The organism is Fusibacter fontis (genome assembly GCF_055378735.1).
The window spans coordinates 865,073-922,743 of record NZ_AP042445.1 but is presented as its reverse complement, the minus strand read 5'-3'; the positions used below and the strand labels follow the sequence as shown (position 1 = coordinate 922,743).

The 57,671-nt window shown below is 35.7% G+C and carries 47 protein-coding genes (2 of these 47 running past the window's edge); 39 read left to right on the top strand and 8 right to left on the bottom strand.

All coding sequences use genetic code 11. The features are described 5' to 3' along the window. On the top strand, nucleotides 1-1,261 hold the end of the coding sequence (clpB, locus tag ACZ41W_RS04135) for an ATP-dependent chaperone ClpB (RefSeq protein WP_464313621.1). The gene continues 1,394 nt to the left of window position 1, outside the view; only the last 1,261 of its 2,655 coding nucleotides appear in the window; its start codon lies beyond the left edge, outside the window; it ends in the stop codon at nucleotides 1,259-1,261. A 70-nt stretch (nucleotides 1,262-1,331) separates the two neighbouring features. On the opposite strand, the gene ACZ41W_RS04130 is transcribed toward clpB, so the two are convergent. Continuing rightward, nucleotides 1,332-2,105: a TPM domain-containing protein gene (locus ACZ41W_RS04130; protein WP_464313620.1), complete on the bottom strand. Its 774-nt coding sequence runs from the start codon at nucleotides 2,103-2,105 to the stop codon at nucleotides 1,332-1,334. A 28-nt stretch (nucleotides 2,106-2,133) separates the two neighbouring features. After that, nucleotides 2,134-2,703: a LemA family protein gene (locus ACZ41W_RS04125; RefSeq protein WP_464313619.1), complete on the bottom strand. Its 570-nt coding sequence runs from the start codon at nucleotides 2,701-2,703 to the stop codon at nucleotides 2,134-2,136. Between the two features lie 172 nt (nucleotides 2,704-2,875). Between ACZ41W_RS04125 and ACZ41W_RS04120 the strand changes: the two genes are divergently transcribed. Genes ACZ41W_RS04120 through ACZ41W_RS04105 form a run of 4 tightly spaced genes read left to right on the top strand, consistent with a single transcriptional unit; the run spans nucleotide 2,876 to nucleotide 6,610 of the window. Beyond that, entirely contained in the window at nucleotides 2,876-4,678 is a 1,803-nt protein-coding gene (locus ACZ41W_RS04120) for an SLC13 family permease (protein ID WP_464313618.1), read from the top strand. Nucleotides 4,679-4,688: 10 nt separating this feature from the next. Next, the gene (locus ACZ41W_RS04115; RefSeq protein WP_464313617.1) at nucleotides 4,689-5,123 is read left to right on the top strand and encodes an ATP-binding protein; all 435 of its coding nucleotides are present in this window, start codon (nucleotides 4,689-4,691) and stop codon (nucleotides 5,121-5,123) included. Beyond that, nucleotides 5,105-5,410, top strand: a complete 306-nt coding sequence (locus tag ACZ41W_RS04110; RefSeq protein WP_464313616.1) for an STAS domain-containing protein — start codon at nucleotides 5,105-5,107, stop codon at nucleotides 5,408-5,410. The genes ACZ41W_RS04115 and ACZ41W_RS04110 overlap by 19 nt, the downstream gene beginning before the upstream one ends. 24 nt (nucleotides 5,411-5,434) lie before the next feature. Continuing rightward, the gene (locus tag ACZ41W_RS04105) at nucleotides 5,435-6,610 is read left to right on the top strand and encodes a PP2C family protein-serine/threonine phosphatase (protein ID WP_464313615.1); all 1,176 of its coding nucleotides are present in this window, start codon (nucleotides 5,435-5,437) and stop codon (nucleotides 6,608-6,610) included. 13 nt (nucleotides 6,611-6,623) lie between these two features. Here the strand turns inward: ACZ41W_RS04105 and ACZ41W_RS04100 are convergent, their stop codons facing one another. Both ACZ41W_RS04100 and ACZ41W_RS04095 read right to left on the bottom strand, forming a co-directional pair. Then, on the bottom strand, nucleotides 6,624-10,538 hold the full coding sequence (locus tag ACZ41W_RS04100; protein WP_464313614.1) for a response regulator: 3,915 nt from the start codon (nucleotides 10,536-10,538) through the stop codon (nucleotides 6,624-6,626). Next, nucleotides 10,535-11,701, bottom strand: coding sequence for a response regulator (locus tag ACZ41W_RS04095; protein ID WP_464313613.1), 1,167 nt, complete (start codon nucleotides 11,699-11,701; stop codon nucleotides 10,535-10,537). Before ACZ41W_RS04095 ends, ACZ41W_RS04100 begins: the two co-directional genes overlap by 4 nt. A 177-nt stretch (nucleotides 11,702-11,878) precedes the next feature. Between ACZ41W_RS04095 and ACZ41W_RS04090 the strand changes: the two genes are divergently transcribed. The 18 genes from ACZ41W_RS04090 to ACZ41W_RS04005 all read left to right on the top strand — a co-directional run bounded on the left by ACZ41W_RS04090 (nucleotide 11,879) and on the right by ACZ41W_RS04005 (nucleotide 34,113). After that, nucleotides 11,879-13,231, top strand: coding sequence for a TldD/PmbA family protein (locus tag ACZ41W_RS04090; protein ID WP_464313612.1), 1,353 nt, complete (start codon nucleotides 11,879-11,881; stop codon nucleotides 13,229-13,231). Nucleotides 13,232-13,234: 3 nt separating this feature from the next. Beyond that, a complete protein-coding gene (locus tag ACZ41W_RS04085; RefSeq protein WP_464313611.1) occupies nucleotides 13,235-14,551 on the top strand; it encodes a TldD/PmbA family protein in 1,317 nt (438 codons plus the stop codon). Between the two features lies 1 nt (nucleotide 14,552). Then, nucleotides 14,553-15,044 (top strand): methylated-DNA--[protein]-cysteine S-methyltransferase, encoded by a 492-nt coding sequence (locus ACZ41W_RS04080; RefSeq protein WP_464313610.1) that lies wholly within the window; start codon nucleotides 14,553-14,555, stop codon nucleotides 15,042-15,044. Between the two features lie 151 nt (nucleotides 15,045-15,195). Then, on the top strand, nucleotides 15,196-15,939 hold the full coding sequence (locus ACZ41W_RS04075) for a phosphatase (RefSeq protein WP_464313609.1): 744 nt from the start codon (nucleotides 15,196-15,198) through the stop codon (nucleotides 15,937-15,939). 2 nt (nucleotides 15,940-15,941) lie between these two features. Next, the gene (locus ACZ41W_RS04070) at nucleotides 15,942-17,600 is read left to right on the top strand and encodes a GGDEF domain-containing protein (RefSeq protein ID WP_464313608.1); all 1,659 of its coding nucleotides are present in this window, start codon (nucleotides 15,942-15,944) and stop codon (nucleotides 17,598-17,600) included. Nucleotides 17,601-17,749: 149 nt separating this feature from the next. Then, nucleotides 17,750-18,169: a PTS sugar transporter subunit IIA gene (locus ACZ41W_RS04065; protein ID WP_464313607.1), complete on the top strand. Its 420-nt coding sequence runs from the start codon at nucleotides 17,750-17,752 to the stop codon at nucleotides 18,167-18,169. A gap of 8 nt (nucleotides 18,170-18,177) precedes the next feature. Further along, a complete protein-coding gene (locus tag ACZ41W_RS04060) occupies nucleotides 18,178-18,639 on the top strand; it encodes a PTS sugar transporter subunit IIB (protein ID WP_464313606.1) in 462 nt (153 codons plus the stop codon). 23 nt (nucleotides 18,640-18,662) lie between these two features. After that, nucleotides 18,663-20,603, top strand: coding sequence for a BglG family transcription antiterminator (locus ACZ41W_RS04055; RefSeq protein ID WP_464313605.1), 1,941 nt, complete (start codon nucleotides 18,663-18,665; stop codon nucleotides 20,601-20,603). A 54-nt stretch (nucleotides 20,604-20,657) separates the two neighbouring features. After that, nucleotides 20,658-22,286, top strand: coding sequence for a phosphoenolpyruvate--protein phosphotransferase (ptsP, locus tag ACZ41W_RS04050; RefSeq protein ID WP_464313604.1), 1,629 nt, complete (start codon nucleotides 20,658-20,660; stop codon nucleotides 22,284-22,286). A 165-nt stretch (nucleotides 22,287-22,451) separates the two neighbouring features. After that, on the top strand, nucleotides 22,452-22,883 hold the full coding sequence (gene fliW / locus ACZ41W_RS04045) for a flagellar assembly protein FliW (protein ID WP_464313603.1): 432 nt from the start codon (nucleotides 22,452-22,454) through the stop codon (nucleotides 22,881-22,883). Nucleotides 22,884-22,949: 66 nt separating this feature from the next. Continuing rightward, nucleotides 22,950-24,728: a methyl-accepting chemotaxis protein gene (locus ACZ41W_RS04040; protein ID WP_464313602.1), complete on the top strand. Its 1,779-nt coding sequence runs from the start codon at nucleotides 22,950-22,952 to the stop codon at nucleotides 24,726-24,728. A gap of 196 nt (nucleotides 24,729-24,924) precedes the next feature. Continuing rightward, nucleotides 24,925-25,848: an efflux RND transporter periplasmic adaptor subunit gene (locus ACZ41W_RS04035; protein WP_464313601.1), complete on the top strand. Its 924-nt coding sequence runs from the start codon at nucleotides 24,925-24,927 to the stop codon at nucleotides 25,846-25,848. Further along, nucleotides 25,841-28,873, top strand: coding sequence for an efflux RND transporter permease subunit (locus tag ACZ41W_RS04030; RefSeq protein WP_464313600.1), 3,033 nt, complete (start codon nucleotides 25,841-25,843; stop codon nucleotides 28,871-28,873). The genes ACZ41W_RS04035 and ACZ41W_RS04030 overlap by 8 nt, the downstream gene beginning before the upstream one ends. A 133-nt stretch (nucleotides 28,874-29,006) precedes the next feature. After that, the gene (locus ACZ41W_RS04025) at nucleotides 29,007-30,566 is read left to right on the top strand and encodes a serine hydrolase domain-containing protein (protein ID WP_464313599.1); all 1,560 of its coding nucleotides are present in this window, start codon (nucleotides 29,007-29,009) and stop codon (nucleotides 30,564-30,566) included. A 142-nt stretch (nucleotides 30,567-30,708) separates the two neighbouring features. Next, entirely contained in the window at nucleotides 30,709-31,665 is a 957-nt protein-coding gene (locus ACZ41W_RS04020; RefSeq protein ID WP_464313598.1) for a GTP 3',8-cyclase MoaA, read from the top strand. Between the two features lie 85 nt (nucleotides 31,666-31,750). Beyond that, on the top strand, nucleotides 31,751-32,230 hold the full coding sequence (locus ACZ41W_RS04015; RefSeq protein ID WP_464313597.1) for an S-ribosylhomocysteine lyase: 480 nt from the start codon (nucleotides 31,751-31,753) through the stop codon (nucleotides 32,228-32,230). Between the two features lie 70 nt (nucleotides 32,231-32,300). Beyond that, nucleotides 32,301-33,008 (top strand): 5'-methylthioadenosine/adenosylhomocysteine nucleosidase, encoded by a 708-nt coding sequence (locus ACZ41W_RS04010; RefSeq protein WP_464313596.1) that lies wholly within the window; start codon nucleotides 32,301-32,303, stop codon nucleotides 33,006-33,008. A 58-nt stretch (nucleotides 33,009-33,066) separates the two neighbouring features. Then, nucleotides 33,067-34,113, top strand: a complete 1,047-nt coding sequence (locus ACZ41W_RS04005) for a DUF6709 family protein (RefSeq protein WP_464313595.1) — start codon at nucleotides 33,067-33,069, stop codon at nucleotides 34,111-34,113. A gap of 72 nt (nucleotides 34,114-34,185) precedes the next feature. Here ACZ41W_RS04005 and ACZ41W_RS04000 read toward each other — a convergent pair whose 3' ends face one another. Then, a complete protein-coding gene (locus ACZ41W_RS04000) occupies nucleotides 34,186-34,497 on the bottom strand; it encodes a putative signal transducing protein (protein WP_464313594.1) in 312 nt (103 codons plus the stop codon). Between the two features lie 163 nt (nucleotides 34,498-34,660). On the opposite strand from ACZ41W_RS04000, the gene ACZ41W_RS03995 reads away from it, so the two are divergent. From ACZ41W_RS03995 to ACZ41W_RS03985, 3 genes are all read left to right on the top strand, one after another. Next, entirely contained in the window at nucleotides 34,661-35,485 is an 825-nt protein-coding gene (locus tag ACZ41W_RS03995; RefSeq protein WP_464313593.1) for an undecaprenyl-diphosphate phosphatase, read from the top strand. A 217-nt stretch (nucleotides 35,486-35,702) separates the two neighbouring features. Next, a complete protein-coding gene (locus tag ACZ41W_RS03990; RefSeq protein WP_464313592.1) occupies nucleotides 35,703-37,331 on the top strand; it encodes an alpha-glucosidase in 1,629 nt (542 codons plus the stop codon). Nucleotides 37,332-37,380: 49 nt separating this feature from the next. Next, nucleotides 37,381-38,328 (top strand): cation diffusion facilitator family transporter, encoded by a 948-nt coding sequence (locus tag ACZ41W_RS03985; RefSeq protein ID WP_464313591.1) that lies wholly within the window; start codon nucleotides 37,381-37,383, stop codon nucleotides 38,326-38,328. A 73-nt stretch (nucleotides 38,329-38,401) separates the two neighbouring features. Here ACZ41W_RS03985 and ACZ41W_RS03980 read toward each other — a convergent pair whose 3' ends face one another. Then, nucleotides 38,402-39,595 carry an MFS transporter gene (locus ACZ41W_RS03980; protein ID WP_464313590.1) on the bottom strand — a complete coding sequence of 398 codons (1,194 nt, stop codon included), beginning with the start codon at nucleotides 39,593-39,595 and terminating at the stop codon, nucleotides 38,402-38,404. Nucleotides 39,596-39,975: 380 nt separating this feature from the next. Here ACZ41W_RS03980 and ACZ41W_RS03975 point away from each other — a divergent pair, with 380 nt between their 5' ends. The 3 genes from ACZ41W_RS03975 to ACZ41W_RS03965 all read left to right on the top strand — a co-directional run bounded on the left by ACZ41W_RS03975 (nucleotide 39,976) and on the right by ACZ41W_RS03965 (nucleotide 42,466). After that, nucleotides 39,976-40,677 carry a response regulator transcription factor gene (locus ACZ41W_RS03975; protein WP_464313589.1) on the top strand — a complete coding sequence of 234 codons (702 nt, stop codon included), beginning with the start codon at nucleotides 39,976-39,978 and terminating at the stop codon, nucleotides 40,675-40,677. Next, nucleotides 40,652-40,882 carry a hypothetical protein gene (locus ACZ41W_RS03970; protein WP_464313588.1) on the top strand — a complete coding sequence of 77 codons (231 nt, stop codon included), beginning with the start codon at nucleotides 40,652-40,654 and terminating at the stop codon, nucleotides 40,880-40,882. The genes ACZ41W_RS03975 and ACZ41W_RS03970 overlap by 26 nt, the downstream gene beginning before the upstream one ends. 291 nt (nucleotides 40,883-41,173) lie before the next feature. Continuing rightward, the gene (locus ACZ41W_RS03965) at nucleotides 41,174-42,466 is read left to right on the top strand and encodes a sensor histidine kinase (RefSeq protein WP_464313587.1); all 1,293 of its coding nucleotides are present in this window, start codon (nucleotides 41,174-41,176) and stop codon (nucleotides 42,464-42,466) included. 61 nt (nucleotides 42,467-42,527) lie between these two features. Here ACZ41W_RS03965 and ACZ41W_RS03960 read toward each other — a convergent pair whose 3' ends face one another. Together ACZ41W_RS03960 and ACZ41W_RS03955 are read right to left on the bottom strand one after the other, a co-directional pair. Next, nucleotides 42,528-44,309 carry an ABC transporter ATP-binding protein gene (locus tag ACZ41W_RS03960; RefSeq protein WP_464313586.1) on the bottom strand — a complete coding sequence of 594 codons (1,782 nt, stop codon included), beginning with the start codon at nucleotides 44,307-44,309 and terminating at the stop codon, nucleotides 42,528-42,530. Then, on the bottom strand, nucleotides 44,302-46,017 hold the full coding sequence (locus ACZ41W_RS03955; RefSeq protein WP_464313585.1) for an ABC transporter ATP-binding protein: 1,716 nt from the start codon (nucleotides 46,015-46,017) through the stop codon (nucleotides 44,302-44,304). Before ACZ41W_RS03955 ends, ACZ41W_RS03960 begins: the two co-directional genes overlap by 8 nt. Nucleotides 46,018-46,201: 184 nt before the next feature. On the opposite strand from ACZ41W_RS03955, the gene ACZ41W_RS03950 reads away from it, so the two are divergent. The 10 genes from ACZ41W_RS03950 to ACZ41W_RS03905 all read left to right on the top strand — a co-directional run. After that, nucleotides 46,202-46,561 carry an ArsR/SmtB family transcription factor gene (locus tag ACZ41W_RS03950; protein WP_464313584.1) on the top strand — a complete coding sequence of 120 codons (360 nt, stop codon included), beginning with the start codon at nucleotides 46,202-46,204 and terminating at the stop codon, nucleotides 46,559-46,561. 146 nt (nucleotides 46,562-46,707) lie between these two features. Further along, on the top strand, nucleotides 46,708-47,997 hold the full coding sequence (locus ACZ41W_RS03945; RefSeq protein ID WP_464313583.1) for a hypothetical protein: 1,290 nt from the start codon (nucleotides 46,708-46,710) through the stop codon (nucleotides 47,995-47,997). Further along, nucleotides 47,984-49,990, top strand: coding sequence for a hypothetical protein (locus ACZ41W_RS03940; RefSeq protein WP_464313582.1), 2,007 nt, complete (start codon nucleotides 47,984-47,986; stop codon nucleotides 49,988-49,990). The genes ACZ41W_RS03945 and ACZ41W_RS03940 overlap by 14 nt, the downstream gene beginning before the upstream one ends. Continuing rightward, nucleotides 49,980-50,663, top strand: coding sequence for an HAD family hydrolase (locus tag ACZ41W_RS03935; protein WP_464313581.1), 684 nt, complete (start codon nucleotides 49,980-49,982; stop codon nucleotides 50,661-50,663). Before ACZ41W_RS03940 ends, ACZ41W_RS03935 begins: the two co-directional genes overlap by 11 nt. A 9-nt stretch (nucleotides 50,664-50,672) precedes the next feature. Then, nucleotides 50,673-51,854 carry a class II aldolase/adducin family protein gene (locus ACZ41W_RS03930; protein ID WP_464313580.1) on the top strand — a complete coding sequence of 394 codons (1,182 nt, stop codon included), beginning with the start codon at nucleotides 50,673-50,675 and terminating at the stop codon, nucleotides 51,852-51,854. A gap of 15 nt (nucleotides 51,855-51,869) precedes the next feature. Then, complete coding sequence (locus tag ACZ41W_RS03925) at nucleotides 51,870-53,513, top strand: NTP transferase domain-containing protein (RefSeq protein ID WP_464313579.1); 1,644 nt, start codon at nucleotides 51,870-51,872, stop codon at nucleotides 53,511-53,513. A gap of 43 nt (nucleotides 53,514-53,556) precedes the next feature. Further along, nucleotides 53,557-53,958, top strand: coding sequence for a GtrA family protein (locus ACZ41W_RS03920; protein ID WP_464313578.1), 402 nt, complete (start codon nucleotides 53,557-53,559; stop codon nucleotides 53,956-53,958). Beyond that, entirely contained in the window at nucleotides 53,955-54,662 is a 708-nt protein-coding gene (locus ACZ41W_RS03915; protein WP_464313577.1) for a glycosyltransferase family 2 protein, read from the top strand. The genes ACZ41W_RS03920 and ACZ41W_RS03915 overlap by 4 nt, the downstream gene beginning before the upstream one ends. A gap of 10 nt (nucleotides 54,663-54,672) precedes the next feature. Beyond that, nucleotides 54,673-55,278 (top strand): PI-PLC domain-containing protein, encoded by a 606-nt coding sequence (locus ACZ41W_RS03910; RefSeq protein ID WP_464313576.1) that lies wholly within the window; start codon nucleotides 54,673-54,675, stop codon nucleotides 55,276-55,278. Nucleotides 55,279-55,372: 94 nt separating this feature from the next. Next, nucleotides 55,373-57,671, top strand: the 5' portion of a protein-coding gene (locus ACZ41W_RS03905) for a family 10 glycosylhydrolase (protein ID WP_464313575.1). Its footprint extends 623 nt past the window's final position; the window shows 2,299 of its 2,922 coding nt (coding positions 1-2,299); the start codon lies at nucleotides 55,373-55,375; the stop codon falls past the right edge of the window.

Here is a 57,671-nt window from a genome sequence, read left to right as displayed (position 1 = left end):
TGAAAAGGCGTCAATAGACCGAGAGAAACACGTCAAAAAAGAAATTGAAGCAGTGAAATACAAAATTGATGAAGCAGAAAGACAGTATGATTTAGAAACGCTTGCACAACTCAAATATGGTGATTTAGTTAGACTGACAAACGAACTTGAGTCCATACAAAAAGAACATGAAAATGATAAAAATAATCAGTCTTTACTAAAAGAAGAAGTGACAGAAGACGAAATCTCAGAAATCGTTTCAAAATGGACGGGAATTCCAGTTCAAAAATTAATTGAAGCGGAGAGAGAGAAGCTATTAAACTTAGAAAATATACTTCATCAACGTGTGATTGGTCAAAATGAAGCGGTTCAGTATGTTAGTGATGCTGTAATTCGCGCCCGTTCAGGACTAAAAGATCCAAGTAAACCGATTGGTTCATTTGTATTCTTAGGACCGACAGGTGTTGGTAAAACTGAGTTAGCTAAAACTCTTGCTGAGGCTCTCTTTGATGACGAAAATAATTTGATACGAATTGATATGAGTGAGTATATGGAAAAATTTTCTGTATCGCGTCTCATTGGAGCGCCTCCAGGATATGTTGGATATGAACAAGGTGGGCAATTAACTGAAGCCGTGAGAAGAAAACCATACAGTGTCATTTTATTTGATGAAATTGAAAAAGCACATCCTGAAGTATTTAATGTTCTGCTGCAGCTTCTGGATGATGGTCGATTAACAGATGGCCAGGGAAGAGTGGTAGACTTTAAGAATACCGTGATTATTATGACTTCTAATATTGGAAGTTCCATTTTGCTAGATTATATGAGTCAAAGCGAAAATATGAGTCAAAACGGAAATATGAGTCAAAACGAATATGGACATGAAGATGCAAATGCACCGCAGATTCCTGAGTCTATTCGTGATGAAGTCATGGAGTTGATGCACCGATCCTTTAAACCAGAATTTCTAAATCGCTTAGATGAAGTTGTTTTGTTTACACCACTGACATTGGAAGCAATTGAGGGAATCGTGGACTTGACTATTCAATCTGTTCAAAAGCGATTGGATGATAAAAATATGGTCTTAATCATTTCCTCAGAAGCGAAAAAACAACTGGCTAATGATAGCTATTCGCCAGTTTTCGGCGCAAGACCAGTAAAACGCTTCATTCAAACAACTGTCGAAACTCGTTTAGCACGCGCTATTATTGCTGGAACTTTTGGAGATGGAGATGTGATTCATCTAGATGTAAAAGACGGACAGTATTATTTTAGTAAATAACAAAAAAACCGATAGAGTCGATGGATATTGAATCCATTACTCTATCGGTTTTTGTTTGATTCATGCTTACTTACCAAGATCTAGAACTTCCGCCGCCGCCACTGCTGCCGCCGCCACCACTGAAGCCACCAAATCCGCCACCTTTACCACCGCGTCCACTTCTTGCAGCGGTATAGATGATAAATCTTGTGAGTCGTCCACGATTGAGAATTAAATCTAGTAGAATGACAATAAATATGATAATTCCTATCAATACTTTGCCAATGGTGAGTTCTGAGTCTTCATCAGCAGAAGTTGATGTTTCTACGTAATAGTCATTTGAACTTTTCAAGTCGTCAGCGTCTATTTGGTATTCCGCATATACTTCTTCGGCGATTTTTAAGTAGGTACCTAGTATACCTTCATCATATTTTTTCTCTTTGAAATTGCCGATGAGGTAATTGTCTTGGATACGTCCTGTCTTAGAATCATTCAGGATACCTTCAAGTCCATAACCCACTTCAATTCTGCTTTCACGGTCGTCCATAGAAACAAGTAATAGGACGCCGTTATTTTTTTTGCTATCGCCAATTCCCCATTGCTTAAATAGTTTATAGGCATATGTTTCAATGTCTAACCCATCCAGTGAATCTACTGTTACAACGACGATCTGTGCCCCTGTTTGTTCAGCTAAAGGAGCAGCAGTTTGAACAATGGTGTTTTCCGTCTCGTCAGATAAAACATCTGCAAAATCGTTAACATAGAAATTTTTTGTTGGATCGGGGATACTTTCGCCAAATGTGATGCAACCACCCATTACAGTGATAAAAATCAGTAGAACGAGAGGAATTATTCGCTTATTCAATGGGATCACTCCTATTTTTTATTCGTTGTTAGTTACCAAAATCGACAGTTGGTACTTGTTCAGAACCTTCAGTAGCTTCAAAATATTTCGCATCTTCAAAACCTAGCATTTTTGCAAAGATAAACATTGGGAATGATTTAGCGACTTTATTATAGCTTTTTGCAGTTTCGTTGTATTCCATTCTCGCAACAGAAATTCTGTTTTCTGTGCCTGCTAATTCATCCGATAATTGGATAAAATTTTCATTTGCCTTTAAGTCTGGATAATTTTCAGATATTGCGAGTAATCTTCCCAATGCACTATTTAACGCTGCATCAGCCTCTGCTTTATCCGTCATGTTTGATGCACCCATCATTGCTGAACGTGCTTCCGCAATGCCAGTGAAAATTTCTTCTTCATGTGCAGCATATGCTTTTACAGTTTCAACAAGGTTTGGAATCAAGTCATTTCTTCTTTGAAGTTGGTTATCTATTTGACTTTCTGCGCTTTTTACTTCTTCATTCAATGTGACGAGTTTGTTGTATTTGGATATAACGGTTCCAAATAATAACGCGACAACTAATCCAATTACTAATAATACGACTAAACCTTTTTTCATTATGACACCTCATTATAAATTTGATTTTGTACTTAAATGGATATAATGTCATATCAACAATTAAGTGACAGGTTAATTATAATTGAAAAAAATTAAAAAAACATTAATAAATAGCGTAAAAGATGTTAAAAAAAGGGTATATTTATAAAAATTCTTATGTTGGAGGCAGGATATGAAAAAAACAATTAAAATTGGAATTTTCGTATTAATCGTGTTACTATTTATTGGATTTTTTTATTATTTATTAGAGTATAAAGAGACGCATCATATTGATAATAAGGAATTCCCTATATCTGAGGCATCCTATTCAACGGATGAAAATGATGGGTTACTTGATATACTGAAATCAAGACTCGCACAAGAGCCTTTTAACATAGTGGTGACATTGATTTTCTTTATGGCGATCTTTCACTCGTTATCCGTCAATTTTTTCAATAAAAAGGCGCATGAGTTTGAAGAACGATTTGAGCATTTAAAAGCAGAAGGAAAAGTTGATAAAAATTCGAAACCGATGATTTCGACCATTTTTCACTTTTTAGGTGAAGTGGAGGTCGTATTCGGATTGTGGTCGGTTCTTTTAGGGGTATTGTGTTCTATTTACTACGATTGGCATACATTTGTTGAATATGTAAATTCACTTTCTTATCGTGAGCCTATTTTTATTATTATCATCATGATCATTGCCTCTAGTCGTCCAATTCTTAAATTGTTTGAAATCATCTTGTGGCGTATTGTGAAAATATTTAAAGGAACGTTGCAGTCTTGGTGGATTTCGATATTAATTCTATCTGCATTTTTAAGTTCGTTTATTACGGGACCTGCTGCAATGACCATTTGCGCGTTATTGCTGCTGGATAAATTCTATGTACTTAAACCTTCAAAGGGATTTAAATATGCGACGCTTGCGCTCTTATTTGTGAATATTTCTGTTGGGGGTGCGATGACGAACTTCGCTTCACCACCAGTTTTGATGGTGGTCGATGTTTGGGATTGGGACATGGGTTTTATGATGATGACATTTGGATGGAAGTCCATCATAGCAATCGTGATTAGCACCATTTCTTACTATATTTTATTTAGAAAAGAATTTGCAATTTTAGAAAAACCACATCAAGACTTACAGTACAAAAAATACATTCAAAAGCGTTTTATCAGTCAAAAAGAACTTGAAATTCTATTTGAAGATTTAGAACAAAATGTGGATAAAAGAATGGGATATTCAACTGAACTTCGAGCATTTTCTGGCATCCTAAAAGACAGTTTAAAAGAAATTGCAAAAAGAAAGTTGACAAAGACCGAAATTGAAGAATATGATGTGAACAATGCAATAGAAGAAAAATTTGAAAGTATCGTCAATAAGCAATTTAGAAGAACTATTCCAGGACTATTGCCTGTAGAGGAAAGGGATCATTATGAAGACCCCGATTGGGATCAAAGAGAAGATCACGTACCATTTTGGATTATGATCGTCCATGTTTTGTTTATGCTTTGGACGATTATGAATGCACATGAAACCATCTTTTTTATTACAGGTTTTCTATTTTATCTCGGTTTTTATCAAATAACCTCATTTTATCAAAATAGAATTGAATTTAGACCGGCTTTGATGGTTGGTTTCTTCTTGGCAGGATTAGTGGTACATGGAACGCTGCAGTCGTGGTGGATTGCGCCTATACTTGGTAATTTACCGGCACTTGGACTTAACTTGGCTTCGATTATATTGACTTCATTTAATGATAATGCTGCAATCACTTATCTAAGTACTTTAGTACCAAATTTTCCGGACGTGTTAAAATATGCCGTTGTCAGTGGTGCGATTACAGGTGGTGGTTTAACAATTATCGCAAACTCACCCAACCCAATCGGACAATCAATTTTAAAACCATATTTTCCAGAGGGAATTGAAGCGGGAAGTTTATTGAAATACGCTTTAATACCGACGATTATTGCAATGGTGATTTTTTACGTTCTATAAGGAGCTCATTATGATTGTATTTGAAAAAACCATTGAGTCATCATTTGAGGCAGTAGACGAACTTGTTAACCTCGTCATGGAACAAATAGAAAATGAATTTACGATGATTGACGCTCATCAACTGTTCAAAATTAATTTTATGTTAAGGGAAATATTGAATAATGCTGTTGAACATGGAAACCATTTTCAACTTGACAAAGATGTTTTTCTAGAAGTAGTATATGAAGAGCCAATCTTAGCTTTTTTAATTAGAGATGAAGGCGAAGGTGTCAATAAAAGTGATATTGACCCAGATAAACTAGATGCTGATTTCTTGTTAAGAGAACGTCAAAGAGGCTATCAAACGATACGCGAAATGGATTTTGATATAAAAGTTAAAGGGAATGAAGTAACGGTTTTACTTAATTTAAATCAGGAGGTCAAGTTATGGAAGCACAATTGTTAGGGGATTGCATGAGATTGATATTAGTAGAAGGGCTTACTGCAAATAATGTATCAAAATATAATCAGAAAGTCGATGAACTCCTTAAGACTCAACCTGAATATTCAGAAGTGATACTTGACCTATCCAATATTCGAAATATTGATTCAGTGGGCGTTACATTTGTTATCAGTCTTTATAAAAGATTTGAATCAATAGGGATTAACTTTAGTGTTTCAGGTGCAAGTGATGATATTATGAATTTATTTAAACTGATGAAATTAGATCAATTTTTTGATATGAGAAAATAAGTAAGAGAAAACGTGGAGGCTATGATGTCTTATCACATATTAATCGCGGATGATGCAATGATGAATCGCACCTTGGTAAAAGATATTTTAGAGCGCAATTTAAAGAATATTACGTTTTCTGAGGCAATCAATGGTCTAGAAGTACTTGAAATAGTTGAAAAAGAACCGATTGATTTGATTATTCTCGATTTGATTATGCCTAAAATGGACGGATATGAAACACTGAAACTTTTAAAAGCCCATCCTATATATCACGACATTCCAGTTATTGTAAACAGTTCTATTACTGAGATTAAGTCGATTGAAAGAACACTTGAAGAAGGTGCGGTTGATTATTTTACAAAGCCTCTATCACCAAATGATATGCAAATAATCCTTCCTTTGAAAGCAAAAAATGCACTATTGCTTCATGAACAACAAAAGACGATTATTGCATTGAATCATCAAATTAGTCAGGAATTAAAGAATGCAAATGCATTTGCGAATATCATGCTTCCTAAGGCGACACAGTTTAACACGATTGAATTATTTATTAAATACCATCCTTCGTTGGGAATTGGAGGAGATTTTTTCGACTGTGTTGAAAAAGACAATAAAATTTACTTTATGATGGCGGATGTTACGGGACATGGAATCGCAGCCGGAATGGCATCATCAATGGTTAAAATCATGTACCGTCGAATTATTGAACATGATGGCATTATGCCACATGAGGTATTAAAAGAAATGAATGACATGATTTTTAAAACTTTTGATTTTGCTGGAAAAGATCATTATTTTGTCTTTACAGCTTTTGTTGGAATGATCGATAATGATAAACTCTATTATGCAAACGCGGCGCATCCATACCCGATGCTTTATCGGGCAAATACGAAATCCTTTACTGAAATTCGACAAAATGGATTTCTCGTAGGGATGCTAGACTTTGTGACGTACGAGACAGAGTCTACTGATTTTTCAGATGAAGATGTTTTGTTCCTTTATACAGATGGATTGTTTAGTGCCGGCAGTGACTCAGATTTTACAGGTTGGGAAGATGTCTTTAAGCTGAGTAAAAGGTTTACGTTTGAGATGGAAGAAAATCCAGATGAGTTTTTAGAAGAGTTATTTTATGCATTCCATGTCATTCACAAATCAAGAGATACTGATTTCACCGATGACGTCGCGATGATGCTCATAAAAAAAAGAAGTAACGATTAGGTTGCTTCTTTTTTTATGAGTTTTTGATGAGTTGATGGACGATTTCAAGTGCTTGATCATACGTGTAATCGTTTAAATAAGTTTCAATTTTAAATACATCCTCTCCATAAGCTGTTCTTAGCGCATCTTTATATTGATCGAATAAGATATTGGCTTGCGTATTGCTCTCCATTATGAGTTGTTTAAGTTCATTTAAAATGGTCAAGAGTTGTTTTTTGTTTAAAGTAAGATCTTGCTCAGCGGTTATTTTTTTAGTGAGTGGGTAGAGTTCGGTTTTTAAGCTATAGATATCCGAAACCAGTTCAATAGAGCGAGATTTAATGGTCACATCATCCGCGTGATTTCTAAGATGTTCATAGAGCGTCGAGGAAGAATGATGTATTTTTACAGCACCCAAGTTGCCAGATGTTCCTTTTAGAGTATGTACCAAATCTCTTAGACTATCATAATCATTTTCCTTGATATACTCATTTATTTTTATGGCATCTCGACTAATTTCTTCAGTAAATTGCTTGATTAACTTTTGGTACAAATTTTTATCACCCAGTAAAGTATTGAGCCCTTTTTCATAATCCAATCCAATGAGTTGATCGAATAATTCAAGTTTAAATTCGGTTAATTCTGGCTGAGGCGTGATCACATCCATATCGCGAACATCATCACGGTTTGAAGTTGGCTTAAGCCACCGAACAAGGCATTTATAGAGTGCATCAGGCTTAACGGGTTTTGAGAGATGATCGTTCATACCTGCGCGAATTGCCCGAATTCTATCCTCTTCAAATGCATCTGCTGTCATGGCCACGATAGGCAAGAGTCGGTTTTTAGTTTTTTGTCTGATAAGTTCTGTTGCTTGATAGCCATCCATTACTGGCATATGAATATCCATGAGAATCAAGTCATAGTCTCGTTGATCGACTTCATGTACAGCAATATCACCGTTATCTGCCACTGTAACATGCATACCAACAGCTTCTAGTAGCTGAGTGGCAACTTCTTGGTTAATTTTGCTATCTTCAACAAGCAATAGCTTTGAATGTTTCCGTAGAGCCAAATCAGTTTCATAGTCTGAAAACAGAACAGGTTCTTCATAACCACTAGCACGATTAATCAGTTCAATGACTTCATCGTGTACTCTTGAAGGAGTTAATGGTTTATAAATAATTTTGTCAATTTTGATTTCTTTAAGCGCGTTATTTGGTAATTGTATATCGTTAACTCTTAGTTCTGTGTTTAATGTTGCTAGAATAATTCTTGGTAATTTTGGAATATTGAGTTCGTCTATGTGACTTGCTAAATATTGGAGTTCTCTTAGACCAGAATCGATGTCAATAAAAATGAGATTATAAGGTAGTTTGTCAGGATCAGGTTTTCGTAGTTTTTCCAGAGCCATAAGTGGTGTTTTGATAATATCAAAATCTACGTGGATGTTGGACAATATATTTTTATAGAGCAAATGATTTTGTTCATCATGATCTAAAATGAGAATTCGGATATTTGAGATGATGGGCATATCTAATATTTCGCTAAACGAAACCGGAATATTAAAGGGGAGCGTAATTTTAAATGAACTGCCCTCTCCAAGCGTGCTTCTAACAAAGATGTCGCCACCCATTAGTTCAACAAGTTTTTTGCTGATTGAAAGCCCTAATCCAGTTCCGCCGTATTTTCGAGTGATAGAATCGTCCGCTTGAATAAAATCATTGAACAAAAGGTCAATTTGATCTTGGGACATACCGATACCAGTATCGACAATTTCAAATGACAATACCACTGAATTTCGAGTTGCTGTGATAATTCTAGCAATGATGCTGATTTCACCTTTTTCAGTAAATTTAACGGCATTATTGACTAAGTTAAGGAGTATTTGACTTAATCGATTGCCATCACCGAGAAGTCTTAAAGGGATGTGATCTAGATCGACATACAGTTTTAGGTCTTTCTTAACCACGGTATTTGAAACAATGCCACATATGTGATCTATGACGCGAGATGGTTCAAACTCATGTATACTAAGATTCATTTTATTTGCCTCTATTTTGGAGATGTCCAGTATATCATTGATGATTTGGAGTAAATGGTTCGCAGAGTCGATGAGTTTTGTTAATTGATCGTTTTGTTTAGCCGTTAATGGATCGTGTCTTAATAAATGTGCAAATCCCAAAACAGCATTAAGTGGTGTACGAATTTCATGACTCATGTTTGATAAAAATGCACTTTTTGCGCGGTTAGCGGATTCGGCTGATTGAAGTGCAGCTTCTAAATCAGACGTTCGCATGGAAATCATTTCTTCAAGATGCACTTGATAGGACTCGAGTTCTTGTAAAATGGATTTTTTTTCAGTGATATCTTGAGAAGTCCCCATAGCTGTTATCGCTGTTTGGTCTTCGAAATCAAAATTTGCTTTAACTTCTATCCATTTTATTCCTTGATCCGTTTGAATGCGATGTTGTAATACATAAGGCTTTCCTTTTAAAGCAGCTTTCCACTTGCTTAGAACAATCGGACGATCTTCTGGAAATATTTTTGACTGAAATAATTCAACAGTAATAGGGATTGAAGAATCAATTTCAAATATACGATACATTTCTTTTGACCAAGAAAGTCTTTTATTTTGAATGTCCATAGACCAGTGTCCTGTTTTTGAAACTTCTTGAGCTTTCGTAAGTAAATCTTCACTTTTTATTAGAGCTTGATGTGCTTGTAATAGATCGCGATTCATAAATGCGGTTCCAAGCTGATCTGCAACAGAACATAAGAAGGTAATCTCATCAGGTTCCCAAGTATAATGTTCATTTTTATGCGAAATATGTAAAAAACCAATGATGCCGTCATCACTATTTATACGACAGGCGATACTTCGTGAATTTTGTGATTTGAGTTGAATCATGTTATCTTTGTATCTGTTATGAAGAAGGGATTGGTGGTATTGATTGATCTTTGATTCATCATCTACTACGTGAGTTTGATGGGTATGTTTTTTATGTTGATAACAACTGATACAGTTTAGAGCGGTATGATTGGATTCAAATAGGCAAACGGCAACTTCTTGATATTTTAATGCATCCACTAAAAGCTTTGTGATATCATCAGCACATTGTATAACATCACCATTGATACGAGAATCCATACTGGAAATTTTCAGGATGATTTCTGTGTGACTTTGTAATCGTAAGAATTGATTGCTGAGTTTTTGTTCGGTTTTGACACGAGAATCAATATCATTGATCGCTGCTAATATGCAAGTTTCTTTTTCGTAGTTTACAACAGATGCAGAAATCAATGCCCAAAAAGGTGTTTTCTTGTAATCGTATAAACGCACTTCAAAATCATAGATTTCGCCTTTATCCATCAAGATGCCAAGCATTTTGTCGCGATCGGAGGGAATACAATAATATTGTTTTGATAATAGACCAAAGAGTCGATCCTCATTAAAGTTCAGTTGAGATTTTGCTCGTTTATTCGCATAGAGAAAAACGCCATCTCGTATTCTCGTAATAACAACTGGAAATGGTGCGTTTTCTAATAAATTTTTAAATCGAATTTCACTTTCTTTTAACTCTTGTAACATGTAAAACCTTTGTGTGATATCGTGTAAAATGACCATGACGTCTTGATCTTCATTGAGGATCATGAGCTGACACTCGTAATGATGATTGCCATCTGGCAAAATCATATCGTATTCAAATCTCGTTGGACGCATAAGTGCAGTTGTTCGAGTGACTGTTTCTAGATAAATTTTGACGACGTTGTGCGGCAAAATATTATCCAACTTCTGATACAAAAATCTCTCTTTTGGAGAACTGGCATACGTTATATCAGATGCTTGATAATCTTGAATGACAAGGTGTTTATCAATTTTAAAGATCATGTCCGGTATATGCTGAAAATAAAGAGACATTAAGTCATATTTATTTTGCATGTCTTTCATAGTTGTTCCTCCAAGTCACAGAAGTCATTTTCACTATCAACAACATTTTCCAGGTTTAGATCGTTTCGAATTTCTTCGAATAAATCAAATTTCTTAATAAAGCAATCAACTATCTGCGGATCAAATTGTATACCACTTTGTGATACAATGTATTCTTTTGTTTCTTCTGTTGACCATGCTCGTTTATATACACGGGTATTTGTAAGGGCATCAAATACATCTGCAAGTGACATTAAACGAGCTGAAATCGGGATAGCCTCTCCCTTTAAACCGAGTGGATAACCACTGCCATCCCATTTTTCATGGTGAAATGTGGCGATAATCTCAGCTTCTTTCAAAAAAGCTAAGGCATCTTTTGATAGAGAATCTTTACCAGTTCTATTGGTCATATAGGCCTTTTGCATTGCTGTTTTTATGGCATTACCACCAATCATGCAGTGATTTTTCATAATTTCAAATTCTTCAGGGGTATAAATCCCTGGTTTATTGAGAATTGCGTCAGGAACACCTATTTTACCGATATCGTGTAGAGGAGTTGCTTTTACGATACGACGTATAACTTCCTCTGTGAGAATTTTTTTATATTTTGGTAATTTACTAATTTCATTAGCTAAAACTTCAACATATGAACGTGTTCTCAAAATATGCTTGGATGTTTCAACATCTTTCGCTTCAGTTAATTCAGTAATAACAAAAAGAGTGGCATCTTGTATGAGTAGATTTTCTTTTAATCTTCTATTGACTTCGGCTTCTAACCATTCATTTTTGTCTTTTAAAATATCCCGAGCATGTTTGAGTTCGAGCTGAGTTTTTACACGTTCTAATACAAGCGTTGGATTAAATGGTTTCGTAATATAATCGACAGCGCCTAAATGAAGTCCCTTTTCTTCATCGTAGCTCGAACCAAGCCCAGAAATAAATATCACAGGAATATGCTCAAACTGTTCATTCTTTTTAAGTTGAGCAAGAACTTCATATCCATCAAGTTCAGGCATCATGATGTCTAATAATATAAGATCAGGTAATGTTGTAGAATGAATAAGTTTTAACAAATCATTTCCTGATTTACAAGCCCTCACCTTATAATGCGATGATAAGACTCTGCTTAGAATGGAAATATTAAGAGGTTCGTCATCCACAATTATGATTTCATATTCTTTCATAGATCCTCCAATGAACAATGTTTTTACAATAATTACCCTTATTTATCAAGAATAATTCATCACATTTTCAGAAAATTGGATTAAATTAAAGATTTATAGTTGCGACGTTTATTTTAATGGTGTAGACTAATACTAAGGGGCACGAAATATTATGTAGTAGTCAATGAGGAGGTCATTATGGACATTCAAAAATTTAAGTCACAATTATTGACTGAGGGTTTTTGTGATATGAGATATCAGGATTTTACGCTGACATCCATAAAAGGAACAAAAAAAGAAATTGATACCGTCGCAGTTATCAAAAAAAGCGGAGGAAATGTTCGCGTCTTAACTGGCGGTGCATTTGGAACATTTTGCTTTACAAATCCAGAGGATGTATCATTTGCATTAAAAGAGGCTAAGTTTGCAAGTGATATGATTTCAGGGAAGAAAGAATTTACACATGTAGAGAAAAATAAAGATCATGTCAAAGTTTCGCCAAAACTCGATCCAAGAGATGTGACGATAGATGAAAAAAAGCAAATGATTCAGACGTATATGAATTTGTTCATGGATTATCCTGAAATTGTCAATCTTGAAACTGAGTACTATGAACAGTTTACAGATACGCTCATCCTCAACAACCTGGGAACAGAAGTGAGACAAGAGGAATTGATTTGTGGGTTGAATTTTAGAATCACCTCTAAAAGAGGGGATTTGACACAAATAACGCGATTATCTTTTGGTGGAGAAGAGAGTTTCGAGGATTTAATGAATAAAGAGTCTGAAATCTTAGCGAAGGCAAAGCAAACAGTGGATTTATTAGATGCTGAACCGGTTGTGGGTGGAAATTATGACGTAATTCTTGATAGTGACGTCAGTGGCCTATTTATCCACGAGGCTTTTGGTCATTTAAGTGAGTCTGATAATTTGATTGGCAATGACGCTTTGGCAAAAACTATGACATTAGGAGCGGAGTTTGCGGTTCCTGAGTTTAATGTAATTGATGATCCAACGCTGTCAGGATATCCGGGCAGTTATGTATACGATCACGAAGGAACGCGTGCGAAAAAAACCCACTTAATTCAAAATGGCAAATTGACGGGTAGATTGCATTCACTTGAAAGCTCTCATTTTATGAATGAAGTTCCAACTGGACATGCTCGTGCAAAAAACTTTGGCTTTACTCCAATCGTGCGTATGGGTAACATCTACATTGATAAAGATCGTCATTCACTTGATGAGATGATCGCTTCAATCGACAACGGACTATACTTATTTGGATCTGCAGGCGGTCAAACAAGTGGCGATACCTACACATTTGCCGTACAAGGTGCCTATAAGATTGAAAAAGGGAAATTGACGACGATGGTGCGAGACTTAGCATTAACGGGCCATTTATTTACAACCTTTAAAAATATTGAAATGATTGGTAATGAAGTTGGATTCTCAAAAGCAGGTGGCTGCGGAAAAGGTGGACAAATTCTCATTAAGTCTGGAAAGGGATCTGCACCAATAAAAATCAAAAATATGGGCATTGGAGGAAAATAGACGATGAAAAATATATTGAATAAAGCCCTAGAAGTAGCTGATAGTGCAGAAATTTATAAAAGAGATATTTTTAGCACTTCTGTAGATTTAGTCCTTGGCTCGATTCAATCCATTGAATCAGAGAAGAAAACAGAGATTTCTTTAAAAATAATAAAAGATGGAAAAGCTGGAATGGCTGTTGCAACATCACTTGAAGATGAGACTCTGGTTGAACGTGCGCTTATCTCGCTAAAGTATCAAGCATCGGAATCAGATCCGTTTTTAAATGAATCCTATCATCCCGTTCAATCCGCTTGTGACGAGACAAAAGCGCTCTCTACTGAAGATCTAGTAGAAGCAGCGATGTCGCTCTACCGTCGTTATCTGGAAAAAGCACCCGACCTGGATATGCTCGTCAACTATAGCAAAACCGTTAAACATGTTCACCTTATGAATACAGAAGGTTTTGATGGACATTATGATTATACAAATATAACAGCAGGGACATTTACTTTAAACAAACAAGGTTTTCACTGTACAAGTAATGAAATATCTTCTGCAAAAATGCCTGAGTTTACAGATGCACAAATTGATCAACAGATTCACCTCCACAAGCTCGACGCTCAACCGATTGAACTTGGAACTGAAAGAATGCCAGTGATTTTTGCTGGAAAGGTTATGGGATCTCTCATGCTTCGCGTATTAGGGGGTGTCAATGGTGGCAATGTCGTGAAAGAAATTTCACCACTTTGTGGTAAACTCGGTGAAAAAGTGTTTTCGGATAAGTTGACCATTCGCGATGATGGCACAATGCCATACGGTGCGAATACCGTTGCATTTGATGATGAAGGGACACCTAGCCAAAATACGGTATTTATAGAAAATGGTGTTTTAAAGTCCTACTTAATGACTGCGAAACAAGCAAAAAAACTAGGGATGAAAGCCACTGGTAATGCCATTAAAAAGACGCTATTTTCAAATGAAATTGAAGATGCGCCTTCTGTAAATGATACGAATTTTATCATTGAAGGTGAGATGATGCCTGATGAGGCTCTGTTTAAAAAAGTGAAGCGTGGCCTTTATATTACAGGCGTTATGGGTTCACATACTGGAAATATCAATCAAGGTGAGTTTTCTATGAACATTTCTTCAGGTTTTCTAATTGAAGACGGTCAACTCACTGGAAAAGTGAAAGGCGCAATGATTGCTGGAAACATCTATGATTTATTTACCAAAATTGATGGTATTGGTAATGAATATGAGACGATGAGAGGCTTATTCTATGTCATGGGATATTCTCCAAAAGTTCTTTTTAGTGAAATGAATATCGTAGGTAAATAGTATGGAAATTCGCATTGTAAAATCCTTAATTGGAAATATCCTCGTGATAGTTGAAGGTGGATTTGTCACAAAAGTTGAGTTTACAAAGTTGCTTGAGGATGAGAAGTGTTTAAATGATGTAGGCGACCCGGTAGAGGAACAAATTGCTGATGAAGCGGCGCAACAGCTGATTCAGTATTTTAACGGAAAGCGGAAAACATTTACAGTTCCACTTAATCCCAAAGGTACACCGTATCAACAATCCGTGTGGAATGCACTCCAGACTATTGAGTATGGGCAAACAGTAAGTTATAAAGAAATTGCAAAGCGCGTTGGCAATGAAAAAGCATCAAGAAGTGTCGGGATGGCCAATCATAACAATCCAATCGCCATTATGATTCCCTGTCACAGAGTCATTGGGGCGAATGGAAAACTAGTGGGGTATGCAGGTGGCATTGATCTGAAACAATGGCTCATCAATCATGAAAAGAAAAAGCATGATGAAACGTCATAAATTCAAGTTATAAAAAATAGATAAAATCAATCCCTTTTATAAACTTTTAATAGAAGGGATTTTATCTTTTTTGTAGGGGCTTTTTGTAGGTCTAATTAACATTAATATGATATAATAATATGGTTTAATTAATTTGAAAGGTAGTGACATCATGAGTTTAGCAAAAAGCTTAAAATATAACCAGATTGATTTACACACACATAGTATCGTGAGTGGTCATGCATATAGTACAATTGCTGAAAATATTGAAATAGCAAAAGAAAGACAACTTAAAATTTTAGGTTTATCTGAGCATGCACCGAGTATGCCTGGGAGTACGCATCCCTACTACTTTAGCAATATGAGGGTGTTACCCAATAAGATAGAGGATCTTATCGTTTTAAAAGGCGCAGAACTCAACGTCTTAAATGACAAAGGTGATGTAGATTTAGATGCATTTACACTTGATTTTTTAGATTATGCAATCATTAGCTTGCATATGCCGTGTTATGAAGATTTGGGCAAAGAACGAAATACAGATGCGTTGATTCATGCGATGAAGCATCCAAAAGTACTCATTGTAGGTCATCCAGATGATGACCGTTTGCCAGTCAACTATGAACGCTTAGTAAAAGCAGCGAAAGAACACCACATTTTAATCGAAGTGAATAATAGTTCATTATCACCTCAAGCTTTTCGTGTCAATGCAAGAGAAAACTATGAAGAATTACTCAAATACTGCGAAGCGTATGCCTGCGATGTAATCATAAATAGCGACAGTCATTTTTATGAAGACATTGGTAATTGGTCATATGCGATAGAGTTACTGGATTCACTTCATTTTCCCAAAGAGCGAATTGTCAATTTTGATTTAGATCGATTGATGACTTATGTCAAAGGATGCAACAGGAGATAAATATGAAATTAAGCCGTGAAAAGACGGTAGCATTAGGAATCGTATTGAGTTTGATTGTTTTTCTTTTTCTCATCTCGATGTGTTTACCTAGTGAACAATTGAAAATTGGCTCGAGTTCACTAGCTTCATTAAACGAGCATTGGACGATTCTCATAAACGATAGTCAATATACGGATCAGTCGTTGCCCTATATTCAAAAAGTACCTGCGGGGGAGACTTACGAAACGTATACCGTACTAGGAAGTGATTTTAATCAGGCACAAACTTTAAGAATTAGAAGTTCGATGCAGTTGATTGAAGTTTACTTAGACGGAGAACATCTCTTTAAAAACCAAACTTCAGAGTCATTTCATTCATTTTTGACTGTTCCTGAAGTGAGTGCTTGGTATTTTGTTGAAATACCAGCTAATAGTGCAGGAAAAGAGATCCGAGTTAAGTATGCTTCAGAAGTTCAAAGCTTTTCTGGACGAATTAACTCAGTCTATTATGGAGATGCAGATGCACTTGCATTAGATATCATTAGAAGTCAAAATGGCGGACTGGTGATTGGGCTCCTGCTATTGGGAATCGGGATCATTGCGCTTGGTCTTTTCTTTTCCTTGCCGAGTATTGAAGATAGTCGCATGTTGTATTTGTCGCTGTTCGCGTTTTCTACTGGATTATGGATTATTTCTGAGATGAAAATGATGCAACTTTTTACAGGAAATCGTTTTTTTATTAGTGGGATTAGCTATATTGCGCTTTCTGTTATTCCTGTGTCATTTTGTCTTTACCTAAAAAGAGTGGTTCTACCACGCTATAAAGCGATTTTAAATGGCTTTATTTGTATATTTTTTGTGCTATTTTTTGTTGATTTAGCGATTCAATTTCTAGGTATAATGCATTTTGTTGAAATCATTACACTCAATAATTTCTTTATGCTAATTGGAATTTTTACGACGATGTTTTTGCTATTATATGAATCGATTCACTATAAAAATAAACAAGCGCAGAAATTTGCTTTATACTTAAGTATGTTGGTTGCCGTTGTATCTTTCGAGATTATTCAGTTTTTCTCGGAGAATTTTAATGTGATTTCATATTTGAGTCGCTTTGGACTTATTTTCTTCTTCATTTTATTATTACTTGATACCAGTCGGTATATCAGTATGCTCATTCAAAGTCGAAAAGAAGCTGAAATCTTTGAGCGACTTGCTTATATGGATATTTTAACAGGTGCTGGAAATCGTACAGCATTTGAAAAAGCAGTTCATGAATGGACACGAGATACATCCATGATGAAATATCGGTTGGCTCTATTTGACATCAATTATTTAAAGCGTATTAATGACCATTTTGGCCATAAAGCTGGGGATTTAGCAATTATTAAGAGTCATCATTGTATTGATGAAATCTTTAGAGATATTGGAACGTGTTATCGTTTAGGAGGAGATGAATTTGCCTGTATCATGTCTAATATTGATGAGACTGAGTATCACAAGCGTATTATTCGCATGAAAGAACTCCTAATTCGCGAAAGTGGTGATTTGCCATTTGAGTTATCTGTATCATCGGGAAGTTTAGAGTATTCTGAGCATGATTCATCGGATTTTGATGCATTTTTTGATAAAGTAGACCAAATACTATATAAAAATAAAAATAGTTATAAAGAATCACTATAAACAGACACTATAAACAATCACTGATCACGTGGTTGTTTTTTTATGTAAATTAAAAAAATAAACCATTTTACCGGAATGATGTTAGAAAAACATATGTTTAGATGATAGAATAATGTATAGTATACTAAACATAGCAAATGGAGGCTCATATGAGACATTTTATTATTGCTTCGCATGGCAACATGTCAGAGGGCATGTTAGATTCAATTGAAATTGTATCTGGACAAAATAATTCTGTTTTTACAGTGTGTGCTTTTAAAAGTCATTTGAGTTATCAAGAAGAGATAGAGCGCATACTTGTTGAAAATCCTGCGGATGAATGGATTATTTTGACGGATATTGTACATGGAAGTTTAACGCAGCATTTTCTGACGTTGACATCACAGTATCGCATGAAAATCATTGCAGGCGTTAATTTTCCATTGGCACTTTCTCTATTGCTCATTCCTGAGGATCAACCCATCGATGAGTCTCGAATTTTGGAGGAAATCGAGATGGCAAGAGAGCATATTCGATACATCAATCCAAGTAAAATCATCATCGAATCAGAAGATGAAATTGAAAGTTAGAGGTACTTATGTCAATTGTGCATATAAGAGTAGATGATCGCTTGATTCACGGTCAGGTAGCGATGATTTGGTCAAGACATTTAGGGGCTACGCGTTTTATGGTTGTCGATGAAAGCGCTATACAATCAGATTTGGTCAAGATGTCTTTGAAATTAGCGACTCCAAGCAATGTGAGTTTATCCATTTTAACCATTTCAAAAGCAGCAGATCGGATTCTTAAAAATGCGTATCAAGGACAACGTGTCATCTTAATTGTAAAATCACCTGCTGTTCTGCTCGCGTTATTAGATCTAGGCGTGAAAATTGATGAGGTCAATGTTGGGAATTTAAATGATTCTCATGGATGTCATAAATTAAGCGATTCTATTCAAATAACGCAAGATCATTTTGAACAGCTCAATTTATTGAAGCAAAAAGGTGTGAAAGTCATTTTACAAAGAGTACCGACAGATGAACCTATTGAATTTTAACGTTCAAAGATAAGGATTGATAGATGCTTGGAAAAAGAGAAATTTTAATTATGAAGCATTTGCTAAATGCGAAAAAAAATGTCAGCAGTGAAATGCTTGCAGTCATACTAGGCGCATCGCCGAAGACCATTCGAAATTCATTGGCAGCAATTAGTGACATATTAAATTATGCAGGCGGAGCACGTCTCATTACTAAAACGGGTTCGGGAGTGACGTTAGATGTATATGATGCAGACGAGTTCAAGGTATTTATGCAGAGTTTTCATGCCAAATATTTAGATGCATATTGGATGCCATCAAGTGCTTCTGATCGCGTACATTTTATTATTCGAACTTTATTGATTTCAGAAAGTTATATAAAGATGGAAACGTTGATGAATACGCTTTTTATCAGCCGTGTGAGTTTGTCAAAAGATCTTAAAATAGTCAGAGAAACGCTTATAAAATACCACTTACGATTGCAACATAGAGCAAAATATGGATTGAAGATCATTGGAAATGAAATGCATATTCGCATGGCACTTGTGGATTATTTAGAAGTTGATGAAGATGTTCAATATTTTGATTTTGAACAAACCCAATTTTTGTATCATCGAGATCCTAAAGAGATTTCTGAAATCATTACTCAATGTCTCGTGTCCAATCAGATATCGATTTCAACCAATTCGATTAAAAAGCTGATTAAGTACATCATCGTTGCTGAATATCGAATGTCCATTCACCACTTTGTATTCTTAGTATCGGAAAAAATGGAAACTTTGAAAAATACGACTGAGCTTGTCGTCGCAAAATCCATTCATGAGCGATTAAATATGAACTTGAACGATGCGGAAATGTCCTTCTTAGCGATTTTTATTTTATCAAGACGACACATGAGCGTGACTGAAACATTGGACATGCCAGAACTGATTAAAATGAGTCGCGAAGTTTTGGAATTTGTTTCAGAAAAGTGCCATTGTAATTTTCAGCGTTATGATATTTTGGAACAAGAGTTGGCAAGATATTTAAGAGGCATGAGCGTTCGATTAAAGTACGGGCTTGAAAAGCGAGACGTAGGAATACTGGAGAGTAAGTCGAATAACCCAGCTTATGAAATGGCAGTTGTGGCGATGGACTTTATCTCTAAAAAATGGCAATTCGACATTCAAGAAACAGAACTGGCTTTTTTATCATATCGGTTTTATGATCATTTTCGAATTGCAGCATTCTATAGACAGTCTAAAATATTGGTGATTTTGTCAAATGGTAAGAATGCAGCGGACTTATTCATACATGAGCTGAAAGGTTATTTTGGCGAATTCATCAGCACTGTTCATTCAATTGAATTCTACGAATTACAGTATATAAATGCTGCGGATTATGATGTTATCATAACCGATATTCCCGCGATTCAATTTGAGGTAGAGATTGAAATTCGTCGTGTAAATTATTATTTTACAGATCAAGATATTCTAAAACTCGAACGTTTTTTTAAACGTAGGACTCGAAATTTTGCAGCGTATTTAGACTGCTTTAAAAGAGAGCTGTGCTTTTATGATGTCGAGTTGGATTCTAAAAACGCTGTGATTCAGTTTTTAACGGATGCAATTGACCTCTATTTATCAAAAGAAATTCATAAAACTTTTTCATATGATGATCTATTTCAAGCCATAGAGAATCGTGAAAGCATCTCTTCTACTGAGAGAGGAAATTCAGTGGTAGTCCCACATACGCTATATCCTATCACGAATGAAACGCTCATTGCTTATGCACGGTTGAAACGTCCAATCAAATGGGAAAACGAGGTATGCCAATTTGTTTTTATGGTGATACACGGAAAACAGGATCCGTCTCCCTATATTCATTTGAGCCTAACAAAACTAATGACGGGGAGTATAGAGTTTGTATATGACCTATATAAAACGAATTCGTACGAGGATTCGATAAAAGTTATGAAAGAACATATTGAATTGCTGCCAATTTAAATCAATCATTTTAAATCAATCAGTTCAAATCGTTAATTTTGAGGAGTGTATCGCATGTTAAAGGGAATTCCAGCATCAAAAGGTTATGCAATTGGAAAGGTTGTTAAGTTAGAAAAAGAAGCATTCGTTGTAAAACAAGGCGTCTGTGAGGACATTGAACGTGAGCTGTTGGTTTTAGATGAAGCAATTGATCGAACAAAACATCAAATTAAGCAAATTAAAGAAAAGACATTGAAGAATATTGGTCCAAAAGAAGCGATGGTATTTGATAGCCATCTGATGATTTTAGAAGATCCTGAATACATTGGAAGTATTCGAAATGCAGTTAAAGAAGAACATTTGCACGCATGTGCTTCAACAGAGAAGACGATGCATTTTTTTCAGGAGATATTTAATCAAATGGAAGATGTCTATTTAAAAGAACGCGCTGCCGATATTGAGGATATTTCGAATCGATTAATTCGAAATATTCTCGGCATGGTGGATTTAAATAGTGGCGTTGAACCAAACTCTATCATTGTTGCGCATGATTTAGCACCTTCAGATACAGCACAACTGGATAAAAGCACGGTACTTGCATTTTTGACGGATATTGGTGGGTTGACTTCACATAGCGCAATTATGGCGAGAAGTATGGAAATATGTGCAGTTGTGGGCATGGGGGATATCACAGAAAAAGTTAAAAATGGGGACTGGATTATTGTTGATGGGTTTAACGGAAATGTGATTTTAAATCCGAGTCAAGAAGAAATTGATGAGTACACACTTAAACTGGAAACGTTCCTTGAAGCAAAAAAAGCCCTTGTGAAATATAAAAATCAGCAATTAAATTATCCCAATGGTAGAAAAATCAGTGTTGCAGGTAATATTGGCTCTGTTAAAGACCTTGAAACTGTTCTTGAAAATGGCGGAGAAGGAATTGGCCTCTTCCGTACAGAGTTTGTGTTTATGGATCGCGAAACAGTGCCATCTGAAGATGAGCAATTTGAAATATACAAAACCGTTGCGCAAAGCATGCCTGAACACGCAGTCGTTATCAGGACTCTCGACATCGGTGGTGATAAACAAATTCCATACCTGAATATGGAGCCAGAACTCAATCCGTTTTTAGGTCTGAGAGCCATTCGTTTATGCTTTAAATTCGAAACGATATTTAAAACACAAATTCGCGCACTTTTAAGAGCAAGCGTCTTTGGTCAAGTACACATGATGATCCCTATGATTGGAAATGTTGACGAAGTGAGACAAGCAAAAAAAGTGATTGAGCAATGTAAGGAAGAATTAAGAGCTGAAGGGATTTTGTTTAATGTAAATATTCCCGTGGGAATTATGATCGAAATTCCAGCAGCAGCGATTTGTGCCGATGTTTTAGCAAAAGAAGTAGACTTTTTTAGCATTGGGACGAATGATTTGATTCAGTATACGTTAGCTGTGGATCGTATGAATTCAAATGTGTCTTATCTCTATGATCCTATGAATCTTGCAGTTTTACGGTTGATTGAAAATTCAATACGCGCAGCACATGAAGCGGGAATTTGGTGTGGGATGTGTGGTGAAATGGCAGGAGACTTAAATGCGACGGAACAGCTCCTCAAGATGGGCTTAGATGAGTTTTCAGTTACTGGAGCTCATATCTTAGAATTAAAGCAAAAAATTGCTCAGTCTTTGAGTAACATTAAGTAATTCAATAGTGATACAGGGATGCGACTTATTTAAGCAATTATAAGAGTCGCATCCTTTTTTATTATGACGAGGTATAAATAGAATGATTGCAAAGGATTGTGATTAGTTGATTTTAGAATGGGTAATCTATTCTTGTACCTAAAATAGTACAAGGAGGATAAAAGTATGAAAATGATGACCAAATATTTTGGAGAGCTGGAAGTTCCAGAAGAGAGTATTATACATTTTAAAAATGGATTAAAAGGTTTTGAAGAAAAGAAAAAATTTGTCATTGTTAAAAATTTTGATACTGAAGAGCCTGTTCCATTCTTTTGGCTTCAGTGCTTAGATGATGCTGATTTAGCATTTGTTATCACAGTTCCTTTCATCTTTAAACCAGATTATGCATTTGATTTACCAGATGAAACAGTAGAAGTGCTCCATATCACACCAGAGTCAGAACTCGGCATTTATAGTATTGTGACGATTCCAGGCGAAATTGAGGAATTTACTTATAATTTAATGGGTCCTGTTGTGGTGAACTTCTCGACTAAAGAAGGCGATCAAGTTGTTCTATACAACGAAAATTTTAACATCCGAGAAAAATATAAAATATAAATCAACAAACGCTAAATCAAAATAAACAAACTCTAAATGGATAGGTAGTTTGGAAGGTAGGCCTTTATGAAGAGTATCAAATTAAAGATCGTTCTATTGGTGTCAATCAGTATTCTCGTGTTGACACTTGCATTAGGGGCAATTTCAATTTTTAGTATTTATTCGACGAATATGACTCGATTAGATGACATGGAAGAAAATATGAGATTAAGCTATGATGCGGATATTAAACATAACGTTGAAACTGTTATATCACAGTTAAATGGCGTCATGGAACAAGAGAAGAAAGGTATGCTGACATCTTCAGAGGCGAAGACGCTTGCAGCAGATTTAATTAGAAGTGCTGCTTACGAAAATGGAGGATATTTTTGGGCAGATACACTAGAAGGTGTTAATGTTGTACTTCTCGGAAAAGAGGATGTAGAAGGTAAGAGTCGATTGGACTTAGCGGATCATTATGGTCATAAAATTATTCAAGGTTTTATTGAGATTGTCAAGAAAGATGGTAGTGGGTACTCGGAATACTATTTCCCAAAACCAAATGAGACAGAACCTTTGCCGAAAAGGGCATATGTTCAGCTTTATGAACCTTATGGATGGATCATCGGAACGGGCAATTATATCGATGATATTGATACCGCAATAGCTGCGGAAAAAGAAAATGTTTTGTCAGATGTTCAAAAATCCATTTTATTTTTAGTGCTTATTGTGGCAATTGGTCTTGTCTTTGCGATTATTCTCGCATTTATCATCAGTGGCAATATTTCAAAACCGATTCTTAGCTTAGCGAAGATTCTTGATAAGACAGCGAATCTCGATATCCGAGATGATAATTCATATGATTATTTATTAAAATATAAAGACGAAACGGGTATTATTAGTCGATCGGTTGCTAATCTTCGCGTTGTTTTAAGGGAAATGGTGACGACTATCAGTGACGATGCCAATCAGTTAGACCGCGCCTCTCAGCTTTTGTACGATGTTGTTGAAAGTGGAAAAGAAGGAATTGATGCTGTAACTCAAACTGCCAATGACTTTGCGCAAGGTGCAACTGAACAAGCAGATGATGCACAAGCGGCATCTGAAAAAATGTTACAACTTGCCGGAGCGATTGAAGAGACGGTTACAGGGGCGCGTCAATTGAAAACCTATACAAACGAAGTTGTTGAAAGTGACAAAGAAGGGGTTGGACAGCTGAAGGCTTTGACATCACAGTTTGATGTTACTTCAAGTACCAATGGACACTTGAGTAATAATGTCAAAACTCTCAGTGTCAAGTCAAGTTCGATTGTTCAAATAACCAATACGATACAGCAAATCGCTGAACAAACTAATTTATTGGCTTTAAATGCAGCTATTGAAGCAGCAAGAGCAGGAGAAGCCGGTAGAGGATTTGCAGTTGTAGCAGATGAAATTCGAAAACTCGCTGAAGAAACGTCCAAATCAACGACTCAAATTGATGCAATTATTCAAGAAATTTTGAGAGAAATTTCATCAACTGAAGAGAACATGGATAGTTCTTCAAAAGCGATTGAGCTTTCCAATCAAATGCTCGTTAAAGTTGAAAATGCCTTTGGAAATATTGAAGTGGCCATGAACAATACTGTTAATCAGTTGATGCTGATGACGCGAAATATTGAGACGGTAAATCAAAGTAAGGACGATGCAACATCATCCATTCATGGTATTTCTGCGATTACGGAAGAAAATGCCGCAGCTGCAGAAGAGATTGCTGCGACCATGGATACGCAATCTCAATTGATGAAAGATATTCAAGAAAGTTCACATTCCGTTAAACAAATTTCTACTGCCATGACAGAAATTATCCGTAGATTTAAACTGTAGGAATCTGATTTGCTTCAAATTAACGCATGATGATGACTCTTATTCAAAATTGAGACACATAATTTAGGTACTTCTTTAGATTCTGTCATAGAATTTAAAGAAGTGCCTTTTTATTTGAAATATCTGTAACTTTATGTGGTATAAATAGATTAGTAAATCAGTTTTAAGTGTGGTTTCTACTAAGGAGGATGATAGGATGACATCTTATTTTTTTAAGAGTGAATATAAACAAATGCGGGTCAATCATCAAGTGATGATATGGATTGTATTATGCGGATTTCTGTGTTTTGCAACTGGATGTGAGGCAAAAGAAGACACAACACCTATTGTAGATAAAACGAAACAGGTCACTGTTGTGACCATTGAAGAGGCGTCCTATAAAGAAACGCTTAACTATATCGGATTTGTTACAGCTGAAGTAATGGTGCCTTTAAAATTTCAAACATCTGGAGAGATCAAACAAGTGAATTTTGAAGAAGGCGATGTGATTAAAAAAGGCGATGTGATTGCTGAACTTGTTAATTATGGACAGATCACAGATCTAAATAATAAGTTATATGCACCTATATCGGGTATCGTGTCTGAACTTTACATGAAACAAGGGAGTTTGATCTCTAGTGAGTATCCATCTGTATTAGTTGTTTCAAATGATCGTGTTGTCAATGTGGGCGTGACTGCTGAGGATTATGGAAGATTGAAAGGTTATACCAATCCAATTGCATATTTTATGATAAATCAAGTCAAGTATACTGCAAAAATAACCAATTTTGACCACGTTCCAGATGCTAAAACTCGTACTTATCAAGTAACATTAACTCTTGATCCCGATCAAAAGGCAGAAAAACTTATCATCGGAGAAATTGGAACTGCGTTTATTGAGCTCTCTAGAGTAAATGGATATTGGATTCCTATTTCATGGATTCAAAATGATGGTTCTGATTATGTGTATATCGTCAATTCTGAAAATAGAGTTGAAAGAAGAAATTTAACATTGTCGGAGTTAAATGGTGATAAGGTTCGCGTAGAAGGTATAAATGGCGCGACGAGAGTCATTACTGTTGGGAATTCTTTTGTGAAGGAAGGGCAGTTGGTCACAGTTAGGGAGGGGTCAGATGAATAAACTTATGCACGCTGCAATTCGTGAAAGAAAAGTGACTTTTTTATTGGCGATGATGATTTTTTTATACGGCCTGTATGCGTATTATTTTATACCCAAACAAGAAAATCCAGATACGTCAAGTCCAACAGCCCAAATTGTAACTGTGTATCCAGGTGCATCGGCAGAAGATGTTGAGTCGTTTGTAACGCATCGAGTTGAAGATGTTGCAGCTACTCTGAATGGTGTTGAGTACGTTACATCGTATTCAAATCCGAATGTATCTGTCGTCATTGTGACTTTAAATTACGACGTGAATTATGAAGAGCAATGGGATCATTTAAGAGTGCGTTTAGAGGAAATCAAACCAGAAATGCCTCAGAGTATACAGGATTTTCAAATCAATACGGATTTAACGACTTCTGCTGGGATTATTTTAAGTATTTCTGGTGAAAACTATTCATATGAACAGTTATCATCATATGCTGAATCATTTAAACGTACACTCATTAAGATTGACGGTGTCAAAAAGGTAGAATTAGATGGTGAACCTCAAAAACAAGTTGAAGTCACTTTGCAAAATGATCAGATGAGTGCGATAGAGCTCTCTATTAAAGATGTAGATGATTTGCTGAAAGCTCAAAATGTTTCCATACCAACGGGAAGTATTCAAACACCGTATGGCCAAGTTGGAATTCAATCGCCAGCTGGACTCAAATCAATTGAAGATATTGAAAATTTAATTGTCTCCGGATCAGAAAATGGCGGTAGTTTTATAAGATTAAAAGATATTTCAGAGATTCAATATGACTATAATAACAGTCAACAGCGATATTTATATGGTGAAAATCATGCCGTTTTACTAACGGTGTATTTTGATCAAAAAGAAAATGTGATTCTCATTGGAGATGAAGTAAGAGAAAAAATCGACCAGCTCTATCAATCCTCACCAGAGGATTTACAAATCAATGAAGTTTTATTTTTGCCAGAAGAAGTAAGTCGGTCAGTAGATGGATTTATACTCAATTTATTAGAAGGAGTAGCTTTCGTCATTTTAGTTGTCTTTATTGGGATGGGATTCAGAAATGCTGTAGTGGTGTCAGCAGCGATTCCGTTATCAATAGGAATGACACTTATCGCGATGTACGTACTTGGTCTCGAAATACAACAAATGTCCATTGCAGCTCTAATCATCGCACTAGGAATGCTCGTTGATAATTCTATTGTTATAAGTGATTCGATTCAAATTCGAATCAATCGAGGAGAGGATATTGCATCAGCTTGTTATGAAGGTGCAGTTGAACAAGCTATTCCCGTTTTAACATCGACGTTGACAACCATTGTTGCATTTGCTCCTTTGATTATGTTACCTGGCGAAGCCGGGGAATTTGCAAAATCCCTTCCGATCGTCGTTATCATTGCATTAACTGCGAGCTATTTGGTTGCAATGTTCATTACCCCAGCAATAGCCAGTTTAATGTTTAAAAATACGCATAATGAACATGCAAAGAAAAATAAAATACGACATATTTTTGAAAATGGTGTCGTAGGTGCGATGAAGTTACCTAAATTATCAGTAGCCTTTATTCTCATCATTATTGGATTGACAGTGTATGGCGTTTCTTTTTTGAAAGTCGAATTATTTCCATATGCGGATAAAGATCTAGTTTACATTGATGTATTTTCTGAAAAAACAGGTGATATTGAGCATACTGAAGAACTGCTAAAAGATCTACGGACGCTGCTCGCTGACGAAAAAGAAATCACTAGTATGTCAACTTCTGTTGGTGGAGGATTTCCTAAATTTTACTTAACAGTGGGAGTTCGACCACCATCTGAGAATTATGGACAGTTACTGATGAAAATCGATTTGAGTCAAACTGGGAAATTTGCAACAAGATCGGATTTTGCTTATTATTTACAAAATAAAATTGACGAGAATTTGGTAGGAGGATCGGCGACTGTTAATTTAATCGAGATCAATCAACCAGGTCCTGCTGTGGATATCAAGGTGTCTGGAGAGTACCTTGATGATGTCAATCGAGTTTCAAAAGAGCTTTATAATTATTTATTAACGGATCCAGCAACGATTAATGTGAAAAATGATTTATCCAATTATCAATACCAGTATCAAATAGATGTGGATAGAGACAGTGCGACGACATATGGTTTGACCAGTTATGACATCCAGTTACAGATGAGTTTAGCTGTGAACGGTATGACATCTACTATCATGCAAAATAAAGGAAAGCAGTATCCCATCATTGTAAAAAGCGATATTGAAACGATTGAAGATTTAAAAAACCTTCAAATAAAATCTTCATTTACTCAAGATAAAGTGTTGCTTAAACAATTCGCGAAAGTTCATTTAAGTAAAGAGTTAACGTCGATAAAACGTCATAATCGAAATGCCTCTGTCTCTGTTACGTCAGAAGTTCGTCCCGGTTATAGCGCTGTGGATATTCAAAACGCAATAGAATCAGAAGTGCTTAAAAATATTGATTTGACAGGTGTCGACATTTCATTTGGCGGGGATCAAGAAATTTTTGATAAATATATATCGGGATTGTTAGATGCAGCGATATTTGCAATTTTTGTTATCTATCTCATCCTCATGATTCAGTTTAACTCCCTATTACAGCCACTATTAATATTGATCACAGTTCCGCTTTCTGTCGTAGGCTCTGTTTTAATACTGCTAGTGTTTGGACAACATGTAACCTTTACTGTAGGTTTAGGTGTTGCAAGTTTAATTGGAGTAGTGGTCAATAATGCTATATTGCTAATTGATCATATTAATCGCGAGCGTAAAAGTAACAAAACAGTTTACGAAGCTTGTCTTAGCTCAGTTGAAAGACGATTTAGACCAATCATGCTCACAACGACGACGACTGTTATCGGCCTTGTTCCGATGGCACTTTCAAAGAGTTCTTTCTTTACGCCAATGGCACTCGCGCTTATGGGAGGACTATTAGTGTCCACTTTGCTTACTTTGATTGTGATTCCTTTAGCCTATAAAATCACTCATACCGAAAGTAGTAAGATATAAGTTTTTAAAGCATCTATTCGCAAATTAAGCGTATTAGATGCTTTAACTTTATGTAATTTATATTTAAAAAGGGATCATTTTACGGTATTATAGTAGAAGTTGCTCGATTTATAACACGTAGGGGAGAGTTCATATGCAAAATAAAGAGTTAATAAAGGGAAAACTTTTATCGTTTAATAAAATGAAAACCATCAATATCTTATTTTTAGTGGCCATATTGATAGTGACATCTTGTACTTTGAGCTTTTCACAGAATAATGAGACCTTTACAATTACAGAAGTTCAAAAAGAACAAATTGAAGCCTACCTTGAAAAAATCATGGATCAAGCTAACATTCCTGGGATGTCAGTTGCGATCGTTCATAAGGAAGGAGTTTTATACTCTCAGTCCTTTGGCAAAACAGGTCATGGTAATGCTAAAGTCAATGAGCATACCCCTTTTATACTAGGGTCGATTTCAAAATCTTTTACGTCACTTGCTATCAAACAGTTGGAGGCATCTGGAAAGTTAGTGGCAGATGCACCGGTAAGTCGATATTTAGAATGGTTCACGATTAAGAAAGAAGATGGTTCTGAAATTACCATTAACGAGTTGATGTCCCATACAAGTGGATTTTTATCCGGAGCAGGTGAGCAAGCCTATATTTATAATGCAGATTACACCATTGAAACATTGGCGAAAAGAATCAATCAATTGGAATACTCTGATTTTCCTGAAGAAGCGGACGAACAAATCAATGATCGTCATTATCAGTTTTCAAATATCAATTATATTTTGTTAGGGGCCATCGTCGAGTCCGTGTCTCAGATGTCATTTGAGGCATATATGCAAGAAAATATATACACACCACTTCAAATGAATGAGTCGTATACCGATTATAAAACTGCGTATTCGGCTGGGTTGGCAAGAGGATATCGCGTATTATACGGTTTTGTTGTAAAGTCTGAGATGGATTTTCCAAAGGCTTTGATTCCATCAAATTATTTGATGAGTTCAATTACGGATTTATCCAAATATACACAAGTTTTATTAAATAATGGTGAAACAACGAATGGAAGTTCCATCGTGACACAGACACCGTTTGAAATTCAAGACGCGTCCATTCAGGATGAGTACTTAGATTCTAAATGGGATCTCATCAGTGAAAGAGATGCCAATAATTATAATGGGTATTACGGAGTTTTTGGTGCTTTGCCAAATTATAATTCAGCTTTACTTGTGAACCCTGATTTAGGACTAGGGATAGTGGTTTTGACGAATTTAGCTAATTATTACGAAACACCTAGTATCTCTGCACAAACAATCGGAAATGATCTAACGGATCTTTTAATCAATAAGGCACCTTATGAATTTGAAACAGGTGAAAATCTTGGATTGTGGTTATTGTTAATCCTTTCAATCGGAATCATCATAATGATGATTCGAAGATTTATGAAACTTTTACATCAGTTAAAAGATTCAAGAGAAATCGTAAAAGTTTTTGAATTTAATGAAACTGTTAGAGGGCTGGCATCACTTATTATCTATATAGGTTTCCCAATATTACAAGATAATGATGGGGGGTATTTTGTTAGCAGTAACCCAGATTATGTCCTCCCAGTGTTTTTACTTGTAGTAGTGAATCTCTTACTGATGATCGCAGGATTTACTGTCAAATTTATGACAAATTCAAAAAGAAGAAAGCGTGTTTAGTACCTTTAAAGATACATGATTTTCGCACTTTATAATGGAAATTATATAATTTTCATAACTATTTAGAATTTTCAGTTAGTTTTCCTGTGAAATCTGTTGTATAATTATGTAGAAAGAAACAACAGTATTTAGGGGGGACATTATGATTGATCAATTTGGAAGAACCATTGATAGTATCAGAATTTCTGTAACAAATAGAAATAACTTTACTTTAAAATGTTTAACAAATGTAGTGCCTAATTTCATTCCTAAACATTTAAATGCCATGGATTACAATGAGCTTTCCGTGGAAGAAATCATGAAGATTATTGAAGTTATGAGTGAAAATGGACTAGAAAAAGTCAAAATCATTGGTGGTGAGCCACTTTTACGCGATGACTTATCTCAAATTATTAGACAGATTCGAACCTATAAAAATATTTACGAAGTAGCGCTGACCACAAATGGAATTTTGTTAGAAGAACGAGCTGAAGAACTTAAAAAATCGGGATTAACACGCGTCAATATCCAGCTTCCAACTCTTGTTCCTGATAAAATGGTAGACTCGGAAGGCAATCGATATTTAGATAAAGTCCTAGCCGGTATTGAAAAAGCAAAATCAGTTGGGTTGACTCCTATTAAATTGAATGTGGAACTTATGAAGGGGTTTAATGACGACGAAATCGAAAACTTTGTCGCAATGGCTAAATCTGAAGAGATAGACGTTCGCTTTGTTGAAATTGTCCCAGAGACGCATTCGCAGATATATCAATCGTTTTTCATGTCATCAAGTACTGTGTTGGATATGGTTTCAGATTTGATGCCACTGACAAAATCAGATCAGCAATCATTGGCGAGATATTTTAAACAACCAGATTCCAAAGGTAGAGTTGGTTTGATTAGCCCAATATCTTGTCGTTTTTGTGATCGTTGTAATTGCGTGAGCATAACTGCTGATGGGTTCTTAAAATATTGCATGAATTCAAAAGAAGAAGTTGCACTACGGCCTTTAATGAAAATTGACAAATTATTTGAAAAAACGCTGCGTCGAACAATCTTTAACAAACCGGATGCGTATCAAATACATTCAGAAGAGAATCAGGAAAGTGTGCAATACTAAGGCATGTGTAGTACGAGAAAGTGTGCATTAAAAAGGGCGTCGTGATAAGGTGCCCTTTATAATTGCGTGTGAAAGGAGTTTACAATTGATTCTAAATAAAATTGAAAGCTTTAAAGTGAATCATATCAATTTAAATAAAGGTGTTTATGTATCAAGAGTGGATCAGTTAGGAGAAGAAACGGTTACGACATTTGATCTAAGAATGAAACTGCCAAATAAAGAGAAATTAGATAACAGCGCTATTCATACGCTTGAGCATCTCGTTGCAACCTATGTGAGAAATGATGCTGAGTTTAGTCGAAAAGTGGTTTACTTTGGACCAATGGGATGTTTAACTGGCATGTATTTGATATTGCATGGACGGTATCAGTCTAAGGAGATCGTTCCACTGTTAATCCGTGCGTTTGATTTTATCGTTCATTTTGAGGGAGAAATACCAGGTGTAAGTGAAATTGAGTGTGGAAATTATCAGTTACATGACTTACAAAAGGCTAAAATTGAAGCTGAAGCCTATTTGGAGGTACTGAATAACTTGACTGAAAATGAAATGAATTATCCAAAATAGTGACAGAAAGTTTCTTTCAATCAACTATAAATGGATATTTTAGTATAATTTAAAAATTAGGAGATTATAAATGAAATTTGGAATTATTGGTGCAATGGATCTTGAAACAGAACATTTAATACAGGCAATGAGTCGTTCGGACTCGAAAGTCATTGCGGGGATGACTTTTTATGAAGGTTGTATTCACGAAGTTGAGTGTGTGGTGGTAACCAGTGGTGTAGGTAAAGTAAATGCAGCTGCCTGTGCTCAAATATTGATATCGGAGTTTAATGTAAATCGTCTAATCAATACGGGCATTTCGGGTGCTTTAAATGACGCGCTTGATGTTGGAGATATTGTTATTTCAACAGATTGTATGGAACACGATGTAGATGTTTCGGCATTTGGTTATCCACCCGGTGTTATTCCGCGTCTTTCGTCCTCTGTTTTTATTGCAGATCAGGGACTTATAGAAAAAGCTTACTCGTCTAGTGTTTCAAGTGTTTTAGATCAAAAAACATTTAAGGGTCGAATTGTATCGGGAGATCAGTTTGTGTCTTCTAAAGAGAAGAAGGAATTTTTAGTAGAAACTTTTCAGGCGTATACGACGGAGATGGAAGGCGCAGCGATTGCTCATGTGGCATTTCTAAATGAAATTCCCTTTGTCATCATTCGATCTATGTCCGATAAAGCAGATGGTAGTGCACATATAACTTATGATGAATTTGCCATAAAAGCAGCTAAGCATTCAAGTGAGATCGTTCTCAAAATGATTGAATCGTATGAATCATCACTTTGAGTTTAAAAGTAATATATACAGCAATTTATAATAAAATATCAACTACTAAGGGGAATTTATGGAAAATAAGAACATCATTGAACTTGCGAAACGAAAATTTATTAAAAAGTATTCTCTAAAAGCATTTGTTTGCATCTTATTGTCAATCGCTTTTGTCTTAATTACATTGCCTTATATGGAAGTCCTTACAAATTCTGTTGAGCGAGTTAGTTATGATGAGTTGATTCAATCCGTTAATGATGACAACCGAGAACACTTCTATCAAGTTGAGTTGGATTTAGAAAATTCATATGAATTTGAAACCGTTTATGTAGACGGAGATGAGAACGTTGAAACGTATTATGTTGCTTTTTTTGATTCTAACGATGCCTTTATTGTCGCTGAAATTCCAGCAGAAATATACGAAGATGAGTCGATCACGACGTATACTGGAACGTTTAAACAGCTTGATGATGAAGTCACAGCTTCAATCAGAGACGATTTGATGAAATATGATGTAGATGAAGCTTACTTGGATGAAATGCTTTCATCGGAAGCTTTTAGTGTTGAAGATTCCAAGTTGAATGCCATTATGATGTGTGCATTTGCAATAGTTGCTATTGTTTTTGCGCTGTATTTTATCGTTAAATTGATTGCAATCATTTCAAATTCTAAGCTTTCACCTATTCAAAAGGGAATTGCAAAGATTCAAGATGATCCATATGTATTTGATACAATTGAACATACAGAGGTAGACCTCAATCATCCATCATTTGCGATCAATAATAAGTATGCCATATTAGTGGGTGATAAGTCATTTCATGTAATACCAGTAAAAGATATCATCTGGGTATATGAAAACATCGTTAAAAAGAGAGCATATTTCCTCATCACAGTTTCAAAACAACATGCACTGATGATTAACGGTGCAACGATGTCATGCAGCGCATCTATGAAAAAAGATCAGGTTGAACGCGCGATGAACACATTGTTAAGACGACTTCCGCATATTAGTTTTGGATATGATGAGAACATCAAAAAACTCTATAAGTATAATAGAAGTGCATTGATAGAAGCAGTTGAGCAAAATAGAAGTCGTTACAACAGCGATTCAGAACAACAGTAAAGTTACATCAAAAAATAAAACTATGAATGGGTGGATTGACCGTTCATAGTTTTTTTATGCTTTTTTTAAGTTCTATTCTTCGTCTTCGTTGGTTTCATCCTCGAAGAGTTCTTCAGGGTCTTCTGCTGTAAGCGCTTCTTGAACCAAATCAGCTTCATCAATATCTGCTTTTCCTGCGAAAAAAGCATTGTACAATTCAAGTGCTTGTTCATATTGATCTTCGCTTACGTATAAATCTATACCAAAAAGAGTCGTTCCAGCGGCAATTACCATAAACTCTCCTGTTTCTCGATGTTTCGTATTGATGACAATCTCGTTGGATTCTAGTAATTCTCGCAGCATTTCAATTTCAATATTTTCGTTGATTGTAGCAAAATATTTCATATAGCCACCTCACTTTTTATATGTACCTTCAAGGAATTTACTTATAGTAGATTATATCCACTTTTCGTTAAAATATGCTTAAAATTATAGGAAGTTACTTGAATGCATCCCGGCAACGTGTTAATGTAATTAAAGTAGAATGACAGAAATTACGAGGTGTAAAGTGGAGTTTATAGAAATAATCAAAGCAATATTTTTCGGAATTGTTGAAGGCGTCACAGAATGGCTTCCAATTAGCAGTACGGGGCACATGATTTTATTGGATGAATTTATTCAACTAGATGTCAGTAAAGCGTTTTTAGAGATGTTTTTAGTTGTGGTACAATTAGGCGCTATATTGGCGGTGGTTGTTCTATTTTGGAATAAATTGTTTCCTTTCTCAAAAGGTGAGAAATATTTCATTAAAAAGAATACGTTTGAAATGTGGTTAAAAATAGTTGTAGCCTGTATCCCAGCTGCAGTCATTGGCATCCTGTTTGAAGATCAAATTGATCGTATGTTTTATAATTATCAAACAGTGTCCATAGCGCTCATTGTATTTGGCGTTTTGTTCATTGTGATTGAAAACAAGCACAAAGGAAAAGCATCACAAATTAATTCGATTGACGACATCACTTATAAAACAGCCTTAATGATTGGAGCATTTCAATTGTTAGCAGCAATATTTCCCGGAACCTCTCGTTCAGGTGCAACCATATTAGGTGGTTTGATGTTGACGATGTCAAGAACAGTCGCGGCAGAATTTACATTTTTCCTAGCAGTACCTGTTATGTTTGGCGCAAGTTTCCTCAAACTTTTAAAGTTTGGTTTGAATTTCACCATGAGTGAAGGCGTGATTCTTCTTACTGGACTTGTAACGGCATTTGTCGTGTCGATTATCGTCATAAAATTCCTAATGGGTTATATTAAAAAACATGATTTTAAAGTGTTTGGATGGTATCGAATTGTTTTGGGCTTAGTTGTACTTGGTTATTTTGCTATATTTTAGAAACTGATAATGATATAAAATGACTTGCGAAGTTGAGTCGTACATGCACAAATTAGACAAACCTATCTAGCTGTAGGTTTGTTTTTTTATGGATTTTGTCTGAAATATCTTCCTGAAATTTCTTGTGGGCATTTTTCAGAAAATTTTTATAATTAATTGTTTAGAACTAATTATGGACGGGGTATATATGTGAGCGTGTGGTAATTAGGAGGGAATTATGATGAGTGAAATCGATCAGTGGTGGAAAGAGCAAGTTGTCTATCAAATCTACCCAAAGAGTTTTCAAGACTCAAATGGAGATGGTATAGGGGACTTACAAGGCATCATACAACATTTAGATGACTTAAAAGAGTTAGGGGTAGGCGTTATTTGGTTAAGTCCAATTTATCGTTCACCAAATGTTGATAATGGCTATGACATTAGTGATTATCGTGATATTAATCCTGAATATGGCACTCTTGATGATTTTAAGCAACTTGTTCAAGAAGCAAAAGCACGAAGTATCTATATCATGATGGATTTGGTGATGAATCATACCTCTGATGAACATCCGTGGTTTCAGGCAAGTCGACATGAAAATAGTCCTTATCGAAATTATTACTATTGGAAAAAAGCCAATGGTACAAAATTGCCTAATAATTGGACGAGCTTTTTTGCTGAGCGTTGTTGGGAATATGATGCATTAAGCGATTCTTATTACCTGCATTTGTTTGATAAAAAACAACCCGATTTGAATTATCATAATCCAATGGTTCTTGAAGAAATAAAAGATATTATGAAGTATTGGTTAGATATGGGGATTGCTGGATTTCGTTGTGATGTCATCAATTTGATTTATAAAAATTCACTTGAAAATGGTCGAAAGAAGCTGATATTGACTGGGAGTGAGCATTATTTATCCAGTGAAAAATCACATATGATATTGAAGAGCATTCGTCATGATGTCCTTAATCAATTCCGGTGTTTCACAGTTGGAGAAACAGTATTTGTCACAACGAAAGAAGCAAATCACTATTGCCATCCTGAACGCGAGGAACTTGACATGGTGTTTGCATTTGAACATATGGAAACAGATCAAATTTTAGTTAAATGGTTCAAAACGAAATTTAGTGTGAAAAAATTTGCGAAAGTTGTTAGCAAATGGCAAAAAGAAGTTCCATGGAATGCCAATTATTTGGAAAATCACGATCAGCCAAGAAGTGTTTCACGATTTGGTAATACGCAAAAGTATTGGAATGAATCCGCTAAAATGTTAGCGACATTACTGTTTACACTTAAAGGAACGCCATTTATTTATCAAGGACAAGAAATTGGAATGATCAACTATCCTTTTAAACATATGAAAGAAATTCGAGATATTGAATCACATAATGTGGATGCATTTGGGAAACGTTTTTTTATTCCAAAGTTTATTCGCATGTATCTGATGAGAAAAACTTCAAGAGATAATGCAAGGACGCCCTATCAATGGTCAAATCAACTACATGGTGGATTTACGACGCATACCCCTTGGATTCAAGTTAATCCAAACTATCAACTTATCAATCATCAAAATCAACGAATAGATGATCAGTCTGTTTTATCCTACTACAAAAAATTGATATCACTCAAAAAATCAAATAAAACCTTATTGTACGGTGAATTTTGCGATGAAAAAGTCATTGGCGATGTTTTTACATTTAGTAGAAAATTGAAACATGAAAGAATAACTGTCTTCTTGAATTTTGGTAAAAAAACGCATACGATCCATACAGAAGGGAAGTTGCTATTATCTAATTACCATAAAACAAAATTTGATGGGTTACTTATGCCTTATGAGTCTGTTATAATGGTTCAAGGTCAATAACGATTCAAGACAAATAACGATTACGTCAAATACAAATTCAGAGGTTGTTATGATTAAAGTCATCATTCGTATTTTTATAAGGGATTATCAACACGTGGAAAGAGTAGATATAAGAGAAGCATATGGCGTTTTATCTGGGATTCTTGGAATTGTCTGCAATTTAGCGTTATTTGCGACAAAACTTGTGATTGGACTGATAACAAATAGTATCGCGATTACATCTGATGCATTTAATAATTTATCGGATACAGGTTCTTCTTTAGTGGCAATTGCAGGTGCTAAATTGAGTCGTAGAGATGCAGATTTAGAACATCCTTTTGGACATGGGCGATTTGAATATATCGCTTCACTTATGATTTCTTTTATCATTATGATGGTTGGATTTGAACTCCTTAAGAATTCATTTGATAAAATTTTGCATCCAACCTCAGCGAGTTTCAATCCGATTATTTTAGGCATTTTAGTTGTATCCGTTTTAGTGAAAATATGGATGTTTTCTTATAATCACTATATTGGAAAATTGATTCAATCAAAAGTTAATATGGCGACAGCAGCTGATAGTTTAAACGACGTTTTTGCAACATCAGCAGTTATAGTTACAGCATTTTTCAGCCAGTACACAACATTACCTTTAGATGGGATTGCTGGAATGATTGTGTCCTTGCTTATTCTAATGACAGGATATGGAATCGCAAAAGATACAGTGAGTATTTTATTGGGGCTTTCACCAAACGAAGAAACTGTGGATCGTATAAATGAGATGTTGATGAATGAAGACCTTATACTTGGGCTTCATGATTTGAGAATTCACGATTATGGTCCTGGAAGAACGGTAGGATCGGTACATGCAGAGTTGTCTGATCAAACGAATATCAATATTGCACATAATGCAATAGATCATTTAGAAAAGCGTATTCTCAATGAACTTGGCATTGATATCGTCATCCATGTAGATCCACTTTCAGAAGAGGAAATTCGTCTTAAAATAAAAAAATAAAAAAATAAAAAAATAATAAAATAAAAAATTAAAAACACCTACTCGATAAAAGAGTAGGTGTTTTGCTATAAAATTATTGTTTTTTCGTTACAAAAATACAAGAAAAGGCTAAAACAAAAGAAAATGCTGTAAAAATAAACGTTGCAGCAAAACTTGTTAAATCAATAATACCACCTAAAATAAGTGGTCCTGTGATTGCAGCCAGTGAAGAGGCAAAATAGTAAAGACCGGTATAGGTACCAATGCGTTCTTCGCTTGTTCTTTCAACGACCATCGGATATGAATTGATATTGATGAGAGCCCAGAAGAAGCCACCAATAAACATCAAAATCATCATAATCATTTTATTGAATGGGAAAAGGGTTCCAATAGTGGCAAGGATCATGAAGATGATGGTGTCGCCTGTAATTCCGATTAAAATGGTTTTACGCTTACCTAGTTTCGAACCGATAAATCCTGCAGGTATTGCAAATGCTAAAAAAGAAAGTGCAAAAAAACCAAGAATTAAAGAAGCGTCTGCTTCGTGAATACCGATGAAGTACTTACAATAATTACTGAAAGTCGCTTCAATACCTTGGTAACCGACAAACCAAAAGAATATTGCTAATAAAATGTATAGTGTTGTTTTATCTGTATCTTGAAGAATTTCTTGAACGGACTTTCTGATGCTGATGCGTTCCTCAGAGGATTTTTCTCCTATTTTTGGTTCTTTAATAAACTTCATAAGAACAAAAAGTGCAAAGAGCATCAAGCCTGCAGTGATGATAAATGGATAATTTTTGTTGGCTTTATAGAGAACAGAGCCACCAATCAAGACAAAAACAGATGCAAGACCTCCCATAAAATTAATGATACCGTTCGCTTTACTTCTAAGTGGCGGAGGGGTTAAATCTGGCATTAATGCAACAGTAGGTGCTCTGAAAATTGCCATAGAAAAATTTAAAACAGTGATTAGTGCAATAAATGTTAAAAATCCAGTATAATTTGGCAGTAAAACAAACGAGACTGCTGCGAGTGGAATCCCAATCATTAAGAAGGGCATTCTACGACCAAAACGCGTATTGGTTCGATCGCTTAATGACGCTATAAATGGAATCATGGTGACAGCGAGTAAGTTGTCTAAAGTCATAACGGCATTAATCACAAATTGACTGTCAAAAAAATCTCTTAAAAAAATAGGTACATAAACGTTGTAAAGTGGCCAGACTAAACTTACTGCGAAGAAACCAAAACCGAGCAAGAATGTCTTTTTGACATCTAGTTTCATATAACCTCCCCAAATAAAATTCGTGAACAAGATCTTCACCCTTTAATCTAATTCGCTTAAAACTATAAAACTCCTTTAAAATAATCAAACTCCTTCAAAATAATCAAACTACTTCAAAATAATAAATCTCCCTAAAATAATTATAATTTACTGTCACAGATTTCTTTATGAATTTTATTATGAAGAATTTTATTATGATGAATGTGACTTTAAAAGTGATATTTAACTGGCTACGGGTTGACTGAGCTTTCTATGAGTGTTAACGTAATGAAGAAAGCATTTTAAACGAAAAACCATTAAGAAAATCGTAAGAAATTCATTGAGTCAAAAGAAAGGTGTATTCAATACAATCACATCATTAGCTCGAAAGGATTAAAAAAATGGAAAGTGCACAAATATTAGTTGTCGATGATGATTTACAAATTGCTAAAGCAATACAGAAAATATTACAGTTAGAAGGATTTAGCGTTAGAATTGCATCCAATGGGTTGGAAGCACTTGATGTAGTAGCGACTTCTAAGATTCATTTAATTGTTTTGGATATTATGATGCCAAAATTAGATGGTCTTTCTACTATGATGAAGATTCGGGAACAGAAGAACATCCCAATTATTATGTTGTCTGCAAAATCCGAGGATTCAGATAAAATTTTAGGACTGTCTATGGGCGCAGATGATTATGTGACAAAGCCATTTAATACGCAAGAACTCGTAGCGCGTGTAAAAAGTCAGTTGAGACGGTATATGGTGCTCGGTGATCAAGAAGCCCTCGAACAGAGCAATGTGATTCGCGTCGGAGGCCTTTCAATGGATTTGGGTGCAATGACATTTTCGGTTGATGGTGAAGATGTGAGGTTAACCGCTAAGGAATTTAAAATCTTAGAACTTCTAATGAAAAATCCTGGAGTCGTTTTTTCATCTGATAAAATATACGAACGCGTGTGGAATGAAACCCCATACTCTGTTGAAAATACAGTGATGGTACACATTAGACGAATTCGTGAAAAAATTGAAATCAATCCGAAAGAGCCAAAATATTTAAAGGTGGTGTGGGGTATTGGATACAAAATCGAAAAGTATTAAATATTCAATGATATTTAAATTCAGTGCGTTCTTATTAATTGTCGCCTCAATTGTTTATGGAATGCTACTTCTCATGGATCAACAGTTAAACAATGCTGATTTTGACTCTATTTTCGTCGCGGAGTATGAAAATTCCAGAACGTTTTTAATTGGACCAGCACAAACTGCTATTGATGAAGTCATGAACGCCCTAGAAAATGATTAGACAGAGGGGCTCGGTGATAATTACTATTATTACTATGAAAAAGAAGGTAAGTCCTTCACAAATTTAAAAGAGGGCGATCCGTCATTTTTTGACTCTTATAAAGGTGTTGTCTTTCATCTAAAAGAAGGTGCATGGCAACGAGAAAATCAATACTATCCTTACTATTATCATGGTATTGATGAGTCCTATGTAGGTAAAATTGCTTTTCCAAGTAGTTTTATCCGCGAAGCATCAAATGAGTGGATTGATGATAAAAACGAGCTTATATTGTGCTTAGTCAATGTAGGAATTTTGACAATCATTATTTTTCTGTTGCTTTTTTACTTAACCGTTGTCATAGGAAAAACTAACAAGCAGTCGATTGTGACCGAAAATTGGATGGATAAAATTCCGTCAGATCTATTTATGATCTTATACATTGGATTCGTCGCATTACTTGCTGAAATGTTCTCATCCATGACCTATAGTTATTCGTTTTCTACTGAAAATTACTATTTTATCATGTTTAGTGTTGGATTTTATTTAGCAGTATTCACCACAATTACTGGATTTTTCTATTTGTCCTATGTTAGACGCATAAAACAGAAAAAGTTATTCAAAAATAGTGTCTGTTATATGTGCATTCACTTCGTTGTAGATTATTTTAGAAGCCTGTTTGATGGTCGAAAATTCAAAAACAACAAACTCACTTATCAATTGTTTATTCGACAACTGCTATTTATTTGCTTGAGTTTTGCCTTTGTATTACTTTTCTTCATGTTGATTTACGCGCCACCATTGATGTTTGTCCCAGTGATTGCTGAAGGCGTCATGATTTATTGGTATGTGATGGGGAATCGAAAAACATATGAAGAAATCGACAAAGGCTTCAATGATAGTTTAGAAGAACAAATGAAATCAGAACGTATGAAAATTCAACTTGTGACCAATGTCTCACATGATTTAAAAACACCACTGACTTCGATTATTAGTTACGCTGACTTGCTCTCGAAGGAAGCATGTCTTGATGAAACGGCGCGTGATTACGTGAATATCCTCATCGATAAATCCTATCGACTCAAGAATATTGTTTCTGATTTATTTGATCTTGCCAAATCGACTTCGGGGGATATTCAATTAGAATTAGAATCATTAGATTTAAAGAAACTCGTCGAGCAAACCGTCGTAGATTTAGAAGATGATATTGCAAAGACGTCGTTACAGTTTAAATTAAAATTACCTGATCAACCCGTAATGATTCGCGCAGATGGCAAGAAAATCTATCGCGCTCTCCAGAATTTAATTGATAACACTTTGAAGTATGCATTGGCGGATACGCGCGTATACATTGAACTGGAACATATCAATCAGAAGGCGTATTTATCTATCAAAAACATTGCCGCCTATGAAATGAATTTCACTGCAAATGAAATTCTACAGCGGTTTACTCGAGGAGATGAGTCGCGAACAACTGAAGGTAGCGGACTTGGATTGTCCATTGCTGAAAGCTTTACAGAAGTTTGTGGTGGGTCCTTTAATTTAAGTATTGATGGCGATTTGTTTAAAGTGACGATGATTTTTAATCTTGAAAATCGTTCGAATTAGAAATGTGTAAAAAAAAGGATTTAGCATTGAGATGCTAAATCCTTTTTTAGTTGAGCGATCTTTAGCTGATAGGTGCTTCAAACTGACTGTGATACATGTCAAAATAAAGTCCTTTTAGTTCTAATAGTTCATCATGAGTGCCTTTTTCAACGACATCGCCATGCTGTACGACTAATATCATATCTGCATTTTGAATGGTTGAAAGACGGTGTGCAATGACAAAACTCGTTTTTCCTTTCATTAATTGACGCATTGCTTCTTGTATCTGCATTTCTGTTCGCGTGTCTACGTTTGAGGTTGCTTCATCAAGAATGAGAAATTTAGCATCGATTAGCATGGCACGAGCAATGGTTAATAATTGTTTTTGTCCTTGTGAAATATTAATTCCTTCTTCATTTAAGACGGTTTGATACCCTTTAGGAAGATGCATGATATACGGATGTATCTTAGCAGCTTTTGCAGCCTGAATCACTTCATCTAAAGTTGCATCAGGTTTTGCATATGCGATATTTTCATATATAGTGCCTTGAAAGAGCCACGTATCTTGCAAAACCATGGCAAATGCCTTTCGAAGGCTTTTTCGAGTAAAGTGACGAATCGAGGTGTCATCAATTAAAATTTCGCCCTTTTGAGGATCGTAAAATCTCATGAGCAAGTTAATTAATGTGGTTTTTCCAGCGCCTGTTGGTCCGACAATCGCCACTAAATCACCACTCTTAGCGTGAAAGCTTAAATCATGAATAATCGTTTTTGACGCATCATAACCAAATTGAATATGGTTAAATGAAATATTTCCTGATACGGACTCGAGTGACAAATCTTTAGCATTTTCAACGTCTTCAATCTCGGTAGACTCATCTAACACTCTAAATACTCTCTCGGCTGCAGCAATGGCAGATTGTAATTCGCTGATGATATTCGCAATTTCGTTGATAGGTCCAGAAAATTTGCGTGAATAGAGTACAAATGAAGAAACGTTACCAATCGACATTTTCTCGAATAAGTATAAGATTGCTCCAAAAACGCTTACAAAGGTCAATGAGAGATTGTTGATAAAATTCACAGTTGGACCAACAGCACTACTGTAGTATTCCGCTTGATAATAAGCATTGACAGCTTCATCATTTTTTTCATCAAATCTTTGAATCATGACATCTTCTTGCCTGTAGGCTTTAATCACTTTTTGACCGGATATGATTTCTTCTGCAAATCCATTCAGCGCACCTAATTTTTTTGAACGTTCCCTAAAGAGAGGACGTGTTCTACTTGTCATAAAATGTGTCGTTGCAATAGAAAGTGGAATTGTGATTGCAAAAACGAGGATCAGCATTGGAGAGATGAGAATCATCATGATAAAGGAGCCAATGACGGTGATGATACTGGTGAAAATTTGGATGACATCATTGGATAATGACGTGTTAATGGTGTCGATATCGTAAGTGAGTCGACTGATAATATCACCTGTTTGGTGACGGTCAAAATAACCAACTGGTAAATCGGCTAGTTTTTCAAAAACATCTTTTCTAAGGGTATATGCCACTTTTTGACTAATATGAATCATGAGTAATGATAGCAAATAGGAAAATAGAGATGAAAAGACATAAAATAAAATCATCCATTTTAAGTAGTAAAAAACCTTATCAAATTGAACCTGACCTTTGCCGATACCATAAGCATCTATTGCAGATCCTGCAAGCGAAGGTCCAATTAAGGATAATACATTGCTTAAAAGTGTCAAAAGTAGGGCAGATAGTAACAACAGTTTATATTTAAATAGATAATGACTAAGACGAATCAATGTTTTTCGCTTGTTTTTAGTGGGCAAATCATACGATTTATTCATGACGATTGCCTCCCATCTGTGAGTGACTAATTTCTTGATATGCTTGGCAAGTTTTGATTAAGTGTTCATGTGTGCCATGACCGATAATTTCACCCTCCTCAAGGACGATGATATGGTTAGCGTGCATGATGGAACTGATGCGTTGAGCGACGATAAGAGTTGTCGTCGTCTCAAAATGTTGATTGAGAGATTTTCTCAGTTTTGCATCTGTTCGATAGTCAAGTGCACTAGAGGAGTCATCTAATATGAGAATCTCAGGATTACCAGCGAGAGCACGTGAGATGAGAATTCTTTGCTTTTGACCACCGCTCAAATTTGCGCCTTTAATAGCGAGTCGATGATTCCACCCATCTGATAATGTATCGATAAATTCGCCAGCTTGCGCTAATTCGCTTGAATTCATAATATCTTCAAAGGATAAACCACGCCCAAAATCAATATTTTCTGCAATTGTATCCGCAAATAGTATGTCATTTTGAAACACAATACCAAACATTTTATGGAGTTCATCTCTTGGAATGGATTTTACATTTCGTCCATTAATGAGTATTCTACCTGCATCCACATCGTAAAATCTCAACAGTAATTTGATGATGCTCGATTTTCCACTACCGGTTGGCCCGATAATTCCAAGTGTTTCCCCACGTTTTAATTCAAAATCTAGGTCAGAAAGATTTGCTTCATTTTTATGATAGGAAAACGTCACCTTTTCAAATTTGATATGTGCATCTGTAGGAACGGGATCATGCGCTTCTATAGCTAAATCCACTTCCGTATCGATGACTTCAATAATTCGATTAAATGAAGCTGCCCCCTTAGAGGCGAGTATAAAGATTCGACTAATTGACAACATAGCATTTAAGATAATGGTGAAATACGTTAAAAAAGCAATCACGACACCTGGTTGAGCATTGCCGTCATTCACACGAAATGCGCCCACTAAAATTACACAAGCTAAACCAATATTAAGAAATAAGTTCATCATCGGATTGGTAATTGACATGGTCTTACCCACGCGTTTTTCTCTCCTAACAACATCTGTGTTAACATGAGCAAATCGATTTTTTTCATAGTCTGTTTTTGAAAGAGCTTTAATAACTCGAATACCGGTGATGTTTTCTCGAATGGTACGAACCATTTCATCTACATTTTTCTGAAGTGCATCGTAGAGCGGAATCCCTTTTTTTGAAACAAAATAAACCGTCATAAAAATAAAAGGTTGAACCGCTATCAAAATAAGTGCCAAAACAGGGTCGAGGGCAAGTGTCACAATGATGCCACCTAGTAATAAAATTGGTGCTCGAACACCCAGTCGCTGCATCATACCGATCATATGATGAACATGATAAGTGTCTGCCGTAAGGCGCGATACCAAAGAAGGAATCGTGTAATCATCTATTTGTGAACAAGAGAGATAGGAAATTTTACTGAAAAGATCATGACGTATTTGACGCGTTGTAGAAGCGGCAACTTTTGAAGCCATTCTATTGGCAATGACGTTGGCTACAACTGCAAAACCTGCACACAGAATCATTGCAGCACCCCAAATAAAAATGTCTTCCATCTTTTTAGTTGGAACTACTTTGTCAATCATGTGTGCCAAAATCCACGGAATCAACAAATCCATGATGGTACCTAAAAATTTTATAAATAAACCCAGAGTCATTCTAGGAATATAAGGTTTTAAATAGTGGATAAAGCGTTTCATATGAAATTCACCTCCAAATGAACTAGCAACAAAAAAATATTACCACACCCGAAAGATTATGTCAAAGTTGTTATCCGAATTAATGAGAATAAACGGTTTATAAGCGTGTCAATTTACGATATAATAGAATAAGTTGAGCCTCAGTAAAATAAATATAAAGATGGAATCATCAAGGAGATTTTAGATGACTAAAATAAATGAAGAACGATGCGAATGTGCAACTGTCCACGAAATTGAAGCGTTAGAAGTAATTCAGCAGCTGCCATCTATAGAAAAACTCAATCATTTAGCAGATTTTTTTAAAGTTTTTGGGGATACAACACGTATTCGAATTTTAACCTCTCTCTATAATCACGAACTTTGCGTATGTGATATTGCCTATGTTTTAGAGATGACTCAGAGTGCGATCTCTCACCAACTACGCGTCTTAAAACAAGCGCGATTGGTCAAGAGTCGAAAAGAGGGGAAAGCTGTCTATTATTCACTAGATGATGAGCACGTTAAAAAGATCATCGAAGTTGGTATGGCACACATTTGTGAGTAGTTTTAAATAAACTAATGCAAGTTAGTAAACGTAAGTATCGCAAACGTAAGTATCGCAAACGTAAATATAGCAAATGTTAGTATAGCAAACGCAAGTATAGCAAATGTTAGTATCTTAATCATATATTAAATTTTTTGTGGGGGATTATGAGTCAGTTAATCAAGCGGTTTATAAAATATATTGAAAAGCACAGCATTCAGACGGGGTTATTTATCCTACATACTGCTGTATTCGTCTGGTTTTTAAAATTGAGTTACTATGTGGTTGATTCTATTAAGCCGATGCCAACAAGTGATTTTATTTATTACTGGAATCTCGCAGGTGATCTTTCAATATATCATAAAGGCGGCATCATTGGTTTCATTTATGCGCCTTTTAAAATGATGGGAATTGAGCCCTATTGGTCTGCGCTTATTGTCAACTCGATTTTCTATGCATTTGTTTACATGGGATCGTGGTTGACTTTTAAAAAGTTTGCTTCAAAATGGTGCATCCTAGGTCAACTCCTTATGACTTTTGGTCTGGCGATTTTTGGCTTGTGGAATGCAGGCTATGCAGGTATGGTAAATGCGGATTTTCCAAATGTTGCACTGCTTATAATCTCAGCAAAAATGCTTTCGAACTATATGGTTCGTAAAAACAAAGGCAATCTGATTTTGTTTGGCATTTTTTTGTTTTTAGCAGTAGCGCTACGTGTCAAAACCGGATTGGCATTAGGGATTATTTTGACACTATTGGTTCTGTTTCGTTTTAAATCGTTCACAAGAGATAAATGGGTGCGGTGGATTGCCATTGTGATATGTCTCTCAGTTGGTTTTGCAGCTATCACCGAGATTGGTTTAAGAATGCAGTCTGATCGACAAATAGATGTGCAAAGACAAGGACGTCTTCAACTCTATACGGGACTTTTGTATACTTCCACAGGGAATATGTGCGGAAGATGGACGCGTGAAGCGTATGATAAAACTTTAGAAGAACTTGATGATTCACTTATCACAGTGGTTCAAAGACATCTTGGAGTAAAAAGCAAACGCTACATTGCAGAGATTATTTTGTGCAAATGGGATCATGTTTTACGTTATGATGAATTTTCCTTTAGAGAATTATTAGCGTTTGGTGTGACACATAGAAGTTATACAGAACTCGATTTGGAAATTGTAAGGCATTATGAGAAAGTTGAAGAGCAGTGGATGAGTATCTTTAAATATTTAGTGTATCTTATGACGGTCATTGCAACCGTTATTGGATTTAAAAGAAAAACACCGATTGCCATCATGCCAATTGCGATTTTAAGTGCCTTTATGCTTTTGCATAGTGTATTTGAAATTCAAGCGCGCTATATGGTGGAACCACTGATGTGGAGCTATTTTACATCATTATTTATCCTATTTGAAATCTCGAGTTTAAGGAATGTGACAAATCATGAAAAAATCTAAATTACTCGCACTTGCCACGCTTATATTAAAAATTCTCATAGGACTTTTCTTGATTGATGTCGTGCGCGTCAATGAGATGTTTGATTTTGTCGCTTCATTTAAACTGGGGCAGTCGCCATGGGATCAATACTATTTAAAAGGTCAGTTGCATATCTTTCCCTATCCAGCGCTTATGCTGTATATCTATAAAATTGTTCAATTGCCACTGATTCTATGGGAGAATGCACCTCAGTTGATTAAAAATGCACTTTATATTGCACCGCTCCTCATAGCGGATCTTGGGTCACTTAAAATTCTGAACAAAATGTTTCCAAATAAACAATTTAAGACGATTTTTTTCTTTTTCCTCTCGCCAATAGTCATCTATGCGACTTATTATTTGGGGCATTTAGACTTAATCGCACTTTTATTTATGCTCTTAGCACTTTATGAGATACAAAAAAGAGATTATGTGAAAGTCGCACTGAGCTTAGCGCTTGGGTTTAGCATCAAAATTCCCATGATGTTTGCGTTGCCACTGGTCGTCGTGTACATTTACAGAAATGATCAAAAAAATCACGTTAAAGTCATCGCAAAATTTGTTTCAGTGTTTATTGCATCTGTGATTGTGATTTCTATTCCGTTTATTACCAGTATGAGTTACCTGAAAATGGTGTACTTTAATTCTCAACAAAGTTTGCTATATGATCTCATTTTGCCGATGGGGCAATATCATATTTATATTGCGTATTTAGCACTGCTTGTTATTTACGCGCGCTTCTTGATGTATGAAAAGGTCAATAAGGATTTGTTTCACAATTTTTTAGCGGTTGTTTATTCAGTTTTTGTTATATTAGTACCACCTTCTGAAAATTGGTATGTTTGGAGCGTGGTTTTATGTTCGGTATTATTTATCAGCTTACTTGATCGTCACAAAATTTCATACTTGTTGAGCAGCTTGTTATCAATTGTGTACTTGATTTGTTTTATGGGAGATTTTTCTCATGTGGATCCTCATATTCAAAATCTTATTTTTACAACATTTGAAGGCATTCTGATGTTCATCGTCTATATTTTATACAAGTACGGCATTCGCTCGAATCGCGTGTATAAAAAAAGAGAACATGCAACGATTATTGGAATTGGTGGTGATTCCGGCGTTGGTAAAAGCACGCTCAAGCATACCATTACACAGTTGCTTGGCGTGGATAATATCGTGCCAATTGAATCGGATGGGGATCATAAATGGGGAAGAGGCGATCAAAGCTGGGAAACCATTACGCATTTAAATCCAAAAGCAAATTACTTATATCGACAAGCGCAATATTTAAAAGCTTTAAAAAATGGTGTCAATATCGAGCGCGTTGAGTACGATCATCATACGGGACAGTTCACAGCACCTAAGAAAGTTTATTCGAACGATTATATATTAGTCGCGGGTTTACATCCCTTTTATTTGCCTCAAACACGCAAGTTGATTGATATCAAGATTTATTTGGATACACAAGAATCCTTGCGAAGACATTGGAAAATTCTCAGAGATACAGAGTTAAGAGGATACTCTATGGATAAAATCATGGAGCAAATCACGATGCGTGAAGTGGATGCACAAAAGTATATTCATCCACAGATGGCATATTCAGATTTAATCGTGCGTTACTTTACAGAGGAATCGTTTGAGATTGGAAATCCGAGCACGAATCCAAATCTACACTTAAAACTCATGTTAAAACTTGATGTAGACGTAGAGTGGATGGTGGAATGGTTTGAAAGTATGGGGCATACGATTGAACATGTGTATGATGCCGATATGAAGTATCAACACATTATATTGAAAGAACATATTACTAAAGACGAAATTCAGACAGTTGCTGAAGGCGTGATTGAGAATATTGAAGAAATTGTCAACGGACATACGATTGAATGGCAAGAGGGACATCATGGCTTTATACAATTGGTTTTATTGATATTATTAGGTCATCATATGAAAAAAGGAGACGAATATGACATATAAAGGGTTGCTTATTGACCTAGACCATACATTATATAATTACGAACTTGTCCATGAAGGCGCATTGAAAGTAACGATGGATAAATTCTCGAGTCAGTTTGGATTAACTGTTGAGGATGCGCACGCGTTATATGAATACGCTAAGAAAGAGAATCACAAGCGATTAAATGGTACGGCATCTTCGCATAATCGACTCATTTATTTTCAAATGATGTTAGAAAAAATTGGCGCATTTGACATGAAAACGGCACTCGAGTTAGATGATTTTTATTGGGCACACTATTTTGAACTCATGAAGCCTGAGGCGGATGCATTGACCTTTTTAAAAGAGGTGAATGTTCCTAAATGCCTTGTAACCGATTTTTATATACGTCCTCAATATGAGAAACTCATTCAACTTGGTATGGATGAATGGATTGATCACATCGTGACATCAGAAGAAGCTGGGCACGAAAAGCCCCATCCTTATATGTTTATGTTGGCACTTCATAAACTTGGCTTACAGCCTCATGAGTGTTTGATGATTGGGGATTCTTATAAAAAAGACTGTTTGGGTGCATCTGCAATGGGCATTGACAGTATTTTGTACAAAGGGGATCCCGAGAAAGAAGATTTGCAAAAAGGTATTTATGTGAAACAGAGTTTTCACGAAATCATCCATTGGCTAAAAGATTAGGAGGAAGTTATGACAAAATTGAATCATAGGACGTTTGATGATACTATCAAATCTTTTGTAGCTGTTTGTGATGTTGTCTCAGATGCACTTGACATGATACAAGCTGGTGGTGGCAATGCGTCAGCAAAATTTATGAATGGTGAACAAACCGAGATGTTGATAAAAGCATCCGGTTTTCTTATGTCTGATGTCACTTCAGACAATGGGTATACAAAAGTGAGTGTGCCAATGATTCTTCAAGTACTTGAAGATGTAAAATCTGGTAAACTATCTACTCAGGATGAATCCCATATAAATGCCAAAGTTTCAGAGGCAAATTTAGGTACACTTCGTCCGAGTATTGAAACCTTTTTACATGCATTGTTGCCTCAAACGTATGTCCTTCATGTGCATGCATTGACCACACTTGTATATGCATCTTCGAAGACATTTGTAGAAGATTATCATGGACAATTCACAGATCCATATTGGATGAAACAATCGACGCTCCTCATTCCATATAAAAAACCGGGAATAGATTTAGCGCTTAGTATGAAACAACACATTGAAAGATATCAAGCAGTTTATCAAGCGTTCCCAACAACTGTTATCATGCAAAATCATGGATTAATCGTAGCGAGTGACGACGAAAAAACGCTCATGAATCACATGATCATTATAGAATCGAGCATCAAATCTAAAATGAATCTTCCTGAAAATTTTGATGAGGCATATAGAATGGCGTATTGGATCAAACTAGGGTTAAAATCTGTTTGGAAAGACAAGCGACTCTTTGTTAGACTCAATGAAGATCGACATCTTGATACCATGGCCTTGAGTACGTCGTTTGATTTAAGTTTTCCAGATGCTGTTGTTTTCTGCGGGTTAGCGCCATTATATCTCAACATAGAACAAATGAATTGCCTTACAAACATGCAACATTTAGACGATAATGAGAGATTCTTAGAGAATATCATAAAACAAATGCAACATTATCAAGATACCTATGACGAGTATCCCAAAATGATTGTTTTTTCCAATGCACTCTATTTTGTAGGTGAGTCTATAAAAAAATGTATGGATGTACAAGATGTATGTACTGTGCAATGGAGATTGCAAACCTTATTAAAAGATGATTTGGTGGTTTTGACAGATGAACAACGGTATACTCTTGTAAACTGGGAAGCAGAAAAATATCGTAAAAATAGATAAAAGTGAGGAATTGTTATGAAAATCATCGTTCCAATGTCCGGAAGGGGACAACGTTTTATTAATAAAGGGTATGAAGACCCAAAACCATTAATTTTAATGGATGGCAAGCCAATTATCGGACATGTTATCGATATGTTTTCGCAAGAAGATGACTATATTTTTATTTGCGCAAATGATCATCTTGAAACGACCAAGATGAGAACCGTACTCGAATCCTTAGCACCGGGATGTACCATTGTTGGCATTGATCCTCATAAAAAAGGACCCATCTATGCCGTTCAACAAGTGTACGATCTCATTGGAGATGAAGATGAAGTCATTGTAAATTACTGTGATTTTGGGTGCTATTGGGATTATGAAGATTTTAAACGCCACACGAGAGAGCGACATGCAGATGGTGCAGTTCCAGCATATAAAGGATTTCATCCACACATGTTAGGAACGACGAATTATGCGTTTATGAGAGACGATCAACAGTGGATGCTTGAAATTCAAGAGAAAAAGCCTTTTACAGACAATCGAATGAATGAATATGCATCATCTGGAACCTATTATTTTAGAACCGGAGCCATCATGAAAAAGTACATGGACATGATCGTTGAGAGAAATTTACACGTCAATGGAGAGTTTTATGTATCCGTTGTCTATAATTTGTTCGTTGAACATGGTTTAAAAGTTTCCATCTACGAAATTCAACACATGTTACAGTGGGGGACACCAGAAGACGTAGAAGATTATATTTATCACTCGGAGTATTTTAAACAGCTGATCCATTCAAATGCTTTTAAAATGCCTATTTCCAATACACTCAATCTGATTCCACTCGCTGGTGAGGGACAACGATTTAAAAATGAAGGATATGACTTACCTAAACCTTTAATTGAAGTTTCCGGAAAACCTATGATTGAACAAGCATTTGATGCGTATCCAAAGTCGGATAAAGCTTCATTTGTGGTACTTAAGAAGCACTGCGATGCGTATCAAATTGATATACTTCTTAAAAATGATTATCCTAACACAACTATTTATAGGCTGGATGCAGTTACAGAAGGGCAGGCGATAACTGCATCTTTAGGCATATGTGAATCCGACTATGAGTGGCCACTTTTAATCGCAGCATGTGATAATGGTTTGATTATGAATGAAGACAGGTTAACGCATTTTATTAAAGAAAAAGATGCCGATGTAATTTGCTTTACATTTAAACACAATCCAACCGTAGGAAGTAATCCTAATGGTTACGGGTATGTACAAACGGATGAAAATGATCGCATTTTGGGCGTATCGGTTAAAAAACCATTGTCAGCCCAACCAATGAATGATCATGCCATCGTTGGCGCTTTCTATTTTAAACGTGCAAAAGACTTTATATTAGCTGTCGATTATCTGAAAAGTCAGAACATACGTGTGAATAATGAGTTCTATGTGGATTCTATCATGGGAATTTTAGGCGAAATGAACCTCACTGGATATGCAATGGAATGTGCATATGAAAGTTGGGGGACGCCAAATGATTATAAGACGTATTGTTATTGGCAAAGTTTCTTCCACAAGGCTGCTTTTCATCCTTACGATATGATGAAAGATCCGATGATTCCTGATGCACAAAAATCTGATTTAATAAAGCGTGCATACGCTTTTGAACAAGATTACAGATAATCATAGACTAAAATAACAAGCTACGTACGAGGGAGCACACTTGATGGACTTTATTAAAAAATGTTTAAAAACAGAAATTTTTCGCTATTTAGTTGTAGGTGGTGGCGCTGTAGGGATTGATTTTATCAGTCACATGCTAATGCTTCATGTTTTGGAAGTGGAGCTTTCGATATCAAAGGCAATTGCATATATTTTAGGCGCAATTTTTTCCTTTATTGTCAATAAAATTTGGACATTTAAGTCGGATCAAAGCCTATCGACTTCGTTTGTAAAATTTTCTGCATTATATGCCACTACATTTATAACAAATGTCGCAGTGAATGCATTTGTGGTGTGGATCGGAATGCCTGTGATCTTTGCATTTGGAGTTGCTACAGCTACAAGTATTATATTAAATTATTTGGGTCAAAAATTTTGGGTGTATAGAAAGGTGAAAACAGTATGAAATTGTCAATTGTTGTGCCTTGTTATAATGAAAGCAAGAATATTCCTTTGATATTAAAGCGTTTTTCAGAGTGCATAGATACGCGTCAGATCGAACTGATCTTGGTGAATAATGGGTCTACTGATGATAGTCAACAAGTCATTGATTCATTATTGCCTTCATATCAATTTGCAAAATCAACCCTAGTACCAGTGAATCAAGGGTATGGTTATGGCATCGTCTCTGGATTAAGAACTGCTCAAGGAGAGTTTATTGGATGGACACACGCAGATATGCAGACAGATCCAATGGATGTCATCAAAGCATATGATGCAATTATGGAGATGTCAGATCGCCATGTATATGTCAAGGGCAGTCGTAAAAAGCGGCCATTTATTGATCGATTTTTCACAGTTGGGATGAGTGCATTTGAAACACTCTATCTTAAAACACCATTATGGGATATTAATGCCCAACCGAACCTATTTCCGAGATCCTATTTTGAAAGTTTAGAGATGTTTCCGGATGATTTTTCACTGGATCTTTATATGTACTATATGGCAAAACGAAAAGGCTTGAAAATCGTGCGTTTTCCAGTGTTATTTACAGAAAGAATTCACGGGGAATCAAAGTGGAATGACCAAACGTTTAAAGCAAAATGGAAATTTATAAAGCGAACATTGACTTTTAGTGTGGAACTTAAGAAAAGACTCAGAAAAGGATAGTGGAGGGCATATGGAATTTATCAGTCATCGCATTAACACGATTGAAGCACTTAAAAATACCCCTTTCGAGTTCGGTGTTGAGCTAGATTTGAGAGATTTTGGCAATGAAATCATCCTGTCACATGACCCTTATGTCATGGGGGAACGATTTGAGGACTATTTAAAGATCTATAAACACGGTACGTTGATTTTAAATGTTAAGAGTGAACGCATCGAACATCAAGTCCTCCAAATGATTCAAAACGCAGGCGTTAAGGACTATTTCTTTTTAGATTCATCATTCCCAATGATTTATTTACTCTCTCAATTAGGTGAAGAAAATACCGCCATTCGCCTATCTGAATTTGAAGGCATGGATACTTTAAGACATATGAAGGGTAAGGCTAAATGGGTTTGGGTAGATTGTTTTACGCGATTTATCTTAACACGAGACATCATGAATGAACTCCATGAACTGGGATACAAAATATGTCTGGTTTCTCCAGAACTACAAGGTAGACCCGAGGATATAGAGCGTCATGCTGAAGTTATCTGTGAAATCGGTATCTTACCGGATGCGATTTGTACAAAAGAGTATCAGATTGAAAAATGGAAAAATCTCTTGAAAATTTTATAATTGTGTTACAAAGCCATTAAGAAACCATGAAAATGAAGTATTTTACGTCGTTATTCGATAGAATGATAAAAAACGTATTAAGTGAGGAACGCATATGAAGAAAAAGACAACATTGATACTGATTTTATGCATGATCGTTAGTTTGTTCTCTAATGGATTTCAGACGACCTATGCAAATGCTAAAACGGATGCGACATTTGATGATTTTCGTGCAGTATGGGTGACTACTGTGCTCAATTTGGATTACCCAAGCAAGGGGACAACTAGTAGTGAACAGCTCAAAAAAGAAGCGCAGTCGATTATTCAAAATGTTAAATCAGCAGGCTTAAATGCAATTGTTCTGCAAGTACGACCTGCAGCTGATGCCATCTATCCATCTGCTTATTTTCCTTGGTCAAAGTATTTGACGGGAAAACAAGGCGTCGCACCGGATCAATCATTTGACCCGCTCAAATATTGGATCGAAGAAGCACATAAAAATGGCATAGAATTACACGCATGGATCAATCCATATAGAATCACTAGAAAAGAATCGAAGGATCCTTCATTTGACTATAATTCTCTGGCTTCAAATCATCCTGCAAAACTTCATCCTGAATGGGTTGTTGAACATACAGATGGTAATTTATATTTTAATCCGGGGATTCCTGAAGCGCGTCAATATATTGTCCAAAGCATCGAGGAAATCGTCCGAAATTATGATGTAGACGGCATTCATTTAGATGATTACTTTTATCCAAGTACATCATTTAACGATAACGCTTCATTTGCAACCTATGGTTCATCATTTAAAACGCTTTCAGATTGGCGAAGAAATAATGTAGATCTACTTATTCAAGAAATTAATACGACGATCAATTCCATTGATACTAGCGTGGCATTTGGCGTAAGTCCTTTTGGTATCTGGGCAAATCAGAAAAATCATAAAGACGGTAGTGCTACAAGTGGGAATGAATCGTATTTTAATCAATACGCAGACACCAAAAAATGGGTTCAAAATAACTGGCTCGACTATATTGCACCTCAAATCTATTGGAACATAGGTTATAGCGTTGCAGATTATGCTGTATTAACTAAATGGTGGAATCAAGTTGTAGACGGAACAAATGTAAAATTATACATTGGTCATGCAGCCTATCGAGTAGGAGATAAGGACAGTAAAAGCCCTTGGTATGGCGTGGGTGAAATCTATAAACAAATTTCACTCAATCAAAAATTGACCAATATTGATGGCAGTATCTTTTTTAGGTATGCGTTCATAAGAGACAATCGTGAACTGCAAAACATCATCAAGACTTCTTTTGATCAAACAGTTACAGGTCCGACTCAAACTAATTTTGTCATCGGAAGACCTATTAGTGAAAATATCAGCACAACAGCAGCTTCATACTATATTGGCGGTGCATCGAATCCAAGTAGTCCACTTTATCTTAATGGAGTGGAAGTGACATCAAGAACTTATCAAGGATATTTTGGTGTATATGTTCCATTAAAAAATGGACTAAATACATTTACCTTTGAACAAAATGGCGTTAAACTCACGCGAAAAATCACTAAAACGACTGGAACAACTTCAAAAGCAACCCCTATGTCAACGATACAAATCACTTCAACTTGGCCGCAGAATACTCGAATGCTCACAAATGATGAAAATATTTCGTTTTATTGTAAAGCGCCAATTGGTGCAAAAGTAAGTGTTACATTGGCTGGTAAGACTTTCAGCTTAAATCCCAAAGTAGCATCGACGACTCTAAAAGGTGCTTATGCAACAGAGTATTCACTTAATCAAAAGTGGGATACTTTAACAGGAACACCCCAGATAGTAGATTTGGGAGCACCTGTGTATAGCATGACTTATAATGGACAAACGTATTCTACGACAGCTCCTGCATCCGTTAAAATTGCTATGGAAATGGCCCCTTTTTTAGCAGTTGTTAAAGAGGACTATACAGATTCATATCCGAATCCATATGGTTCAGATGGTGCGCAATATTTGTTAAATAAAGGGATGACAGATTATATTACTGGCGAGTATTCTAGTTATTATCGATTAGCCTCTGGGGTTTGGGTGAAAAAGGATGCGGTCACCACAAAAGAGTCTTTTATTAACAACCGAATTACCAGTGCGGAGTATTCGCAAAATACTGATTTTGTCGGTGTTAATACGGCGGATTCCATAACATTTAATATGGAAAGTAACGTGCTTGCATTTGCGAATTTTGATGGTAAAAAATTGACAGTGACTTTTTCTCAAACGCAGTCAGCGTCTGCTGTACCATTACCGACTATGAGTTTTGTATCATCTGTTGTCAGTAAGACAGATAAAAATACGACGACGTATGATTTAAACTTTGCAAATCCAAAAGAATTAGCTGGGTACTCTATTGAAAAAG

Excerpts from the sequence above, each read along its gene's own strand:
- ACZ41W_RS03935 (WP_464313581.1), top strand. The coding sequence starts at position 49,980 with ATGACATATAAAGGGTTGCTTATTGACCTAGACCATACATTATATAAT.
- ACZ41W_RS03915 (WP_464313577.1), top strand. The coding sequence starts at position 53,955 with ATGAAATTGTCAATTGTTGTGCCTTGTTATAATGAAAGCAAGAATATT.
- ACZ41W_RS03925 (WP_464313579.1), top strand. The coding sequence starts at position 51,870 with ATGAAAATCATCGTTCCAATGTCCGGAAGGGGACAACGTTTTATTAAT.
- ACZ41W_RS03930 (WP_464313580.1), top strand. The coding sequence starts at position 50,673 with ATGACAAAATTGAATCATAGGACGTTTGATGATACTATCAAATCTTTT.
- ACZ41W_RS03960 (WP_464313586.1), bottom strand. The coding sequence starts at position 44,309 with ATGAATAAATCGTATGATTTGCCCACTAAAAACAAGCGAAAAACATTG.
- ACZ41W_RS03945 (WP_464313583.1), top strand. The coding sequence starts at position 46,708 with ATGAGTCAGTTAATCAAGCGGTTTATAAAATATATTGAAAAGCACAGC.
- ACZ41W_RS04005 (WP_464313595.1), top strand. The coding sequence starts at position 33,067 with ATGGAAAATAAGAACATCATTGAACTTGCGAAACGAAAATTTATTAAA.
- ACZ41W_RS04020 (WP_464313598.1), top strand. The coding sequence starts at position 30,709 with ATGATTGATCAATTTGGAAGAACCATTGATAGTATCAGAATTTCTGTA.
- ACZ41W_RS03985 (WP_464313591.1), top strand. The coding sequence starts at position 37,381 with ATGATTAAAGTCATCATTCGTATTTTTATAAGGGATTATCAACACGTG.
- ACZ41W_RS04025 (WP_464313599.1), top strand. The coding sequence starts at position 29,007 with ATGCAAAATAAAGAGTTAATAAAGGGAAAACTTTTATCGTTTAATAAA.
- ACZ41W_RS04030 (WP_464313600.1), top strand. The coding sequence starts at position 25,841 with ATGAATAAACTTATGCACGCTGCAATTCGTGAAAGAAAAGTGACTTTT.
- ACZ41W_RS03940 (WP_464313582.1), top strand. The coding sequence starts at position 47,984 with ATGAAAAAATCTAAATTACTCGCACTTGCCACGCTTATATTAAAAATT.
- ACZ41W_RS04060 (WP_464313606.1), top strand. The coding sequence starts at position 18,178 with ATGTCAATTGTGCATATAAGAGTAGATGATCGCTTGATTCACGGTCAG.
- ACZ41W_RS04090 (WP_464313612.1), top strand. The coding sequence starts at position 11,879 with ATGGACATTCAAAAATTTAAGTCACAATTATTGACTGAGGGTTTTTGT.
- ACZ41W_RS04065 (WP_464313607.1), top strand. The coding sequence starts at position 17,750 with ATGAGACATTTTATTATTGCTTCGCATGGCAACATGTCAGAGGGCATG.
- ACZ41W_RS04040 (WP_464313602.1), top strand. The coding sequence starts at position 22,950 with ATGAAGAGTATCAAATTAAAGATCGTTCTATTGGTGTCAATCAGTATT.
- ACZ41W_RS04080 (WP_464313610.1), top strand. The coding sequence starts at position 14,553 with ATGGAAATTCGCATTGTAAAATCCTTAATTGGAAATATCCTCGTGATA.
- ACZ41W_RS03975 (WP_464313589.1), top strand. The coding sequence starts at position 39,976 with ATGGAAAGTGCACAAATATTAGTTGTCGATGATGATTTACAAATTGCT.
- ACZ41W_RS04115 (WP_464313617.1), top strand. The coding sequence starts at position 4,689 with ATGATTGTATTTGAAAAAACCATTGAGTCATCATTTGAGGCAGTAGAC.
- ACZ41W_RS04010 (WP_464313596.1), top strand. The coding sequence starts at position 32,301 with ATGAAATTTGGAATTATTGGTGCAATGGATCTTGAAACAGAACATTTA.
- ACZ41W_RS04000 (WP_464313594.1), bottom strand. The coding sequence starts at position 34,497 with ATGAAATATTTTGCTACAATCAACGAAAATATTGAAATTGAAATGCTG.
- ptsP (WP_464313604.1), top strand. The coding sequence starts at position 20,658 with ATGTTAAAGGGAATTCCAGCATCAAAAGGTTATGCAATTGGAAAGGTT.
- ACZ41W_RS04055 (WP_464313605.1), top strand. The coding sequence starts at position 18,663 with ATGCTTGGAAAAAGAGAAATTTTAATTATGAAGCATTTGCTAAATGCG.
- ACZ41W_RS04110 (WP_464313616.1), top strand. The coding sequence starts at position 5,105 with ATGGAAGCACAATTGTTAGGGGATTGCATGAGATTGATATTAGTAGAA.
- ACZ41W_RS04125 (WP_464313619.1), bottom strand. The coding sequence starts at position 2,703 with ATGAAAAAAGGTTTAGTCGTATTATTAGTAATTGGATTAGTTGTCGCG.
- ACZ41W_RS03980 (WP_464313590.1), bottom strand. The coding sequence starts at position 39,595 with ATGAAACTAGATGTCAAAAAGACATTCTTGCTCGGTTTTGGTTTCTTC.
- ACZ41W_RS04095 (WP_464313613.1), bottom strand. The coding sequence starts at position 11,701 with ATGAAAGAATATGAAATCATAATTGTGGATGACGAACCTCTTAATATT.
- ACZ41W_RS03920 (WP_464313578.1), top strand. The coding sequence starts at position 53,557 with ATGGACTTTATTAAAAAATGTTTAAAAACAGAAATTTTTCGCTATTTA.
- ACZ41W_RS03950 (WP_464313584.1), top strand. The coding sequence starts at position 46,202 with ATGACTAAAATAAATGAAGAACGATGCGAATGTGCAACTGTCCACGAA.
- ACZ41W_RS04120 (WP_464313618.1), top strand. The coding sequence starts at position 2,876 with ATGAAAAAAACAATTAAAATTGGAATTTTCGTATTAATCGTGTTACTA.
- ACZ41W_RS03910 (WP_464313576.1), top strand. The coding sequence starts at position 54,673 with ATGGAATTTATCAGTCATCGCATTAACACGATTGAAGCACTTAAAAAT.
- ACZ41W_RS03990 (WP_464313592.1), top strand. The coding sequence starts at position 35,703 with ATGATGAGTGAAATCGATCAGTGGTGGAAAGAGCAAGTTGTCTATCAA.
- ACZ41W_RS04035 (WP_464313601.1), top strand. The coding sequence starts at position 24,925 with ATGACATCTTATTTTTTTAAGAGTGAATATAAACAAATGCGGGTCAAT.
- ACZ41W_RS03955 (WP_464313585.1), bottom strand. The coding sequence starts at position 46,017 with ATGAAACGCTTTATCCACTATTTAAAACCTTATATTCCTAGAATGACT.
- ACZ41W_RS04070 (WP_464313608.1), top strand. The coding sequence starts at position 15,942 with ATGAAATTAAGCCGTGAAAAGACGGTAGCATTAGGAATCGTATTGAGT.
- ACZ41W_RS04075 (WP_464313609.1), top strand. The coding sequence starts at position 15,196 with ATGAGTTTAGCAAAAAGCTTAAAATATAACCAGATTGATTTACACACA.
- ACZ41W_RS04105 (WP_464313615.1), top strand. The coding sequence starts at position 5,435 with ATGTCTTATCACATATTAATCGCGGATGATGCAATGATGAATCGCACC.
- fliW (WP_464313603.1), top strand. The coding sequence starts at position 22,452 with ATGAAAATGATGACCAAATATTTTGGAGAGCTGGAAGTTCCAGAAGAG.
- ACZ41W_RS04085 (WP_464313611.1), top strand. The coding sequence starts at position 13,235 with ATGAAAAATATATTGAATAAAGCCCTAGAAGTAGCTGATAGTGCAGAA.
- ACZ41W_RS04100 (WP_464313614.1), bottom strand. The coding sequence starts at position 10,538 with ATGAAAGACATGCAAAATAAATATGACTTAATGTCTCTTTATTTTCAG.